Below are 57671 nucleotides of genomic sequence, written 5' to 3' on the forward strand. Positions count from 1 at the left end.
TTGCAGCTGTGTTGGATTGAGCCTCCGGCTCCGCGCCCTCGCCTAGCGGCAGTGCTTATTTGAGCTTCCGGTCCGCGCCCTCGCCTAGCGGCTCGGGCGCGGACCGGAAGCTCGTGCGAACGCTGCATCGCTTCGCGATCAACCGCGCGGGACTCGCCTTCGGCGTCGCCCCGCACGGTTGTTAACGCGTTCGCGCCGGTTGCGGTCGTCGCGGGGTTTTGAGGCTGGCCTCGCGGGGTTTGGAGGCTGCCGGGGTTCTGGGGTCTGGCATGGAAAGGCCCCGGGACGGCGGGCGGCGGACCGCGCCTCCGCCGGATGGCCGTCGTCCCGGGGTGTCCGCTGTGTCCAGCGGGGCTTTCTAGTGGATGCGCTTCTCCAGGTAGATGTTGATGATGCCGCTGATGACCTCGCGGTGCGTCTCGCGCCAGCCGAACTTGCGGTAGAGCGCGAGGGCGGGGCCCTGGCGGGCGGTGGTGTCGGCCTTCAGGACCTGGTAGCCGAGCTCGGCGGCCCGGTCCTCCAGGGCGCGGACGAGCACCTCGCCGTAGCCGCGCCGCTGGAGCTCCGGCCGCACGCGCAGCCGGACCATCTCGACCGCGTGGTCGCGGGCCGGGGCCGCCTGCGCGCCCCCGCCCTTCGCCCGCGCGACGCCGCCGGGGACCAGGTCGGCGCGGCGGAGTCCGCCCATCGCGACGATCCGGCCGCCCAGCTCGCCGACGAGGAACTCGCCGTCGCCGCGCAGGTAGATCTCCTCCATCCGGAAGAAGTCGTGGTCGTAGTAGACCCCGTCGCCGGGCCGCAGCCCGACCTGCGCGAGTCCCTGCCGGTGCAGGGCGAGCACCGCCGGGTGGTCGGACGGGACGTACCGCCGCAGGCGCAGCCCGCCGTACTCCCACGACGGCGGGTCGGCATGCACGCGGACGAGGTCCGGACGGTCGGGGCGGGCCCGTCCCGGCACGAGGATCGAACAGGACTCGGGCAGCTCGCGCGGGGCGTCCTTCGCACGGGGATCCGACTCACCCGGATCGGCGGTACGGAGGTCGGTGCCGCTGGGAGCGGCGGTGCGCACGTCGGACTCGCAGGGGTCGGCCGCGCGCAGGCCGGACGGGTGGCGGTCCGCCGGGCGGGGGTCCGCCGGGCGGGTCTCGGAGTGCGCCCCGGGGTGGTCCGGGGCGGCTGGGGCGCCGGGCGCGTCGGCCTGGGCGTCGTCGGGTGCCTTCGGCCGCGCCGGTGCGGCCTGGGGTCCGGGCAGGTGGCCCTCTGGCTGTGGCATGGCGCGTCAGACCTGCTCTGCGGGCGGGACGGACGGCTTGGGCGGTGGAGTGGTCGGGCTCTGCACGTGCGGCCCCGCGAGCGCCTCGTAGAACTCGTTCAGCGCGGGCAGGCCCGGGTGCTTCGCGCCGACCGCCGCGCCGATCTGCCGCGCCCGGTGGACGAGGATGTCGGAGCGGTGCTCGGCGGGCAGGTCGAGGATCGCCTCGCGCGCGCCCGCGAGCGCGGCGTCCGGATGGCCCGCGTGCAGCTTGCAGGCCGCCCGGTCCAGCCGGACCAGGGTCAGGTCGACCCGGTCGGTGGGCGCGTACAGCGTGAGCGCCTTGCTCAGCGACTCCTCCCCTCCCTTGTGGTCGCCGAGGTTGGTGTAGGTGTCGCCCTCGTAGAACGTCATCTGCCGTTCGGTGAAGCCGAACACCAGGTCGCCGGTGTACTCCTTGCTCAGCTGGTCGAACACCGACCGGCCGCGCAGCAGCGCGCGCCGGGCGCTGGGCGCGGCGTCGCCGCGTCCGCGCAGCGCGAGCTGGCCGAGGGCGCGCGCCTCGACCGCGGGCGCCATCGCGGCGGCCACGCTCGGGTCGCGGCCGGCGAGGTCCTGGGCCTTGCGGGCCAGGTGCAGCGCCTCGCGCGGGTCCCCGTAGTACATCGGGACCAGCGCCTCCCGGACGGTCACCCAGGCGCGCAGCTTGCGGTCGCCGGTCTCGTCGGCGGCCGTCCGCGCGGTCCGGAAGAACGAGCGCGCGAGCCGGTGGTCGCCCAGGTTGATCATGATCAGGCCGGACAGCCCGGACAGCTGGGCGGCGATCCGCAGCAGCCGCTCCTGGAGCTCGACCGGCTGCCGCTTGTCGGCCATCCGCCGGACCTCGGAGAAGTCGAGCAGCACGTCGCAGAGCATGCGCAGCGACGGTGTGGCCTGGTACTGCTGGCCGTAGCCGAGCGTCGTCTCCTCCCACTGGTCGAGCATGGTCGGAGACACGGTCGCGCTGACCAGGGTGTCGTCCATCTTGCGACGAAGGTTGTCCACAGCGCCGAGGAACTGGCCGTCGAGCGTCACCACGCCCGATCCGGCCAGCAGGCTCAGCAGGGTCCTACGAAGCACGATGTCCTCCTCTCCCACATCGATGGAGACGGGGCCGTCAGCGCGGTCCGGACCCCTGGGGTTTCTGACGGAGACCCAATGCCGGTCGTCCGGGCTCGGCACCACCACCGCCCCGATCAGGGCGTCGGTTTCGTCCGGCGCGCGGGGACCCGGTTCCCGCTGGGACGGGACGCCGGCGGGGGACGGGCCGCCGTTCGCCTCGGCGGGACGGGTCGCGTGCGCGCGCCCGCAGATGCAGGGACTGCGGTACCCGAGGTCGTCGGGTTCGACCCGGTAGACGGCGCAGAGGTAGTGGAGGTACTCCGGCCCGGGCCGCTTGTAGCCGCTCTCGTAGGCCGACAGCAGGGTGTCGCCGAGCTTGGGCTCGGGCTTGCCGTCGATCTCGAACAGCGCGCGGACCTGGGCCACGATGTCGGACAGCGCGACCCCGTGGGCGAGGCGGTGCGCCTTGATCGGCGTGATGCCGAACAGCGGCCCGCACTGATCGTGGATGTCCACCGCGATCTGGGCGGGTGCGCGTCCCCTGGCGAGACCGCGTGCCCTGATGCGGCGCGCGATCTCCGTCTCCTTCTTCGGGGGGTCTGACATCGTTCCGGCCTCCTCACCGCTGGGCCGGGGGAGGTCCTCGAAGGCGAGGGCCTGACCTCGGGGCCACGGCGACCGGTAGCTAGGTCAACCTCTTCGGACGGAGTTCTCGCGTCCACCCGCCGGGGGCGAGTGATACGAGAAATAATCTCTTGCGCACGCAGCGTAACGCTCGCACCGGGGCAGGCCAAGCCATTCCCGAGAAAGACGGGCGCACCGGAAGCGGCTTCTCCCCCGGGGGTAGAGATTCCTCCTCCGGGATCGGAGAACCTCCCCCTGAGGTGGTGCGATCCCGTACTTCGCCGGACAGCGGGGCCCTTGACCCATCACCGTTGAGGTTGCAATTCTCGCCGCGTGTAACGGATCGGAAGCGCTGAGTTCGATCACCGCGGGGGCCCGGCCCGGCCGGGTTGAAGATCCTCACCCGCGGCGAGAGGGACCATTCGGCCACACGGGAACGGCACGAGCAGTCCTCGGAATGCACGGAAGACGGAGGGGGTGCGCAGGTGGCACACGACGAGCGCGTCGGCTACCTGGAGGAGCTGGAGCACGAACTCGACACGCGCGGCCTGGTCGCGCGGGTGGTCCGGACGCGGTCCGGCCCGGCGTTCCTGCGGGTGGTGAACCCGGAGGCGGCCAGCCTGGCGGAGGACGTCACGTGCGCCCCGGCGCCGGACACGCGCGACCACTTCTACTACTGGTGGTCCTGGGGGGAACGCATGCACAAGGTCGACGATCCGCGCGGGGCGGCGACGAAACTGGCGCACGTCCTGCAGCCGCTCCGACAACAGGCGCGCGGTCTCGAAGCGCAGGGCTTCGAGGTCCGCGGTCCGGCAACGGCGGGGGGCCGGCCTTCGGGCCGTTCCTGACGCTGCCGGAAGCGTCCCCGGGGGCCGTGGCCGAAACGGCGCGGCAGCCACGGCCCCCGCGGGACTCCACTCCCTCCTCCAGACCTGGCGGCCCCCCCACCACCAGACCTGGCGACCGGACCGCCGCCACGGCGCGGTCGGCGGCGTTCCGGTCGTCCAGTCCTTCGAACCCGCCCAATGAGCCCGCCCAGTGAGCCCGCCCAATGAGCCCCGCCCCGGCTTGAGCGCCGGCCCCCTCCGGCCAGCCGCGGACCCGCTTCCCATGCCCGATTCTCCGGGTCCGCGGCCCCCGGGCGGCCCCTCCCCGGCCGATGCGCGTCACGCGTCCGGCGATGTACGAACCCGTCGTCACCGTCCCCTACGATCGGGCTCGTACCGCCGCAGGTCCACGGCGACGTGGCGCGGCATCCACCATCGGCCGGGGAGGGTCTGCCCCCATGTACGGCACAGCGGCGTCCAGCGCGCCCGTCGCCCATGCCGCCGGGGTGCTCGCCGAGCCCCTGGTGAAGATGGACGGGAAGGCCGAGAGCTACTGCGTCAGCAAGCCCGGCGACGCCCCGTCCGCGACGTGCCGGCTGTTCTGGAACATCACGCACAGCCCCGACGCGACCCGGTTCGTCCATAACTACGGCCTGGACGACTGGACCGGCAAGCTCGTCGCGATCATCGTGACGTTCGTCATCGCGCTGGTCGTCCGGAACATCGCGCACCGCATGATCACCAAGGTCACCCTCCGGATGGCCGAGGGGACCATGTCGGAGAAGGTCCGCGAGAAGAGCAAGACCATCTTCGAGGGCAGCCCGGCGCTGCTGTCCCAGCGCCGCGCGCAGCGGGCCAAGACGCTCGGCTCGGTGCTGCGCTCGGTCGCGTCCGTGGTGATCATGGGCACCGCGCTGTTCAGCATCCTCGGCTACCTCGGGCTGAACCTGACCCCGATCGTGGCCAGCGCCAGCGTCATCGGCGTCGCGGTCGGCTTCGGCGCGCAGAACATCGTCAAGGACTGCCTCGCCGGCATGTTCATGCTGCTGGAGGACCAGTACGGCGTCGGCGACGTGATCGACGTCGGCAGCGCCAAGGGCACGGTCGAGGCGGTCACCCTGCGCGTCACCCGGATGCGGGACGTCAACGGCGTGGTCTGGTACGTCCCGAACGGCGAGATCAAGAAGGTCGGCAACGAGTCCCAGAACTGGGGCCGCGCCGTGCTCGACATCCCCGTCGACATCGGGGAGGACGTCGAGAAGGTCAAGGACATCCTGCAGGCCACCGCCGACACGATGGCCGAGGACCCCAAGTGGAGCGACACCGTGCTGGAGCGGCCCTCGGTCTGGGGCGTCCAGGCCCTCGCCGGGGACGCGCTGGTCATCCGCGTGGTGCTGAAGACCGCCCCCGGCAAGCAGGGCGACTGCGCCCGCGAGCTGCGCGAGCGCGTCAAGGTCGCGTTCGACGAGGCCGGCGTCTCGGTCGCCACCCCCTCCGCCTCCTGACCCCCTCGAATCGTCGCGCTGAGTATTGGACTGATTTCGCATAGTCACGACGTCGGGCTGGCGCGGAGGTCAGGGCGTCCTGCCGTCACGGCTTGACGATCAAGAGGCGTAAGCGCGCTCCTACCGCATAGGCTTGGGGCGTTATGGCTGAACCCGAACAGGTGACCTTCTACGAGGCGGTCGGGGGCGAGGAGACGTTCCGCGCCCTGGTGCACCGCTTCTACCAGGGCGTCGCTGAAGACCCGGCGCTGCGCGCGATGTATCCCGAGGAGGACCTCGGTCCCGCCGAGGAGCGGCTGCGGCTGTTCCTGATCCAGTACTGGGGCGGGCCGAACACCTACAGCCAGCGGCGCGGGCACCCGCGCCTGCGCATGAGGCACGCGCCCTTCGTCGTGGACGAGGCGGCCAAGGAGGCCTGGCTGCGGCACATGCGCAAGGCGCTGGACGAGACCGTCGCCGAGTCCGGCCTGCCCCCGCAGGCGGAGCAGATGCTCTGGAACTACTTCACCATGGCCGCCCAGAGCATGGTCAACGCCCCGTCCTGAGCGCGGCCTCCCCCGGCTCCCGAGCCTTCGGAAGGGCCGCCGTCACCGGTTGGTGAGGGTTCCTTCGTCCACGTCAGGGGCGGGTGAAGGTTCGCCCGCTTTCGGGTAGATCGCCGGTATGACGCGATCCCCCTGGTGGCGCCACGCCGTCGTGTACGAGGTCTACGTCCGCAGCTTCGCCGACGGCGGCGGCGACGGGGAGGGCGATCTCCGGGGCGTCCGGTCGCGGCTGGCCTACCTGCGCGACCTCGGCGTGGACGCGCTGTGGCTGACGCCGTTCTACCCGTCCCCGCTGGCGGACGGCGGCTACGACGTCGCCGACCACACCGGCGTCGACCCGCGGTTCGGCACCCTGGACGACTTCGACGCGCTGGTCGCGGACGCGCACGCGCACGGCCTCCGGGTGATCATCGACATCGTCCCGAACCACACCTCGGACCGGCACCGCTGGTTCCGGGAGGCGCTGGCCGCGCCGATCGGCGACCCGGCGCGGGAGCGGTACGTGTTCCGCCCCGGGCGGCGCAACCCGGACGGCCGGATGGAGGGCCCGCCGAACGACTGGCCGTCGATGTTCGGCGGATCGGCCTGGGAACGCCTTCCGGACGGCCAGTGGTACCTGCACCTGTACGCGCGCGAGCAGCCTGACCTGAACTGGCGCGACCCGGGAGTCCGGCGCGCGTTCGAGGACGTCCTGCGGTTCTGGCTCGACCGGGGCGTGGACGGCTTCCGGATCGACGTCGCGGCCGGGCTGTTCAAGGACCCGGCGTTCGCCGACGTCGGCGCGGACGCGCGCACCGCCCTGCACGGGCGGATCTACAGCCGTCCCGAGGTGCACGGCGTCTACCGGGACTGGCGGCGCATCCTGGAGTCCTACGACGGCGACCGGATGGCGGTCGGCGAGGTCTGGACCGACTCCCCTGACGAGCTTGCCCGGTTCCTGCGTCCGGACGAGCTGCACCAGGCGTTCCAGTTCGACCTCCAGCTCGCGCCGTGGTCCGCGCCCGCGTTCCGGGACGTGATCCAGGCGGCGGTCGCGGCGGTCGAACCGACCGGGGCCGCGCCGACGTGGGTGCTGTCCAGCCACGACATGCCCCGGCATGTCACGCGGTACGAGCGTCCGCCGGGCGTGCCCGGCATCGGCACGGCCCGCGCCCGCGCCGCGCTGCTGATGCTCCTCGCGCTGCCGGGCTCGGCCTACCTGTACCAGGGCGAGGAGCTGGGCCTTCCCGAGGTCGAGGACCTCCCGGACGAGGTCCGGCAGGACCCGATCTCGCGCCGCACCGGCGGGAAGCGGCCCGGCCGGGACGGCTGCCGGGTGCCGATCCCCTGGTCGGGGGCCAAGGAGCCGTACGGCTTCGCGCCGGACGGCACGCGCCCGTGGCTGCCTATGCCGCCGGACTGGGCGTCCCTGACGGTCGAGGCCCAGGACGGCGACCCGGCCTCGATGCTGTCGTTCTACCGGAGCGCGCTGGCGCTGCGGCGCGAGCTGGCGCCGTCGCTGCCGGAGGAGATCGAGTGGCCGGACGACCCGTCCGACGCGTCCGTGGTCTTCCGGCGCGGGCGGCTCACGTGCGCGCTGAACTGCTCGGACAACCCGGTCCGGCTACCACCCGGGGAGGTCGTCCTGGCAAGCGCCGCCTGCTACGGCGACCTGCTGCCGGGCAACACGTCCGCCTGGCTCGTCACCGACGCGCCGTCATGAAATGACGACGGGAGTCCCGGCGGGAAATCACGACGGCGGTCCCGGCGGGAAATCACGACGGCGGTCCGGGCGGGGAATCACGACGGGGGCCCGGCGGGAAATGACGAGGCGTGGGACACGGACCTGGGGGATGGTCCGCGTCCCACGCCTCGGGGGTGGGAACCGGGAGCCCTGCTGGGGGCTCGCGGCTCGGCGGCTACAGCGGGGGACGCTGCGCCAGGGTCGGGTCCTCGCCCATCGGGGTCGGAACCGCGAAGGTGGCCTTCATGGACGGCGCGACGCCCGCCCAGCGCTGGAGGTCCGCGATGGCCTTCGCGCGCTGCGCGTCCGGCAGCTTGGCGATGAGCCGGCCGCTGTGGTTCATGCCCGGGGCGACGTAGACGGCCGAGTCACGGCTGCCCTTGCCGAGCCGGAACGGCTTGCTGCCCCACGGGTCGTTCGCGCCGTAGAGGAACAGCATGTGGTTCGCGCTGCCGCGCACCCACGAGTCGATGTCGCGCATCGCCTTGCCGTTGTCGAACCTCATCGGGATGTCGCGCGGGACGTACGTCCGCGGCACGTAACTGCTCTCGTAGCGCAGCAGGTCGTGCAGGTTCGGGAACTTCGGCGACGGCCAGCCGAGCTGCGTGCCCGCCTGGTAGTAGTACGGGATGAAGGCGCCGAGGCTCTGGTCGCTGTAGGACGACACGTCCGAGACGTCGTTGAACACCTTGTAGATGTCGTCGTCGGAGGCGTTGGTCGCGGGCAGCGAGGCGCACTCGGACTGCAGGTGGTACTGCCAGAAGCCCCACTCGAAGTCCATGACGGAGTTCTCGAACGCGCGGTCCACCGTGCGCAGGATCGAGAACGTCCACTTGTTGGCCTTGGCGTCCGCGTTCATCCGCGTCTCCATGGCCGTGCGGCGCTTCAGGATCTCGCGGGCCAGGTCCTTCACGTGCGCGCGGCACGTGGGATCGGTGCCGACCGTCTGGAAGAACTTGTCGTAGGCCTTGTCGTGGTTGTTGTTGTAGTCGTTCGGCGCCACGTACACGACCGAGCCGGCCACGTCGTTCGGGTAGAACCGCTTGTGGTACGTCGCGGTCATGCCGCCCTTGGACGCGCCGGTGTTGATCCACTTGGCGCCGTAGATCGGCTTGAGCGCCTGGACGATGCGGTGCTCGTCGGTGGCGGCCTGCCAGATGTTGTCGTACTTCCAGTTCGCGTCCTGCGGCCGCGACGGGGTGAAGTACCGGTACTCGACCGAGATCTGGTTGGCGTTCAGCAGCGCCGTCGGCTCGGACTGGAACATCGCCTCGGGCGTGTTGTAGCCGCTGGTGTACTCCACCATCGGCGCGGACGCGTCCCGGTGCTCCAGCATGATCCGCTGCTCGAACCACTTGCCGTGCGGCTTGCGGTGGTCGACCGGCTGCTTGTAGGTCAGCCAGAACCAGCGGTAGCCCTTCAGGGTCGACGGCTTCTCCTGGACGGACATGCCCTTGATGGCCTTCAGCTGGGCCAGGATGTCGCCCTTGGGCGCCGCGGGCGCCGCCTGGGCCGCCCCGGCGACACCGATTGCGGAGGCGGCCAGACCGCCCGCCAGCAGCAGGGACAGAGCCCCGTGGGAAACGCGCCGCATCTTCTCACCTTCACGTGGGATCGCCACAATTCGCGTTGCGACGGTAGAGGTAACAAGTGTGACGAAAACATACCGGGGGGACGCTTGTTACAAACCCGTGACTAGTCGGCGATCTTTTCAGCGGCGATCCTGCTAGGCGTCCGAGCACCGTCCCCGCGCGCTACGGAAGGACGCGAGGCGGCGCAGGGTGGGGTGACGCGGCGCGGCGCGGAACGGGGTGACGCGGCGCGGCGCGGAACGGGGTGAGGCGGGGCGTCGCGGGACGGGGTGAGGCGGGGCGGCGTGGTTTCAGACGAGGCCGCCGCTGAGCAGGTGGGCGACCAGCCAGGCGAGGCCGAGCAGCAGCGCGAGGCGGCGGAGCTGCCAGCCGAGCGGCTTGCCGCGGATGGCGAACACGTTCCAGATCACCTCGGACAGCGTGTCGCCGGGCTGCCGGTTGAAGACCGCGGGCAGCTCGATCGCGAAGAACATCAGGACCCACAGGATCCAGGCGAAGACGTAGGGGGACATCGGAACCTCGGACGGGGGTGAGACCCGGGGGGGCGGCCCGGGACGGGACGCGGTGTCCTGTTGATCCCCGTCCGCCGAGATCGTTACCCCAGTTCAGGACCGCTGTTTCCGGAAATCTTCGGAAATCTAGGTCAGGACGTCCACGGCCCGCTGGAGCAGGATGCGGAGCGCCGCCAGCTCGTCGGCGTCGAAGGCGTCCACGAGGCTGCGCTCGACGGCGACGGCCGCGGCGTCCGCCTCGACCAGGAGCCTGGCCCCCTCGTCCGTCAGGCGCGTGACCAGCACCTGCGCGTGGTCCTCGGACGGGCGGCGCTCGATCAGCCCGCGCGCCTCCAGCGTCTTCAGGACGGTCGTCATGCTCTGCGGCGTCACCGCGCAGTAGCGCGCGAGCCGCGCGCCGGAGATGCCGGGCGCGAGCGACAGCGCGTACATCGCCGCGTACTGCGGGACGGTCAGCCCGAACGGCCGCAGCACGCGGCTCTTCTCGGCGATGAGCGCCTGCTCGGCTCGCTTGATCAGCATGCCCGGCCGCCAGGCCGTCGCCGCCTCGATCCGCTCCTCGACCGGCCCCTCGATCCGCTCCTCAGTCCGCTCCTCGGTCCGCTCGTCGCCTGCCATCCGATCTCCCCTCACGGGCGCACCCTACCAACCTTCGACGACTTGACAAGGCTCGTACTCATATAAGAACTTTGGCCTCCATCAGAGTTCTTATGGTTTGTCGCTCGAAAGGAACGCCATGCCCGGTTCGGACCGGCGCGCCCGCACGCTCTGGGTGGTGTGCGGCTCGCTGCTGCTCATCCCGGTCACCGCCACGGGCGCGGCCGAGGCGACCGCCGACGTGGGACGGTCGCTGCACGCCGGCCTCGCCGCCTCGCAGTGGGTCGTGAACGCCTTCTTCCTGACCTTCGCGAGCTTCATGGCGGGCACCGGATCGCTCGCCGACCGTATCGGCCGGCGGCGGATGTTCGGGCTCGGGCTGGCCGTCTTCACCGCGTCCATGCTGGTCGCGACCCTCGCGCCCGACATCGGGACGCTCGTCGCGGCGCGCCTCCTCGCGGGGGCGGGGGCGGCCGCCGCGACCACCGGCGGAAGCGCGCTGCTCGCCGCGGCCTTCCCGGACGGCCCGGCTCGTGCGCGCGCGTTCGGCGTGTTCGGGACCGTCCTCGGGCTCGGCCTCGCGTTCGGGCCGGTCATCGCCGGGACGCTCGTCAGCGGCCTGGGCTGGCGCGCGTTCTTCGGCGTCGCCGCCGTCGCGCTGCTGCCGTCGTTGGCCGCCGTCCCGCTGCTTTCCGAGTCGCGGCAGGCCGCGTCCGGACGCCTGGACCTGGTCGGCGCGGTGACGTTCACGCTCGGCCTGTCCGCGTTCACGTTCGCGCTGGTAGAAGGCCCGACGCTGGGCTGGACGCACGGGACCGTCCGCGGCGGGTTCGCGGCGTGCGTGCTGCTGCTGGCGGCGTTCGCCGTCGTCGAGCGGCGGCACGCGGCCCCGCTCGTGGACCTCGCGCTGCTGGCCCGCCCGCGCTTCGTGGCGATCTCCGCGATGCCGTTCCTGCTGGCCTTCGGGTTCGTCGCGCTGACCATCGTCCTGCCGCCGTACTTCATGGCCACGCTGCACGCGTCGGCGGGACGGGCGGGCGTGCTGCTCATGCTGCTCACCGGCCCGACGCTGCTGCTGCCGCCGCTTACGGGCCTGCTCGCGCGGCGGCTGTCGCAGCGAACGCTGCTCGTCACGACGCTGCTGCTGGTCGCCCTCGGGACGGCGCTGCTGGCGCTCGTCCCGGGCGGTGCGGGCGCCGGCGCCCTCGCCGCGCCGCTGCTGCTGATCGGGTCCGGCTTCGGGATCTCGCTGGCCATCATGGACGGCGCGGCGATCTCGTCCGTCGAACCCGACCGCGCCGGGATGGCCGCCGGGGTCTTCAACACCGCCCGGATCACCGGCGAGGTCGTCGCGGTCGCCGTCCTCGGCGCGCTGCTGACCACGCTGACCCGCGCCGATCTCGCGTCCCGATACGGCGCTGGCATCGCGTCCGACGCCACGTCCCGCCTGCTCCAGGGCGACATGACGCCGCCACGCGGGACCGGTGGCGGTCCGGGTTACGCGTCCGCCGCGACGCACGCCTATGCGAGCGCGCTCCACGACGTCCTGTGGGCGCTGTCCGCCCTGTCCCTGGTCGGCGCTGTCGTGGTCGCCCGCTTGCTGCGCGCTTCTGATGTTCCGACTCGTCCGCTCTCGTCCGATGTGGCCGCTGAGCTTGCGGTCGCCGAATCCGTCCGCTGAAAGGAAACCCGCAATGCCTACCGTCGATGTTCAGATCAGCTCCGGCACCAGCACCGTGAACTACCTGGTCACGGGGACCGGGCCCGGCCTCGTCCTGGTGCACGGCACCGGCGCGGACGGCCCGGGCAACTGGGGGCCGCTCATCGAGGCGCTCGCGTCCCGCTTCACGATCGTCGCGCCGGACCTTTCGGGGGCCGGCGCGACCCGCGACGCGGGCGGCCCGATCCTGATGGACGACCTGGTCCGCCAGGTGCTCGCCGCCGCCGACCACGCCGGGCTCGACCGCTTCCACCTGGCCGGACACTCGCTGGGCGGCACGGTCGCCCTGGCCGTCGCGGGGACGGCACCGGACCGCGTGATCTCGGTCGTGTCGCATGCCGCATGGGCGAAGACCGACCCGTGGATGGCGTTCCAGTTCGACCTCTGGGCCCGCCTCACGGTCGCGGATCCCGAACTCCAGGCGCGCCTGCTCCAGTGCACCGCCATGGGCGACGCCACGCTGCGCGCCCGCTCCGACGCCGACTTCCAGGCCGCGACGGAGGGCTTCACCGCCGCGATCAGCGCGGCCTCGGACGGGTTCCTGCGCCAGGTCGAGGCCGACCGCGCCGTGGACATCACGGCGCTCCTCCCCCGGATCACCGCCCCGACCGTGATCATCTCCAGCGCGGACGACCGGATCGTCCCGCCGCACCACCAGCGCGCCGTGGCCGAAGCCGTCCCGCACGCTCAGCTGGTCGAGGTGCCGGGCGGGCACGGCCTCCCGTTCGAGGACACGGACCTGTTCGTCCGCACCTTCACCGAGGCACTGAACGCCGTCGCTGCGGCCCGGTCGGCCGTCGCCGTCTAGGCCCGCTGGCGGACGGGCCTACTCGGCGGGGGCGCGGTAGCGGGCGAGGAAGTCGCGCTCGTATTCGGTGAACCGGCGCAACCGGTTGTTCTCGACGTCGAACGCGACGAGGACCGAGCTCGCGCGGGCGTACACGTTGTCGTCGTCCCGCACCTCGTAGGCCAGCGTGAACGACGCGGCCCGCGCCTGCGTGATCCACGTCTCGACCCGGATCGGGTCGACGGTCGGCAGCAGCGGCGTCACGTAGTCGATCTCGTGCCGGGACACGACCATCCCCCGGATCGGCTGCTCGCCCTTGCGGACGGGGTCGGCGTGGAACATCTCCAGCCGGGCGTCCTCCAGGTACCCGAGGAACTTCACGTTGTTCACGTGCCCCTGCGAGTCGATGTCGCCGAATCTCAGGGGGAACTCGTACACGTGCCGGAAGTCCGCCATGGGGCGCTCGTCACCGCTTCGCATAGCCTCGCCCGGATAGAAGGTGGGATCGCGCGCCGATGCTACCCGCCGCTCGGACGCCGCCGTTCATCACGTGGCCCACAAGAACGCCACCGCCTTCTTGTGCCCCCGGCACTGGGACGAGGGGCAACGCGGGAGCGAGAAGCCCCGGCTCGGGGACCGGAGGCGGGCGCGGGAAGGCGGAAGCGCCGCACCCGGGGTGGGTGCGGCGCTTCTCGGGGGTGATCAGTCGCGGGTCAGGCGGCGGTGGGTCACCCGGTGCGGACGGGCGGCCTCGGCGCCCAGGCGCTCGATCTTGTTCTTCTCGTAGTCGGCGAAGTTGCCCTCGAACCAGAACCAGTTCGAGCCGTCCTCCCACGCGAGGATGTGCGTGGCGATGCGGTCCAGGAACCACCGGTCGTGCGAGGTGATCACGGCGCAGCCGGGGAACTCCAGGAGGGCGTTCTCCAGGCTGGACAGCGTCTCGGTGTCGAGGTCGTTGGTCGGCTCGTCCAGCAGCAGCACGTTGCCGCCCTGCTTGAGGGTCATCGCCAGGTTCAGCCGGTTGCGCTCGCCGCCGGACAGCACGCCCGCGGGCTTCTGCTGGTCCGGGCCCTTGAAGCCGAACGCCGCGATGTAGGCGCGGGACGGCATCTCGACCTGGCCGACCTTGATGTGGTCCAGACCGTCCGAGACGACCTCCCAGACGTTCTTGTCCGGGTCGATGCCGCCGCGGCCCTGGTCCACGTACGAGATCTGCACGGTGTCGCCGACGCGCAGCGCGCCGGAGTCCGGCTGCTCCTCGCCGACGATCATGCGGAACAGGGTGGTCTTGCCGACGCCGTTCGGGCCGATGACGCCGACGATGCCGTTCGGCGGCAGGTCGAAGGACAGGTTGTCCATCAGGACCCGGTCGGAGAAGCCCTTGGTGAGCTTGTCGGCGACGATCACCGTGTTGCCCAGGCGCGGGCCCGGCGGGATCTGGATCTCCTCGAAGTCCAGCTTGCGGGTCTTGGCGGCCTCGGAGGCCATCTCCTCGTACCGGGCGAGGCGGGCCTTGGACTTGGTCTGCCGCGCCTTCGGGTTCGAGCGGACCCACTCCAGCTCGTCCTGCAGGCGCTTCTTGCGCTTGGCGTCCTTGTTGCCCTCGACCTTGAGCCGCTCGGCCTTCTTCTCCAGGTAGGTGGAGTAGTTGCCCTCGTAGGGGTGGCAGCGGCCGCGGTCCAGCTCCAGGATCCAGGTCGCCACGTTGTCCAGGAAGTACCGGTCGTGGGTGACGGCCAGGACGGTGCCCTCGTACTTGGCGAGGAACTGCTCCAGCCACTGGACGGACTCGGCGTCCAGGTGGTTGGTCGGCTCGTCCAGCAGCAGCAGGTCGGGGGCCTGCAGCAGCAGCTTGCACAGCGCCACGCGGCGGCGCTCACCGCCCGACAGCTTGGTCACGTCCGCGTCCGCCGGCGGGCAGCGCAGCGCGTCCATCGCCTGCTCCAGCTGGGAGTCCAGGTCCCAGGCGTTGCTGTGGTCGAGCTTCTCCTGGAGCTTGCCCATCTCGGCCATGAGCTCGTCGGAGTAGTCCGTCGCCATCTGCTCGGCGATCTCGTTGAACCGGTCGAGCATCGCCTTGGTCTCGGCGACGCCCTCCTCCACGTTCCCGAGGACGGTCTTCTCCTCGTTCAGCGGCGGCTCCTGCTGCAGGATGCCCACCGTGAACCCCGGCATGAGCTTGGCGTCGCCGTTGGACGGCTGCTCCAGACCGGCCATCATCCGCAGCAGCGTGGACTTGCCGGTACCGTTCGGGCCCAGCACGCCGATCTTGGCGCCGGGCAGGAAGTGCAAGGTGACGTCGTCCAGGACGACCTTGTCGCCGTGCGCCTTGCGCACACGCTGCATCGTGTAGATGTACTCGGCCATAATCCTCAAGCCTATTGGGTCCAGAGCACCGTTCGTCGCACCCGAACCCACCCCGCACCCCCGAACACCCCGGGCCCAGGAACGCTACGAGGGGCCCGGCGGGCCAGGCACCGAGCGGCCGGTCAGGCGCCGGGCCGCCGCTCAGGCACCGGGCCGCCGCTCAGGCGCCAAGCATCGGCCGCCAGGTCAGGCGTCGGACGGCAGATCAGGCGGCGGGCGGCAGATCGGGCGGCGGGCGGCGGGCGGCGGGCCAAGCGTCGGCCACCCGGTCAGGCGGCGGCCGTCCGGTCAGTCGTCGGCCGTCCGGTCAGGCACCGGGCGGCAGATCAGGCATCGGCCGCCCGGCAAGGCACCGGGCGGCAGATCAGGCATCGGCCGTCCGGTCAGGCGTCGGGGGTTCGGGGGGCGTCCACGGCGGGGAGGCAGACGCGGTCGCGGCCGGACTCCTTGGCCCGGTACAGGGCGAGGTCGGCGGCGGCCAGGAGCTCGATGAGGTCGGAGCCGTGGGTGTGCAGCAGGGCGACGCCGACGGAGATCGTCACGGCGACGGTGCTGTGGTCGGCGGGCACGGTGAGGCGGCGGACGCGGCCGCGCAGGCGCTCGGCGATCCGGCAGGCTTCGACGGTGTCCGCGCCGGGGAGCAGGGCGACGAACTCCTCGCCGCCGAAGCGTCCGACCACGTCGTAGTCGCGGAGCTGCCCGCAGAGCGTGGTCGCGACCCCGACCAAGACCTGGTCGCCGAGCAGGTGGCCGTAGGTGTCGTTGACCTTCTTGAAGTGGTCGATGTCGATCAGCAGCAGCGCGAGCGACTCGTCCGTGCGCTGGGCGCGGGACAGCTCGGTGTCGGCCTCGCGCTGCCAGGCGGCGGCGTTCAGCAGGCCGGTCTTGGCGTCCGTCCGGGCCGCGGCCTGGAGCTGCTGGTGCATCAGGCTGCGCTGCAGCAGGACGACCGGGGGCAGCGCGAGCAGCAGCAGCGCCGGGGACAGCGCGCTGCTGATCGTGACGAGCACCCCGACGCACAGCTCCACGACGTCCAGCAGGAGGCTCTCGCGGTTCCAGAGGACCTCGCGCCAGCGGCCCTCGGGCGCGGCGGCGTGCGCGGCGACCGCGACGATCCCCGTGTTGAGGACGGTGAACAGGGCCGCGCAGGCGACCGCGACGGGGATGCCCGGAATGCCCTGGACGATCCAGCCCGGGCCGTCCGCCAGCGGTTCGGGCACCACGGCGTGGAACACCACGCTCGCGCAGGCCCCGGCCAGGCCCAGCGCCGAGGTGACCATGATCCGCCGGTACAGCAGCGTCCGCCGGACGCGGAACTGGAGCAGGACCTGCAGCGGGATCGGGATCAGCAGCGCGTAGAGCGGCGGCAGCAGCAGCGCGACCGGCAGCCACCACGCCGACAGCAGGTCCCGCGCGACCCCCGCGGGCATGCCCAGCCGGCGGGACGCCTCGATGCAGACCGCGCCACACGCCAACAAGGCGGTAAATGTGAGTAGATCTTCTATTTGGAACGAGGTGCGCCAGAGCCCCAAACCGGTCAGCGCCAGGTGCAGCGACACCACCGCCGGGACGTAGACGGCCAGCAGGGACGGCCGCCCGGATCCCCCTGGGCGCCGGGACGTGCGGGCCAGTTCACCGCCGCGGTCCTCCGCGGACGACTGCACTGCCGTCATCCTTCCCCCCTATGCGTCACGTTGTGTAACACGATAGTTGCAACGTGTGCGGAGTGCGCCGGAAACCGGTACCTTCGAAACCGCAACAGGTGGACGGCCACCGTGGCCGTCCGCAGGGGCCGCGGAGTTCGCGGTCCCCGGCTCACCGGAGGGGGAATCCACCATGCGCGGCGTTTCCTGGGTCTAGAACTCTGGGCCCTGCGCACTGTGGTCGCGTTGCGACGATGCGCCCGCGTCGCGGAACACCTCCGCGGCGGGAGGGCATCCTGACGGAGGCCCGCACCGACCCGGGCCGAGCCGCCCGCGACGGCCTGAGCCCCCGCGGCGGCTCCCACCCCGGACCGCGTCCCGGCCTCCGCGTGACCGCCCGGCCCGGTGGCCGCGCACTCCCCGGACGGGCCGCTCCGCTCCGGCGGACCGCCCACTCCGGCCGACCGCGCCCCCACCGGGCCGCTCGCGTGTCCCCACCCGTCCATCCCGCCCCATCGCCCGAGCCCGCCACCGACCGCTCCCCGCCCGCGGACCACCACCCCGCCCCGGGCCTCCCACTCCCTTCCCCCTCCCAAGCCCCCACCCCTCCCAAACGAACCGAACCCCCGACTCGTCCCTCACCCCGAAGCAACAAACCCCCACCCGGAACAGAGCGCATCCCCCGAACTCCACCGAGTGACGCCCCCGCTACATAAGACCCCCCATCCCCCACCCCGGTTCACGCCCCACCCCACCAAATCCACCCCACCCAAAGCCGAACAGGGCCCACCACAACCCAAAACAACCGCACACGAGCACCGCACCGAGACCGAGCGCAACACGAGCAATCACCACCACAAGCAGGACCGGCAACTCCGCCAGCACCCGTGGACGCCAACGGCCCGGTGGCATGACCAGCCCCAGACAGAAACCGGCGCACGCGGTAGACCTCGGCGTACCTGAATGAAGGAGGTATCTCTCTAGGTGTGGAAAGTGATCTTGTTGGGGAGCAAGTGATCAGTGGGCGAAGCGCCCACGTTCTTCGGGGGGAGAACCACACGTCATGTCTGTGATCGATGGTGTCGACGGCACCACCTCGACCACCGTAAGTGATCTTCCGGCTACCGTGTTGGAGGTGGGTGAGTCCGAGCAGGAAACGGTGCGTCGTCCGATCCGGGAGCTGATGGACGATCGGCTGCTGGATGAGTTGCTGGCCAGGTCCCGGGACCAGGACGGCGGGCTGCGGCTGACCGGTGAGGGCTCGATGCTGGGTGATCTGGTCAAGGCCGTCCTGGAGCGGGCGTTGGAGGCCGAGCTGACCGCGCATCTGGGCTATGACCGGCATGTGCAGGGCGCGGGCGCGGTGGCGGGCAACGCCCGGAACGGGAAGATCCGCAAGACGGTGCAGACCGGGGTCGGGCCGGTTCAGGTGGCGGTGCCGCGGGACCGGGCCGGCAGCTTCGAGCCGATGCTGGTGCCCAAACGCGCCGGGCGCGTCTCCGGCGGCCTGGACGACATGGTCATCAGCCTGTACGCGCACGGCATGACGGTCCGTGACATCGTCCACCACCTCGACCAGGTGTATGGGACCCGGCTCAGTCCCGAGACCGTCTCCCGGATCACCGAGCAGGTGATGGAGGAGGTCAAGTCCTGGCAGCGCCGCCCGCTCGACCCCGTCTATGCCGTGGTGTTCCTGGACGCGATCGTGGTGAAAGTCCGCGACAACCACGTCGTGCACAACAAGCCGGCGTACCTGGCAGTCGGGATCGACACCGACGGCGACAAGCACGTGCTGGGCATCTGGGTGCCCAAGGCCGCCGACGGCCCGGTCGGAGAAGGCGCCGGGTTCTGGCGCGGTGTCGTCACCGACCTGCGCAACCGTGGAGTCACCGACATCCTGATCGCCTGCTGCGACGGGCTGGGCGGGTTCGAGGACGCCATCACCGCGGCCTTCCCCCACGCCACCGTCCAGACCTGCGTGGTCCACCTGATCCGCAACGCACTGCGGCCGGTCCCACGCAAGGACCGCGCCGCGGTCGCGGCCGAACTGAAGAAGGTCTACACCGCCGTCGACGCCGACGCCGCGTTCGACGCCCTGGCCACCCTGGCCACCAGCGAGCTGGGAAAACGCTACCCGCAGGCGGTGAAAGTGTGGGAGACGGCCTGGGAACAGGTCACCCCGTTCCTGGCCTTCACACCCGCAGTCCGCCGATTGCTCTACACCACCAACAGCATCGAGTCACTGAACTACCAACTCCGCAAGGTCACCAAGGCCCGCGGCCACTTCCCGACCGACGACGCAGTCGTCAAACTGCTGTGGCTGGCCATCGTCAACATCGAGGACAAACGCGCCCGCGAACGCGCCGCCAAACGAGCCAACGGCGACAAGCATCCCTTCCAACCCGCCCGACTCGTCGAGGGCACCAAAACCTACGGCTGGCCCGAAGCACTCAACGAACTCGCCCAGGCCTACCCGGGCCGCATCCGGTAAACACAACCAGACCCACCACAAGATCATCTTTACACACCTCGAGTTACAAGCTCTGAATGAAGATGGCGCGTACAGACCAGGCCCGCGTAAGCAAGCAAGTCCGTAGACGTGCCTGAACACGGCGGTAGGCGTGCGCGAGGGCAGGCAGCGCGGGCGCAGTCGAAGGGCACACGGAGCAGGCCGACACGAACACACGAGCCGGCGCACGCGAGCGCCAGCCAGATGCCACCCCCGGCGCCGACGCGCGGGCACAGGTGATCGCGGGCGCTGGCACTTGGGCGATCACGAAGAGGGCCGCACGCGAGTCGGCACACATCGGCGGACGTCCCCGGCCGTGGGCAGGACAGGGGGCAGGCGCGTGCATGGGAGCACGTGGCCGCGAGCACGGGCCCGGCAAGGCGTGAACGTGGCCATGGCTGCCCCGCAACGGCCCGCGAGGCAGGCAAGCGCAGACACAGGACGACGCGGACACGGCTCGAACGTGGGCGTAGGCGCGGGCAGGGCAGGTCGGACTCAAGGGGCGCGGGCGCATGAACCGAAAGGGCCTGCAGGCGCGGACACGGGACGACGTGGATGCGGCCGGACGTGGGCGGGGGCGCCGTCGGCGGGCGTGGACGTCAACAGGCCCGGTGGTGGCGGACGCGGGCGGAAATCGGCGTAAGCGCGCGAGCGTGGGCGGGGCTGCGCGCGGACGGGGCTAGCAAGGCGGTAGATGCGCTTAGACGAAGCCGTGCGCGTGGGCGCACGCCGGGGGCGGGGCATGCGTGCCCGCAAGGCGTCGGCAGGTGGGGGCGTCAACAGCCCGGGGCGCGGAAGTGCGCAGCGGAAACCAGCGCAGGCGCGCGTGGGTGGACGTCGGCATGGTGGACGGCGGTGGCCCGGGCGAGCTGGGCGAGGTAGGCAAGCAACACCGTAGACGTGCCTAAAGGCGGCTTGTGAGCGCACGGCGGTGGGCATGCGCGAGCGCGGGCCGGGCGGGCGCCAGTGCGGACGCAGGCGAAGGGCACGCGGAGCAAGCCGACAAGAACACACGCGTTGGCGCGACGGAGCTGGGCAGGCAGATGTGTTTGGACGCGGCCGTGGGCGCATGCGGTCGTGGGCATGCATGCGCGCGGGCGTCGGCGGGTGTGGGAGCCCAACAGCCCGGTGGTGCAGCCGGACGCAGACAGAAATCAGCACAGGCGCCTGGGCGGACGTCGGCGTGGGTGGCGGTCGCGTGGGTGGTGTTAGGGCGCAGGCAGTCCGGGCGCGGGGTGGGTTAGCACAACCGTGCAGGCGGCGGACGCGGCCGTGGGTGCACGCAGCGGTGGGCGTTCCCGCACCCGATCGTCGGCGGGTGTGGTCAGGGGCAGACGGGCGCAGGCGCAGACATGAGCACGGGCAGGAGTGGGCGGGTGCGGGCGTCCGAGAGCGAGCGGGGACGCAGGAGCAGGCAGGCGTGTGGAGATGGGGGCGGGCGCGGACGGGCGTGGATGCGGGCAGGCGCGGACGCGGACGGGCGTGAGCACGGACGGGCGCGGACGGGCGCGGGCGCGGACGGCCGTGGCTGTGGGGGCTGGCGGGGCGGGTGAGGTTGGGGCGGGTTGGGCTTGGGGCGGGTGGGCGGTGGCGGGGGGTTAGTGGGTGGGGCGGTCTCGGGGGGGCATTTGTAGGGGGACGGGGGTGGTGGGGCGGTCTTGGGAGGTGAGGGTGTCGAGGCGGGTGGTGATGGCTTCGAGCTGGGTGTCGAGGTCGTGGCGGAGGTTCTCCAGGGCGTTGTGGACGTGGCCGCGGAGGGAGTCGGAGGTGAGCTGGAGCTGCTCGCGGTAGGACTCGGACGCGGCGTTCGACTGGTCGCGGTGGTGTTCGAGGACGCTATGGAGTTGGTGCTGGTTGGCCTGCTCGGACGCGTGGAGCTGTTCGCGGAGAGCCTCCGTGCCGGACTGGAGCTGGTCGCGGATGGCTTCGACGTGGGCCTGCATCTCGCGGCGGAAGCTCTCGCCGCTGGTCTGGAGCTCGCGGCGGAGTCCGTCCGCGGTGGCGTGCAGTTCCGAGCGGAGGCCACCGAGGCTCGCTTGCATCTCGGCGCGCAGTCCTTCGGCGCTTGCGGTCGTCTCCCCGCGCAGGCCGGACACGGCGGCCGAGGATTCGCCGCGGAGACCCGCCACCTCCGTCCTGATCATCCGGACGGCGAAGGCGACGGTCACCAGGATCGCGGCCGAGAAGAGGACGAGGACCACCCAAGGCTGGTTCATAGCTACCGAGCGTACGCTTGCAGTCGCGGTCCGAAAGGGCTTCAAGTTTCTTGCCCTTGGTCACCTCCCTACCTCTCCATGTAACGCATGACCTGCGAAGGGGTCGTCGGTCCCGCGTGCGCGGGGTTCGCTCCATCGGCGCCCGGCCCCTGTCCCCCGCCGGCCGTGAACCCCGGCCGCGTGATGGCTTGTGGACACGGAGTGGCTCCGGACACGCACCTCGGCCGCAGGCGCGGACACGCAACCCGGCCCCGGGCGCGGACCTCGGCCCCGGGCGCGGCCACGCAGCTCGCGCGCGGGCGCAGACCTCGGGCGCGGGCGCGCACCTCGGCCGCAGGCGCGGACACGCTGCGCGGACACGCTGCGCGGGCGCGGGCGCGGGCGCGCTGCGCGGGCGCGGACACGCTGCTCGCGCGCGGACGCGGACCTCGGCCGCAAACGCAGTCCTCGGGTGCGGACCTCGGGCGCCGGCACAGACCTCGGGCGCGGGCGTGCGCTGAACGCGGACAGGCGCTCGAACGAGGACGGCCGTGAACGTGAAGGTGCTGTGGACGTGGAGGCACCGTGGACACGGACGCGCCGCGGACGTGGGCGTGCCGCGGACGTGGGCGTGCCGCGGACGTGGGCGTGCCGCGGGTGTGGAGCCGGCGTGGGTGTGGAGCCGGCGTGGACGCGGACACGGAGTGGAATGGCTTCAGTGGACGTGGACGCACCGTGGACGTGGACGCAGTAGTTGCGGACGCAGTTAATAGGTGTCTGGCTGGCTCGTTCCTCCAGCTTGTGTCGGGTCGAGTCGGTCCGCCGGGGTGGGCGGTCCGCCGGGTTGGGTGGTTGGGGCGGATGGGGTGGGGGTTGGGTCGTTCAACTCGGGTTGCGTTGGGTTTGGGGGGGTGGGTTGTTGTGTGGGTTGGCGAGGGCGGGGGTGGGTGGTCGGCCGGGGTGGGCGGTTGGGGCGGGGTGGGCGGTTGGGGCGGGGTGGGCGGTTGGGGCGGGGTGGGCGGTTGGGGCGGGGTGGGCGGTTGGGGCGGGGTGGTTGGGCGGGTGGTTGGGGTGGGGGTGCGGGTTGGGTCGTCTGGGGCGGGTCGGGGGGTTGGCGGGGGTGGGTGGCCGGGCCGCGTTGGGGGTGGCGGCCCGGCCTTGCAAGGGAGGGGTGGTTTGGTTTTCGGGTTAGGCGGCCTTGGGGGTTTCGGTCACCTCCTCTTCGGTGGTCTCGGTGCCGGTGAGGGCGAAGAGGTCGGAGACCTCCTGGGCCTCGCGGCGGTCGGATTCGGTGAGGGAGCCCGAGCGGGACGCGACGCGGAAGTCGGCGGTGCCGCGGGTCAGGTCGTGGCCCAGGGTGGTCGCCTCGATCTCGGCGCAGTAGCGCCACTGGCCGTCGCGCTCGTACTGGCGGATGCGGAGGCGGCCGGTGACGAGCACGGGATGGCCGCGGGCGAACTCCGAGGAATGGACGTTCTCGGCCAGGCCGCGCCAGCAGTTGACGGTGAGGAACATGGTCTCCACGTCCGTCCACTGGCCCGTGGTGCGGTCATAGCGGCGCGGCGTGCAGGCCAGCTTCATCGACAGGTACGGCGTGCCGTTCGCGGTGATCAGGAACTGCGGGGTATCGGCGACCCAGCCGATGACGGTGATCTGAGCCTCGTTCATCGAGTCCTCCGGATGTGTGTGTCGTGACGTTCGGAAGCGTCCCTGTGACGCTTCCGGACACCACGATCGCGGAGGGTGAGGCTCGGGTGAAAGTCGGGCGCCGAGCTGTGGATAACTCGAACGGGTGGCTAGGCGCAGCCCAGGTTTGGGCCGGTTGGGGCGCCGCCGTACTCGGCACGGGGTACCACAGCTTCGCTTCCCGGTGCCGGGCACTGCCGGGCTGCGTGAGGCGGGGTTAGGTGCCTTGGACTAGGTCTACGTCGTCTCGGAAGGCGGCGTAGAGCGCTAGTTCCTCGGTGATGGGTTCGAGGACTTTTTGTTCGGCGACGGTGGCGATGCGGTCGCGCATGTGGCGTTCCATGCGTTCGCCGTGTTTGGCGGACGAGAGGGCCACCAGGTTGCGGCACGTGGCGGTTGTCAGCCAGCCCATTCCCAGCGTGCAGACGACCAGGACGGCGACGTACGGGATGAGGCCCGTCTCGCCCAGCCAGCCGCTCGGCGCCTTGGCGACATGGGCGACGCCGTAGGCGACCAGTAGGCCGATCCAGGCGAGGCCCAGCAGGGAGACCAGGACGAGGAAGTACTGCCAGGTCTTCACCAGCCACCACCAGCGCGGGACTTGGTTGAACCCCGGTAGCGCCTCCTTCATGGCCTCGCCGAGTTCTTCCGGTAGTTCGGCCGCGTGCCGGCGCGCGGCCGCGCGGACGGAGCGGACCCAGGCGTCCGGGAGGTCGGTGGTGATGCCGTCCGTGACGTCCATCAGGGCGGTGTCGACCTCGCCCTGCTGGGCGCCCGTCGGGCCGGTGAAGGCGCCGCGCAGCTCGTCGCGGAGCTCGCCGAGGCGCATCCGGCGCAGAGGGTCGCTGCGGAGGCGGGCGGCCAGGGACAGGACGGGCCAGCTGATGAAGTCGGCGGCGCGCAGTTCGTAGGCGCTTTCCATGGCCTCGGCCACGGCGGGCGCACCGGCCGCGTCCGTGAGCGCGCGCATGAGGCCGTCCCGGTGCGGGGCGTCGACCGCGGTAGGCGGCTCGGCGGAACCCTTGTAGGACGCGAAGCGCTCGCCAATGTCGGTGACGTCCACGGCGAGGCGCTCGCTGCGCGCGTGCCTGGCGGCGACGGTGTCCACGAGGACTTCGCGCAGGCCGCGGACGCCCTCTTCAGAGACAGCGGACGTCGTGACGATACGCGGCTTGGCCAGGCCCTCGGCTTCGAGGAGGCGGCGGAGGTCGGCGACGCATTCGTCCACCTCGTCCGGGTCGAGCCGGTCGACCTGGTTCAGGACGATCAGAGTGACCCCGGCGTGCCGGGCGAACGGGACGATGTAGTTGCGGTGCAGCGCGGCGTCGGCGTACTTCTGCGGGTCGACGACCCAGATGAGCAGGTCCGCGATCGAGACGAACCGGTCGACCTCGGCGCGGTGCATCGCCTGGATGGAGTCGTGGTCGGGCAGGTCGATGAGGACGAGCCCCTGCAGCGAGTCGTCCGCGCGCTGGAGGTCGAGCGCGGACGCGCGCGCGTAGCGGTGCCGCTTGTCCACGTCGAGCCAGTCGAGCAGCGGACCCGCGCCGTCCAGGCCCCAGACGCACGCGTGCGCGCGCGAGGTCATCGGACGGCGCATGCCCGTCGGCGACAGTTCCAGCCCGCACACGGCGTTGAACAGCGAGGACTTGCCGCTGCCGGTGCCGCCCGCGAGGGTCACGACGGTGTGCTCGGCCGACAGCCGGAGCCGCTGCCCGGCGCGGTCGAGCAGCACGGCGGCGTCGTCCAGCAGGGACGGCGCGAGGCGGCCGGCGCCGGCGGCGGTGATCCGGTCCAGCGCGTCCAGCCGTCCGGTCAGGCCCGGGGCGGCGGCGGCCGGGTCCTGCGGCACGTCGGCGACGGGCGGCGGGGCCGAGGTGGTCATCGGGCGACCTCAAGGTTGTAGACGGCCTGGTAGAGCCGGACGGGGACGGTCTCGTCGGGGATGCCCGCGGCGTCGAGCGCCTGCCCGAACCGCAGTCCCTCCTCGTCGAACAGCATCGCGATCCGGCTGCGCAGGTCGGCGCGCGCCTTGGCGCCCATGCCGCGCAGCGACTCCGCGCCGAACAGCGCCTTCAGCAGCCGCTGCGGGACGGCGCTGGTGCCGCCCTCGACGTTCACCTCGGACGTCCCGTAGCCGAGCAGCCCGATCATCAGCACCAGCGACAGCGCCTCGGTGTCGAACGACACGAGCTTGGCGACCGAGCGCTTGGTGACGCCCTCGGTGCGGACGAGCTCCTGGACGTGGTCCTGCCACGCGCTGACCGCCCGCGACACCCGCCGGGACAGCTCGGGCGACACCTCGCCGAGGCCCGGGACCGCCGACCCGGCCAGCACCTGCGTCCCGGCCGGGTGGCCGCGCCAGGCGGCCATGCCCTGCTCGGCGGCGTGCTCGGCGGTCGACACGATCAGCGACTCCAGGCCGCTGCGCAGCGCGCCCTTCAGCGCGCGCACGCGCGCGGGGCTGCGGTGCCGCCGCGAGGAGCGGCGGCCGAGGCCGAACTTGTTGCGGCGGGTGCGGAGCGAGCGCAGCAGGTCGCCGGTGCCGGCGAAGTCCTGCCAGCGGGCGAGCACCTCGCCGCGCAGCAGCGAGCCGTTGCGGGTCGCCTCGTCCAGCTCGGCGAGGGCCGTCCCGTAGGCGGAGTCGATCAGCCCGGCGAGCTCGCCGCGCACCTCGACCTGCGCCTCCACGTGCTTGGCCAGCTCGGGGACGCGCGTCCGGAGGCTGTCCAGGACGCCGCCGAGAGTGTCGCCGATCACCACGCGGCGGTGGTCGGCGTCCTCGGCGATCGCGGTCAGGTAGCCGCGGATCTCCTCCACGGCCTCCTCCGGCAGCCGGCTCTCCTCGACCCGCGTCTCCGGGACGGTGAACCGGCGCGCGTCGCCGACGCCGTGCTCGCCGAGCATCTCGCCGAAGTGGTCGACGACCTCGCCGCCCGCGCCGTCCGGCACCCGGGACAGCACGACGCCGATCGTCGCGCCGTTCTCCCGCGCGCGCTGCAGCATCTGCCAGACCATCGCGTCCGCGTACCGGGACGCGGTGACCACGCACAGCCACACGTCCGCGGCGGCCATCAGCTTGGTCGCGAACTCGTAGTGGTCCTCGAAGACCGAGTCGAAGTCGGGGCTGTCCAGCAGGGCCAGGCCCGGCGGGATCGCCTCGCTGGTGATCACGACGAGCTGGTCGCCCGCGATCGCGTCCGGCGCGGGGCCCCTGACCCGGCCCATGCCGGGCAGCAGCGGACCCTCCAGGAACCACTCGGCGTGCTCGGGGTGGCACACCAGGATCGGGCTGGACGTGGTCGGACGCAGCACGCCCGTCGCGCTGACCCGGCTGCCTACCAGCGTGTTCACCAGCGTGGACTTGCCCGCGCCGGTGGATCCGCCGAGCACCACGAGCATCGGCGCGCCCGCGCCCTCGATCCGCGGCAGCGCGTAGTCGACGAGCTGGTTGCGCAGTTCGAGCCGCTGCTCGCGCGCCTCCTCGACGCCCGGGACGTCCAGCACCAGCTCGAACGCGCCGAGCTGGTCGCGCAGGCCGGACAGCGCGCGGGTCAGCTCGCCCTGCCGCGTCCCGACCCCGGGCAGCGTCCCGGCCTCGGCCGCCTTCGCCGCGGCCACCAGCCGCTCGCCGGCCTTCCAGCCGCCGACCCCGGCCATCGCCTCGTCCCCGGGCCCGCCCGAACCTCCCCCGGACGCACCTTCCTCCCGCACCCGCTGAGCTTCCTCGTGCGCTCGCGGGGCTTCGTCACCCGCCCGGGCGCCTTCCTCGTGCGCCCGCGCGGCTTCAGAGCGCCGCCCGCCCGCGTCCTCAGCGGACGCGTCGGCTGGGTCGTGCTCGCGCGCGTCCGGCACATGCGCCTCCTGCGCGGGCGCGTCATCGCCGCCCTGCGCGCCGCTCGCCGCATGCCGCTGCTGGGCGGACGACTCGCCCGCGCCTTGCGCGCTCACCTCGTGCGACTTTTGCTTGGGTGCGTCGTCGGAGCCCTGGCCACTGCTCGGCACGGGCGCCTTCTGCGCGGACGGCTCGCCCGCGCCCTGCGCGCTTGCCGCGTGCCGCTTCCGCGCGGACGCGTCCGGATCCAGCGGGTTGCTCGCTGCTAGCGACTCTTGCGCGGACGACTCGTCCCCGGCCTGCGCGCTCGCATCGTGCTGCTTCCGAGCGGAGGACTCGTCCGGACCCTGCGGGGTGCTCGCTGCTAGCGGCTTTTGCGAGGAGGACTCGTCCCCGGCCTGCGCGCTTGCCGCGTGCTGCTCTTGCGCGGACGCGTCGTCCGGGCCCTGGGGGCTGGTCGGCGTGGGCGAGGCGTTGGGGGGCTTCGGTTGCGCGTCGGACGGGCCGCTCGGCTCTTGTGCGGGTGGGTTGTCGGTGGCTTGTGGTTGGTTGGTGGGCGAGGGGTTCGACGGGGTGGTGTTCGCGTTCGGCTCCGCTTCCGGGTCGGGGCGGACGGGCGTTGCGGGGGCAGGTGGAGTGCCCGGTTCGCGGCTGGGAGCGGGAACCGGCACGGAGTCTGGGTGGACGCTCATGTTGGACGGTTCGTCCTCGGGCGACAGGGGGTTTTCGGCGGGCGCCGCGTGTTTCGGTGTGTGCGGCCTAGGCGGTGCAGGGGCAGTGGGGTCGTCGGCGGACGGTTCGGAGGCGGGCTCGGGCGCCGGACCGGCATCCGGCTCGGAAGCGGGGCCGGTAGCGGGCTCGGGGGCAGGGCGGGCATGGCGAGGGGCCGGAGCGCCCTTGCGGGCGTCCGGTCGCGCGGGCGGGTCGCCCGCTCGGGGGGCCTCCTCGTCGGGGGCCGCGCTCTGCTCTGCCGGGGGTCTCACGGATCCCGCCCCAAGTCCGCTCTGATGCTGTCGACCTGCTGTGCCACGGTGACGACGTCGCCGACGACCACGATCGCCGGAGGCCGGACACCCGCGGCCGCCATCTCCCCGGTCACGGTGCCCAGCGTGGCGGTGAGCATGCGCTGTCCGGGGAGGGTGCCGTCCTGGATCACGGCGACCGGCGTGTCGGACGAACGACCATAGCGTACGAGGCTCTCGGCGATGAGGGCCATCCGCTCCACCGCCATCAGCAGCACGAGGGTGCCGTGCGCGCGGCCGAGCGCCTCCCAGTCGACGGTGGACGCCGGGTCACCGGGCGCGACGTGCGCGGACACGACGTGGAACTCCTGCGCGACGCCGCGGTGGGTGACCGGGATGCCCGCCGCGGACGGGACGGCGACGGCGCTGGTGATCCCGGGCACGACCAGCACGGGGATGCCGTGCTTCGCGCAGTGGATCACCTCCTCCCCGCCGCGGCCGAACACGAACGGGTCGCCGCCCTTGAGCCGGACGACGAACTTGCCGAGCCGGACCTGCTCGACGATGTGCTCGTTGATCCGGTCCTGGGTGACGGTCCGGCCGTACGGGATCTTGGCGGCGTCGATGATCTCGACGTCGGCGGGCAGCTCGTCCAGCAGCTCGCGGGGCGCGAGGCGGTCGGTGATCACGACGTCGGCCTGGGCGAGCAGCTGGCGGCCGCGCACGGTGATCAGGCCCGGGTCGCCGGGGCCGCCGCCGACCAGCGCGACGCCGGTCGGCTTGGCGCGCGAGTGGCGGGCTTCGAGGGTCGCGTCGCGCAGGCCGTCCAGCACGGCGTCGCGGATCCCGGCGGCGCGGCGCGGGTCGCCGCCGGCGAGGACCCCGACCGTGGTCTCCCCGACCTGCCCGGACGCGGGCGTCCAGGCCGCGGACGCGTCGGCGTCGTCGGCGCGGACGCACCAGACGCGGCGGGCCTCGGCCTCGGCGGCGACGGCCGCGTTGACCTTGGCGTCGTCGGTGACCGCCTGGACGAGCCAGACCCCGTCGCAGTCGCCGGTCTCGAACGGGCGCGCGAGCCAGGTGATCCGGCCGTCCGCCACCAGGTCGTCCAGCGCCGGGGTGACCTCCGGGGCGATCAGCGTGACGTCGGCTCCGGCGGCCAGCAGGGCGGGGACGCGGCGCTGCGCGACCCGTCCGCCGCCGACGACGAGGACGCGTCGCCCGCCGAGTCGCAGGCCAAGCAGGTACGGGGGCACGGGCATCTCTCGCTCGGGAGTTCTCTCGTTCAGTCGGACTCGGGTGACGGACATGTGTGTTTGTGGACCAAAGGTACTCGGCTCGGGGGCGCGGTGCCGAGTTCTCCCCGGCAGTCGACACCCGAGCGTGACTCAAAGCGTGACCGCCGTGTTACCCGGCCGCATCCTTCCGCTCTGACCTCGGCCGACTTGTTACTTCCCCGCTTCCTTCTCGCTGACGCCGGCGGAGTCGAACGTCGCGACCTCGTGCAGGACGCGGGCGGCGCCCTGGACCAGCGGCAGGGCCAGCAGCGCGCCGGTCCCCTCGCCGAGCCGGAGCTCCAGGTCGACCAGCGGGCGCAGCCCGAGGTGCGCGACGGCGGCGCTGTGGCCCGGCTCGGCGGACCGGTGCCCGGCGATGCACGCGCCCAGCGCGTCCGGGCAGAGCGCGGTGGCGACGAGCGCGGCCGCCCCGGCGATCACCCCGTCCAGGACGACCGGCACCTGCAGCGCCGCCGCCCCGAGGATGAACCCGGCGATCCCGGCATGCTCCAGCCCGCCGACCGCCGCCAGCACCTCCAACGCATCCCGCCCCACCGCAGGCCCCCCAACGCCGCCCCGCCCGGACGCCTCGCCCGACGCAGCACCCGCGACCCGCGCGGAGGCACCCGTCGCGGCGCCCGTGACCTGCTCGGACGCACCCGTCGCGAGGCCCGTGACCTGCGTGGACGCGTCCGGCGTGGCGCGCGTGGCCTGCGCGGACGCATCCGGTGTGGTCTCCGGGCTCCGCTGGGGCGGCACGTCCGGCCCATGGGAAGGCGCGGCGTCCGCTACGCCCGAGGACGTGGCGTCCGGCGGGGGCGTCGTGTCGAGGTTGTGGAGGCGGAGGGCGGTGCGGACCACCTCGACCTTGCGGGCGTGGGTGGCGTCGTCGATGCCGGTGCCGCGGCCGGTGACGGCCTCGGGCGGGAGGCCGGTGAAGGCGGCGATCAGGGCGGCGGACGCGGTGGTGTTCGCGATGCCCATGTCGCCGGTGATCAGGCAGTGCGCGCCGGACGCGACCAGGTCGCGGGCCACCTCGATGCCCGTCTCGACCGCCTGGCGCGCCTGCTCGGGCGTCATCGCGGGCCCCTGGGTCATGTCCGCGGTGCCCGGCGCGACCTTGCGGGTGATCAGGCCCGGCGCGGGCGGCAGCGGCGCCGCGACGCCGATGTCGACGACGGAGACCTCGGCTCCGACCTGGCCCGCGAAGGCGTTGACGACCGCGCCGCCCGCCAGGAAGTTGGCGACCATCTGGGCCGTCACCTCCTGCGGCCACGGCGTGACGCCCTGGGCGTGCACGCCGTGGTCGGCGGCGAAGATCGCGACGGCGGCGGGTTCGGGCAGCGGCGGCGGGCACGTCCCGGCGAGCCCGGCGAGGCGGACCGAGACGTCCTCCAGGACGCCGAGCGCGCCGGGCGGCTTGGTGAGCCGGTCCTGCAGCTCCCGGGCGTCCCGCATGGCGGACGCGTCGAGCGGCCGGACGCCCTCGACGGTCTGGGCGATCAGATCCACGATGTCCTCCCCTGGCAGCGCTCGCTGCCCGTACTTCTCCCGGTGGACGGCCCAGGCGAGCGGACGCCGCCGTGCCCAGCCGCTCAGCGCCAGCTGCGGCGCGGGCGGGAACTCCCGCACGTGCCCGGCGCACAGATACGCGACGATCTCCAGATGCGGCGGCAGCTCCAGCTCGGCCGCCAGCTCGCGCTCGTCGAAGAAGCTGACCCAGCCGATGCCGAGGCCCTCGGCGCGAGCGGCCAGCCACAGGTTCTGGACGGCGCACGCGACCGAGTACGGCGCCATCGCGGGCTGGGTCCGGCGGCCGAGCGGGTTCGGGCCGCCACGCGTCGGGTCGCAGGTCACGACGATGCTGACCGGGGCCTCCCGGATCGCCTCGACCTTCATCCCGTCGAACCGCGCCGCGCGGGACCGCACGAGCGACCCGGCGTAGTCGAGCCGCTGCCGCTCGGCCAGCGCCCGGACGCGCTCGCGCTTCGCCTCGTCCCGGATGATCAGGAAGTCCCACGGCTGGGTGAGGCCGACGGACGGGCCGCGGTGCGCGGCGTCCAGCACGCGGGTGAGCAGCGCGTCGTCCACGGGCAGCGGCAGGAAGCCGGTCCGCATGTCCCGGCGCTCGGCGATCACCCGCCGCACCGCCGCCCGCTCCGCCTCGCTGAACCCCTCCGCAGACCCCAACCCCGCCGCCGAGCCCGAACCCGGGGGCTTCGCGGAGGTCGGGGGGACGGGGGTGGTGGCCTCGTCAGGTGCCGAGGTCACGCAGGGCCTCCAGGAGTTCGTCGTTGGCCGCGCGGTCGCGGACGGCGATGCGGAGCCAGTCGGGGCCGAGGCCGGGGAAGGTGTCGCCGCGCCGGACGGCGAAGCCGCGCTGCCGCAGCAGGGCGCGGATGCCCAGGGCGTCCGGGACGCGCAGGCACAGGAAGGACGCGCGCGCCTCCGGGACGACGTAGAGGCCGCGTCCGGTGAGCTCGGCGGCGAGGCGGTCGCGCTCGGCGCCCATCTCGGCGGCCCAGGCGTCCGCCTCGGCGACGGCCTCGGGGCCGCTGCACGCCTCGATCGCGACGAGCGCGGGCGTGGAGACCGCCCAGAGCGGCTGGGCCGCGGCGAGCCGGGTGACCAGGTCGGGCGCGGCGAGGAGGTAGCCCGCGCGGAGCCCGGCGAGCCCCCAGGTCTTGGTGAGGCTGCGGACGACGACGAACCCGGACGGCAGCCGTCCGGCGAGGCTCTCGGGCTCGCCCGGGACGCAGTCCATGAACGCCTCGTCCACGATGACCGTCCGGCCGGGGCGGACGAGCGAGGCGATCGCGGACGCCGGGTGCAGCACCGACGTCGGATTGGTCGGGTTCCCGATCACCACGAGGTCGGCGCCCGCGGGGACGGCGGCGGGGTCGAAGGCGAAGTCCTTGCCCAGCAGCACCCGCTCGACCTGGTGCCCGGCGGCGCGCAGGGCGGCCTCGGGCTCGGTGAACTGCGGGTGGACGACGACCGCGTGGCGGGGTTCCAGGACGCGCGCGAGCAGCACGAACGCCTCGGCCGCCCCGGCGGTGAGGAGCACCTCGTCCGGGGAGCGGCCGTGCCGGCGCGCGACGGCCCGGCGGGCGGGCCGCGGGTCGGGGTAGGCCGCCAGGTCGGCGACCGAGCCGCGGATGCGGTCGGCCAGCCAGGCGGGCGGTGTCGCGGTGCGCACGTTCACCGCGAAGTCGCGGAGCCCGTCGCCCACCTCGGCGTCGCCGTGGTGGGAGAGATCGACATCTTCGCCGGTCAGTGCCTCAAGGTTCACTTGATACCCCAACGTTTCAGCGGGCGTGAACGTGCCCGGCGCCGTGCCCGTGGCCGTGGTCGCCGCCGTGCCCGTGGTCGCCCGCGTGGCCGTGGCCGTGTCCGGACGGGTCGTCCGGGTGGTGGTGCGGGGTCTGCGGCGCGCCGACCTTGTCCTCGAAGCCGGGCATCGCGATGCGGTAGACGCAGGTGTCGCAGTTCATCCGGATGTCGCCGCGCAGCGCCTCCTCGTACCGCTCGACCACGATGTCGGCGAGGCCGTCGCAGTCGCCGATGACCTCGGCGCACCGGACGTCCACCCCGGGATGTGACGCGGCCCACTGCTCGGACTCGGACACGACCCGGTCCGGCAGGACGCCGGAGAACAGGAAGTACGGCAGCACGACGATCCGCTCCGCGCCGAGCCGCCGCAGCCGCTCCAGCCCCTCGGGAACGCTCGGCCGGGCGAGCGAGATGAACGCCGGCTCGACCGCCGCGAGGCCGCGTCCCTGCTCCGGGCCGCCCGCGCCGCGTCCCTCCCAGAACAGCCGCGCGACCTTGTGCACCTCGGCGTTCGCGTCCGGATCGGTCGACCCGCGTCCGACCAGCAGGACGGCCGTCCCGCCCGCGACCGGATCCGGACCCGCGTCCAGGGCGGCGGCCAGGCGCTCGTCCAGGAGGGTGAGGAGGGTCGGGTGCGGGCCGAGGGGACGGCCGTAGGCGTAGGACAGACCCGGGTGGCGGACGATCTCGCGCGCCATCGCGCCCGGGATGTCGCCCTTGCCGTGTCCGGCGCCGACCAGCACGAGCGGGACGGCCGCGACGTGCCGGTGCCCGTCCGCGTACAGATCGGCGACGGCCTCGGTCAGCGGCGGACGGGACAGCTCGATGAACCCGCCGGTCACCGCCGTCCCGGCCATGCGGCGGGCGAGCCGTCCGACGAACCGGCCGAAGTCGGCGACGCCCGCCTCCGACTGCGTGCCGTGCCCGACGACCAGAAGCGGCGCGTTCACTGGGGGTCCCCCTCGTGGTAGAGCAGTGCGTTGCAGGCGGCGGCCGCGACGGCGGAGCCGCCCTTCTCGGAGTAGTTGCTGACCTGCGGCAGGCCGCTGTCGCGCAGCGCCTGCTTGGACTCGGTCGCGCCGACGAACCCGACCGGCAGGCCGATCACCAGCGCCGGCCGGACGCCCCGCTCGATGATCTCGACCAGCGCGGTGGGCGCGCAGCCGACGACCCAGACCGCGCCCGGGCCGACCTCGGCGTAGGCGAGCCGGACGGCGGCGGCGGACCGGGTGATCCCGGCGGCGCGGGCCATCCGCCCGGTGGCCGGGCCCGCGACCTGGCAGACCACGTCGCGGGCGGTGATCCCGGCGGCGACCATCTCGACGTCGGTGACGATCGGCGCGCCCGCGCGCAGCGCCGCGAGCCCCTGGAGGAGGTCCTCCTCGCGGGTCAGGATGTCGACCGCGTACTCCAGGTCGGCGCTGGCGTGGATGACCCGCTCGGTGACGGCGCGCCACAGCGGCGGCATCGGCGACAGGTCCACGCGCGAGCGCAGGATCCGGTACGACTCGACCTCGATCGGATGCGGCTTCCGCACGCGCGGAGCCGCCCCGTCCGCGGGACGCGGGGACGTCGCGTTCTCGGTCATCTGGGTGGTTCCTCCTCGATCGCGTCCACCGGGCAGACTTCGATGCACTCGCCGCAGCCGGTGCACAGGTCGGGCAGCACGAGCAGGGGGCGGCCGTGCGGCCGGATCGCGTGCTCGGGGCAGGTCAGCAGGCACGCGCCGCACCCCTGGCACCGGTCGGTGACGGCGACCAGCGTCGCACGCCCCGCGCGGGCACCCGACGCGGCATGCGCCGTAGCAGCGGCTAGGACCATCGGTAGCCTCGCGGGGTGACGAAGCGGCCGGCGATGGCGCGGCTCCGGCTGGAGCCGACCAGGACGACGGTGAACATGTCGACCTGGGCCGGGTCCACCTCGGCGAGGGTGGTGAGGGTCGCGGTCTGGTCCGGTCGGGTGGCGTTGCGGACGAAGCCGACCGGCGTCTCCGGCGGGCGGTGCTCGGCGAGGATCTTCAGCGCGGCGGGCAGCTGCCAATCGCGCGCGCGTGAGCGCGGGTTGTAGAAGCAGACCGTGAAGTCGCCCTCGGCCGCGGCGCGGACGCGTCGCTCGATGACCTCCCACGGCGTGTGCAGGTCGGAGAGCGAGATGTAGGCGTGGTCGTGGCCGAGGGGCGCGCCGAGCAGGTTGGACGCGGCAACGGCGGCGGTGATGCCGGGGACGCCGTCCACCTCGATGTCCACGCCGGCGAATTCCAGCGCCGGACTCGCCATCGCGTACACCCCCGCGTCGCCGGAGCCGATCAGCGCGACGGCGTTGCCGCGCGAAGCCTCCTCGACGGCCGTCCGGGCGCGTTCCTCCTCCTGGCCGAGCCCGCTTTCGAGGACGCGCGTCCCAGGACGGACCAGGTCGCGGACCTGGTCCACGTACTGGTCCAGCCCGACGATCACCGAGGCGCGGCGCAGGGACGCCTCGGCGCGCGGGGTGAGCAGGTCGCGGGCGCCCGGGCCGAGGCCGACGATGCTGAGCCGCCCGCGCGGGGTGAGGCGGGCGACGGCGCAGGTCGCGTTGGCGGTCTTGTGCTTCGCGGCGACCAGTTCGGCGGCGCGTCCGAACGTGCGGGCGGCGTGCAGGGCGGACGCCTCGGCGACGGACGGCGTCCCGACCTCGGCCCGGACGACCTCGGACGGGTTCGGCACCTCGACCGCCGACAGGACCGCGGACGGGTAGGTGGCGACGTCCCAGCCGCGCTCGCGGGCGGCGTCCAGGATGCCCTGCTCGTCCGCCTTGAGGTCGACGGTCGCGACGCAGCGGACGGACTCGGGCGCGAGCCCGGCCTCCGCGAGCGTCTGGTCGATCAGCCCGCCGACCTCGGCGGACGACACGCCGCGCGCGGAGCCGACGCCGACGACCAGCGACGGAGGCCGGTACACGAGCCGGTTGCCGAACCAGCCGTCGTGGCACATGCAGGTCAGCTCGGCCTCGTCGGTGATCAGGATGCCGGCGTTCGCGTCCTCGGCATCGGACGAGACGTTCGGCGGGAGCGGCGGCAGGGGCCAGGCGTCCGCGCCGTCCAGCAGGACGGGTTCGCCGGACAGGACGGCCGCGCCGACGTGCGCGAGCAGGTCCGGGTTGTGGATCGTGAAGCCGAGGTCGCGGCCGTAGGAGTCGAGCGCGGCGATGTTGGCGTTGTCGCTGGCGGTCGTGATCACCGGCTGCGTGCCGAGCACCCCGGTGAGCCGTCCGGCCAGCAGGTTCGCGCCGTGGTGGCCGCCGAGGACGGCGACGGCGAAGCTCATCGACTCGTCCACGCAGACGACCGCCGGGTCCTCGGTCTTGTGGCCGAGCAGCGGCGCGAGAACGCGGACGGTCGCGCCGACGGCGAGGAACGACACGATCGCGTCGCAGGTCCGCCATGCCTCGCGCAGCGCGTCGGCGGGCTTGTCCTCGGTGAGGACGCGGACCTCGCCGGGCCAGGCGGCGGCGAGGGTGGCGGCGGCGGTCCGGCCGCTCGCGGTGGCCGCGATGACCCCGATCACAGGACACTCCCGGGTAGTTCGGTGACGGGCCGCCGGGCGGGCGGCTCGGGCGGGCGGACGGTCACGGGGCTGCGTTCGCCCCAGACGAGGTGGACGGGATTGGTCGCCGCGAGCCGGTGCACGTCGCCGGGCAGCGGCGACAGCCGGTTCGCCTGGATCTGCACGGCCTCTACTGCGAACCCTTCGGCGCGCAACGCGTCCATGGACGGCCTAACGCGCTCGATCGCGGCAAGCGTCACGACGACCGACCGCAAGGCTCGCTCCGCGCACGCGCGCACGACCTCGGGCCCGCCGCCGCCTACGAACACCGCGTCCGGAACGGGCAGGTGGGCGAGGACGTCCGGGGCGGTTCCGCGTGAGACGGCGACCTTCACCTCGTGCGCGCGCACGTTGGCGCGGATGCGTTCGCAGGCCGCCTCGTCCTTCTCGACAGCGACGACAGCCGCGCCGAAGCGGGCGCACTCGATCGCTACCGAGCCGCTGCCCGCACCGATGTCCCACACCATGTCGCCTACGCGCGGCCCGAGCTTGGCCAGGGCGAACGCGCGGATCTCGGCCTTGGTGACGAGCGAGTCGCGATGGGAGAAGGCAGCTTCGGGGAGCGCCCAGACGGACGGTCCGGGACGTCCTCCAGCGAGCCAGCCCTTAGCGCCGACCGATCGGCGCGCGTCAAGGACGAGCACGACGTTCGGATCCCGCCACGGACGCGTCGAAGCCTCGGCCGGACGCACGTGCACGATCCGCTCGTCCGGGCCGCCCAAGTCCTCGCACACCACGAAGGTGCGCGGAGTCTGCGGGAACAGCTCGCGCGCCAGCTCGGCAGGCCCGGCCCCGGGCGCGGTCAGGACGGCGACCTTGGGATGCGCGCGGCACGCGTTCACCGCGCGCCGAAGCTCGCGCCCGTGCGCGGACACGACGAGCGCGTCGTCCCACGGCAGCCCGGCCCGCGCGAACGCCTGCGCGACCGACGACAGCGCAGGCAGCACGCGCGGCTTGTGGCCCCGCTCCCGCAAAGCCCGCACGATCCCGAAGAACCCCGGATCGCCGCTGGCCAGCACGACGACCTCGCCTGTCGCCTTGTCGATGGCGTCCAGAGCAGCCGGGACGTTGCCCATGACAATGGTTCGGGCGTTCGGCGGGATGGTCACGGACGCGAGGTGTCGCGCTCCGCCGACGACGAGCGTCGCGGAGGCCAGGAGTTCGGGGGCGACGGGGGCGCCGTCCAGGCCGATGACGGTGATCATCCGGATCTCGCCATCCGGCCGAACATGCCGACCATCTTCTCGCCGGTGAAGTCGACCAGGACGACCTGCGCCGCGATCGGGCTGCGCTCGGTCCCGGCGGCCTCGGCGGCGAAGCGCTCCAGCACGCCGGCGACGCGGCGGCACAGCTCGCGCCCGCACGGTCCGAGCACCCCGGCGGCCTCCCACAGCTCGTAGGCGTGCCGTCCGGTGTTGGCGACGGCGACCTCGGCGGCCAGCTCCTCGTTCCCGGTCATGTCGCGGGTGATGTCGCCGAGCAGGGACGTGTCGACCTTCGAGCGCGTGTAGTGGGTCATCAGGATCCCGGCGGCGAGCTTGGTGAGCTTGCCCGCCATCCCGACGAACACGACCTGCGTGAGGCCGTTCTCGACGGCCCGCCGGAGCGCCGCGCCGGTGAAGTCGCCGACCTCGACGAAGCACACGTCGGGCAGCCTGGGCAGCATCTTCATCGCGCCCTTCTCGGTCCGGCCGCCCGTGCAGAGGACGAGCGTCTTCTCGCCCTGCGCGGCCATCACCGAGACGGCCTGCTCGACGCTCGCGCGCCACGAGGCCGTGGAGAACGGGCGGACGATCCCGGTCGTCCCGAGGATCGAGATGCCGTCGAGGATGCCGAGCCGCTTGTTGGTCGTCTTGCGCGCCATCCGCTCCCCGTCGGGGACGGAGATGACCACGCGGACGCCGCGTCCGGTCGCGGGGTCGGTGAGGCCGTCCGCGTCCGGGGCCTCGTCGTACTGGACGTCGTGCAGCGCCTCGGCGACCGCGCGGGTGATCATCGCCCGCGGGACGGGGTTGATCGCCGGACCGCCCAGCTCCAGGCCGAGGCCCGGCTTGGTGACGACGCCGACGCCCTCGCCGCCGTCCAGGTCCAGGCCCGGCTCGTCCCGCCAGGACACGTCGGCGGTGATGTGCGCGCCGTGCGTGACGTCCGGGTCGTCCCCGGCGTCCTTGATGACGACGGCCCGCGCGCGCCCGCGCTCCCCGTCCGTCGCCGTCTCCTCGACCTTGAACGTGACCCGGTTGCCGGACGGGAGCGCGATCTCCACGTATCCGGGCAGGTCCTCGCCGCGCAGCAGCAGCGTCGCGGCCTTCGCGGCGGCGGTCGCGCAGGACCCGGTGGTCCAGCCGGTGCGCAGCGCCTTCTGCCGGACCTTCATCGTCCGGGGAAGGTCCGGTTCGCGCAGTTCGCGGTCGTCAGTCATCCGTCATCCTTCGGGAGCTCGCCGTCAAGAGGAGCGACGAGCCTCGCGGAGGGAGCGCCGCGCGGCGGGCTCGGCACGCCGGAAACCGTGGAAGTGGCCGGGGTGGTAGAGGTGCGAGCGGGTGCCGCCGGCCGCCAGGGCCGGGCCGACCAGCACGAGCGTGTGCTTCCACAGCTTGTGCTCCTTGACGGTCGCCGACAGCTCGCCGAGCGCGCAGCGGACGATCAGCTCGTCCGGCCAGCTGCACTGGTAGGCGATCACGCACGGCGTGTCCTCGGGGTAGCCGCCTTCGAGCAGCTCGTCCTGGAGCTGGCCGGAGCGCGCCGCCGACAGGAACAGCGCCATCGTCGTGCCGTGCCGGGCGAACTCGCGGACCTCCTCGCCGGGCGGCATCGGCGTCTTGCCGCCGCCGAGCCGGGTCAGGATCACCGACTGCGCGACCTCCGGGATCGTCAGCTCGCGCCCGACCGCCGCCGCGACCGCGCTGAAGCTGGACACGCCTGGGATGACCTCGGTCTCCAGGCCCATCTCCACGCACCGGTCGAGCTGCTCCTGCAACGCGCCCCACAACGCCGGGTCGCCCGAGTGGATGCGCGCGATCGTCAGCCCCTCGGCGACGGCCCGCTCGTAGTAGGGCAGGACGCCTTCCATAGGAAGCTGCGCCGAATCGACGATCTCAGCGTCTGCGCGCGCGTGCACGAGGACGTCCGGGTGGACGAGCGAGGCGGCCCAGATCACCACGTCCGCGTCGGCGATCGCCTTCGCGGCGCGGAACGTCAGCAGATCGGCCGCGCCGGGCCCCGCGCCTACGAAGAGGACGCGACCGGTAGTCGAAGTGCCGGAATCGTCGGGGGTCACAGCTTGCCTCCTCGGCTGGTCCGGCGGCCCGGAACGATCAGAGTGGAGAGATACGGCACAGGGCCGTCGATCGCGCTCGCCGGGCCGACGTCCTCGCCGGGCAGGCCGAGCCGGGCGCCGTAGACGGCGTCGTCGAGCCGTCCGGCGTCCTTGAGCTCCTGGACGACCTCGGACGCTCTGGAGCCGAACTTGTAGGCCACGACGGTGTCGCAGGCCGCGAGCGCCTCGCGGAACCCGTCGGTTCCGCCGGTCAGCGGGACGAGCGCCACCGACTCGGTGCCCTCGGCGAGGACCGTTCCCGAGCGCGCCGCGAGGTCCTGCATGGCGGTGATGCCCGGGACGGTCTCGACCGCCACGTCCGGACGATCCGCGCGGACGCTCTGCGCCAGGTAGGTGAAAGTGGAGTACACGTTCGGGTCGCCGATCGTGGCGAACACGACCGTCCGCGCGCCGCCCTCGAACGCCTCGCGCACGCGCGCGGCCGCGCCGTCCCAGGCCGCGGCGCGCTTCTCGGTGACGCCGCCGCGGTCGTTGAGCGCGAAGACGACGCGCTCGGCCTTCGCCGTGTACTCCCGGACGACCGATTCGGCGCGTCCGGGCTCGTCCAGGGCCATGACCGGAACCAGGACGACGTCGGCCTCCTGGAGGAGCCGGACGGCCTTGGCCGTGATCAGCTCGGGGTCGCCGGGCCCGACGCCGATGCCGACGAGCCGCGGCGGGCCGTCCGGGGCGGTGTCGGTGGCGAGCCGGGAGAACATCACCAGGTCGCGGTGCGCGCTGGCGCCGCGCTGGACGCCCTCGCGCCGGAACCCGGCCTTCTCCGCGACCCGCATCGAGGCGGTGTTGTCGGTGAGCGTCCGCAGCTCGACGCGGTGCAGCCCGCAGTCCACCAGCGCCCAGTCGCAGGCCAGCCGCAGCGCCTCGGTCGCGTGCCCGTTGCCGCGCGAGGCCGCGCGCAGCGCGTACCCGACCTCGCAGGTGTCGTGCGCCGAATCCACCCGGAACAGGCCCATGAACCCGATCAGCGTGTCGGTCTCGCGGTCGGCGACCGCCAGGTGCACCGACACCCCGAACCGCTGCCCGTTGGGGACCGCCACGGTCAGCCAGTGCGCGAGCGCCTCGGCGTCGTGCACGCCGTGCAGGGTCTGCGGCAGGATCTCCGGCTCGGTCCGGACGATCTCCACCAGCGCCTCGGCGTCGTCCAGGTGCAGCTGCCGGACGATCGTCCGCTCGGCCTCCAGCCGGACGGGACGGCGGAACACGCTCTCGTTCATCGGGTGGCGGCCTCCACGAAGCGGCGGGCGGAACCGGGCGATCCTGCCCAGTGAAGATGCAGGTAGGAGGCGACGCAACCGGGCTGGACGAATCCGGCCGGGCCTTCGGTGCTCCACTGCCACGCCGCCATCCCACCGTGAGCCGGGTCGGTGGCCGTGCGGTGGAACTCATGGCCATGGAAGCGCTCGCCCGCGCGCGCGATGACGGAATCGGAAACCGCTACGGCAGCCCTATAGCCGAGGGTCAGTTTCAGCGTCATCGTCGCCTTCACACCAGGCAGGACGCCGCACATCGGCTTGCCGTCCAGCTCGTCCGCGAGGTAGAGGAGGCCGGCGCACTCGGCATAGAGCGGGCCCTTGAACGCGGCGATCTCCTTGCGGAGCGGCTCGTTCGCCGACAGGTCAGCGGCGTACATCTCGGGGAACCCGCCGCCGATGACGACGCCGCGCGTACCGTCCGGCAGGCGCTCGTCCCGTAGCGGATCGAACCGGACGACCTCGGCCCCGGCCGCCGCGAGCAGTTCCTCGTTCTCCGCATAGCCGAACGTGAACGCCGCCCCACCAGCCACAGCAACACGTGTCCGGGCAACGCCGTCACCCGGCGGTGTCCAGGGGTCGGCGTGGAGGTCGGGCGCGGTCCGGGCCAGGGACATGAGGGCTTCGAGGTCGCAGTGGCGTGCGACCAGGTCACCCAGGCGGCGGACGGTCTCGACGGCCTCGGCATGCCGTTCCGCCGCCGGGACGAGGCCGAGGTGGCGGGACGGCTTGGCGATGTCGTCCGTCCTCGGCAGCGCGCCCAGGACGGGGACGCCGGTCTCCTCGATCGCGTCCCGGCACAGCGCGGCGTGCGCCTCCGAGCCGACGCGGTTCAGGATGACGCCGCCGAAGCGGACGTCGCCGAACGACCGGAACCCGTGCACGAGCGCGGCGACCGAGCGGCTCGCCGCCGACGCGTCCACGACCAGCACCACGGGCGCGTCGATCAGCGCCGCGACGTGCGCGGTCGACGCGTAGTCGCCGCCGGACGAGCCGCCCGGACCCGCCTTCGCCGCGCCGTCGAACAGCCCCATGACGCCCTCGACGACCGCGATGTCCGCACCGCGCGCGCCGTGCAGCAGCAGCGGCGTGACCAGCGCCTCCGAGGTCAGCCACGGGTCGAGGTTGCGCCCGGGACGTCCGGTGGCGAGGCCGTGGTAGCCGGGGTCGATGTAGTCCGGACCGACCTTGTGCGGCGACACGGCGAGGCCGCGCGCGGCCAGCGCCGCCATCAGCCCGGTCGCGACGGTCGTCTTGCCGCTTCCGGAGGCAGGCGCGGCGACGACCAGCCGGGGAAGCGCTACCACTCGATGCCCTTCTGGCCCTTCTGGCCCCGGTCCATCGGGTGCCTGACCTTGGTCATCTCGGTGACCAGGTCGGCGGCCTCCAGCAGCCGCGGGTCGGCGTCCCGGCCGGTGATCACGACGTGCTGGTTCCCCGGCCGGTCCTTGAGCGCGGCGAGCACGTCGTCCACGTCCACCCAGCCCCACTTCATCGGGTAGGTGAACTCGTCCAGCACGTAGAACCGGTAGGTCTCGGCGGCGAGGTCGCGCTTGATCTGCTCCCAGCCCTCGCGCGCGTCCGCGGCGTGGTCGGCCTCGGTGCCCGCGCGCTGGATCCAGGACCAGCCCTCGCCCATCTTGTTCCAGGCGACCGTCCCGCCCTGCCCGCTCTCGCCGAGCGCCTTCAGCGCGGTCTCCTCGCCGATGCGCCACTTCGCCGACTTCACGAACTGGAACACCCCGATCGGCCAGCCCTGGTTCCAGGCGCGCAGCGCGAGCCCGAACGCGGCCGTCGACTTGCCCTTGCCGGGACCGGTGTGCACGATCAGCAGTGGCCGGTTGCGGCGCTCGCGGGTGGTCAGGCCGTCCTCCGGGACGTACTCGGGCTTGCCCTGCGGCATCGTCAGGCCACCTTCCTCGCGTCGCGGACGACCCCGGCGAGGGAGTCGGCCCCCAGGTCCTCCAGCCGGACGACCTCGCCGCCCAGCCGTTCTCCGAGCCGTCCGGCGAGGCCGAGCCGCACCGGGCCGGACTCGCAGTCCACGACGACCGCCGCGACGTCCGCGAGCAGCGCCGCAGCGCGCATCGGGTCGTCGCCGTGCGTGGCGCGGCCGTCGGTGACCAGCACCAGCAGCGGACGCCGCGCCGGGTCGCGCAGCCGCTCCACCCGCAGCACCTCGGCGGCGCGCAGCAGCCCGGCGGCGAGCGGCGTCCGGCCGCCGGTCGGCAGCCGCTCCAGCCGGCGCGCGCCCGCGTCCACCGAGGACGTCGGCGGCAGCGCCAGCTCGGCGTCCCTCCCCCGGAAGGTGATCAGGCCGATCTTGTCGCGGCGCTGGTAGGCGTCCAGGAGCAGGCTGAGCACCGCGCCCTTGACCGCCCGCATCCGCTGCCGCGCGGCCATCGAGCCCGACGCGTCCACGAGGAACAGGACGAGGTTGCCTTCGCGTCCGTCCCGGACGGCCTCGCGCAGGTCTTCGGGTGTGACGAGCAGGCCGGGTCCGGACCGCCCTCGGGCCTTCTGGTGCGGCGCGGCGGCCCTCAGCGTCGCGGTCAGGTGGACGCCTCGCGCGCCCGGACGCGCCCCCGCGACGCGTCCGAACGGGCTGCGCGCCTTGGACCTGCGTCCCGGCGCGCCCGTCCCGGTGCCGGGCACGGTGAACAGGCGCGGCTTGTACGTCGCGCCAGGCTGAGCGGCCTCCTGCTCGCCGCCGCCACCCGCAGCCTCCTGCTGCTTGTTGGACGAACCGCCCCCGCCCGATGCGTCGATGCCCTCCCCATCCGCGGACTCGGGCGCGCCGCCCGGTCCGTCGTCGTTCGGGGGCGTGCCGCCGGGGCCGTCGTCGTCCGGGGGCTCGGGGTCGTCGCCGTGCTGGTCGAGGACGTCGTCCAAACGCTGCTCGTCCAGGCCGGGCGCGTCGAACGGGTCGCGGCGGCGGCGGTGCGGCAGCGCGAGCCGGGCGGCTGTCCGGACGTCGTCGGACGTCACGGTCGTGCGGCCGTTCCACGCGGCGAGCGCCATCGCGGTCCGCGCGGTGACGAGGTCGGCGCGCAGGCCGTCCACCTCGAACGCGGCGCACACCGCGGTGATCTGGCGCAGCGCGGCGTCGGTCAGCTCGACGTCCGGCAGCTTCGCGCGGGCGGCGGTGATCCGGAAGGCGAGGTCGGCCTCGGCCTCCACCCATCCGGCGGCGAACCCGGCCGGGTCCTCCTCGAACCGCAGCCGCCGCCGGACGACCTCGGCGCGCTCGGCCGGATCGCGGGTCGCGGCGACCTCCACGGTCAGCCCGAACCGGTCGAGCAGCTGCGGGCGCAGCTCGCCCTCCTCCGGGTTCATCGTCCCGACCAGCAGGAACCGGGCCGCGTGCCGCACCGACACGCCCTCGCGCTCGACGTACGACTCGCCCATCGCGGCGGCGTCGAGCAGCAGGTCGACCAGGTGGTCGTGCAGCAGGTTGACCTCGTCCACGTACAGCACGCCGCGGTGCGCGGCGGCGAGCAGGCCGGGCTCGAACGCCTTCACGCCCTCGGTCAGCGCGCGCTCGATGTCGAGCGACCCGGTGAGCCGGTCCTCGGACGCGCCGACGGGCAGCTCGACGAGCCGCGCCTCCCGGGGCTGCCCGGTCGCGGCGGCGTGCGGGCCGTCCGGGCAGCGCGGGTCGGGGTCCTTCGGGTCGCACGAGAAGCGGCACCCGGGCACGACCTCGACCGCGGGCAGCAGCGCCGCGAGCGCCCGCACGATCGTGGACTTCGCGGTGCCCTTCTCCCCCCGGACGAGCACCCCGCCCACGGCGGGCGAGACGGCGTTGACGAGGAGGGCGAGCTTGAGGTCGTCCATTCCGACGACGGCGGAGAACGGGTACCGGACGGCGGAGCCGCGCGTCATCGGCGCATCAGTGAGGGCATGCCTCGAAGTCCCTTCCCTCGGGTGTCCACGCCCGTGGTTGGCGGTCGGTGGCGACGCCCGGAGTTCCTGACTCACCAGTCATCCTGGTTCACAGTTGCGGGCACAGTCCCGGATTCCCACCGGGTTCCTCGCGGTCCGTCGCCCAGACAGGATGACATACCCCCTGCTTACGCCCAAGCCATGACCTGTCCCCGCCCCGGACCGGTGCGGCTCACGCCCGTGTGAGGACGGGGTTCCGCGCGTCCAGATCGAACTTCGCCACCGCGCACCGCATCACGTCGGCGCAGTCCCTGGACTTGGCCTCGCCCGCGGCGACGAACACGGCGACCTCATACTCGGGGAACTCGACCAGCCAGCCGCCTTCCGCTTTACGGACCCGCGCATCCGAGACATCCGGACGCCCGACCCGAGCCAGCCTCTCCCGCGCTCCCTCCGCCGACGTGCCGGACGCGCTGGCCAGGAGCGTTCCGTTGGCGAGCGCGGTGCCGTCCGGCCAGCGTCCGGCCAGCGCCTCGCGCGCCAGCTCGGCCCGCTTCTTCCGCGTCGCCCTCCAGGCCCCGGCGGACGGGCGCCGCGTCCAGTACCCCTTGGTCCGCCTCCGGCCGCGGAAGATCCACCACTCCCACACGAGGCAGGCGAGGAGCACCAGCGGCGAAACCAGGACGAGCGCCGCGGACGTCCCGAAGCCCGGCGCGTCCACCTGCACCCGCAGCGCCGCGCCGCCGGGCTCGGCGTTGACCGCCGCGAGCCCGTCGGCAGGCGACGTGAACGCGCCGACCCACCGGTACGTCCGTCCTCGCTCTTCGAGGCGCTCGCCGTCCCCGTGCCGCTTCGCATCGACCTTCAGGGGCGTCGTCACGCCGCTCGCGCCGGTGAGCGAAAGGGCGGACGGCGACGCCATCGACTCCTCGACGTAGACCGTGTACCGCAGCCCCTTGGTCACGTAGAGCGAGGCCCGGCCGTCCGCCTCGTCACGCGCGTAGACGGCGTCGAGCGAGGCGGCTGTGAACAGGGCCATGTGCGTCAGCGCGAAGACAGCGCAGACGGCGACGAACAGCCCGAGAACCGCTGCCGGAACGTAATAGACGCGCCTGGAAGGACGAAAGGGGCGCTGGTATTCATATGCCACCGATGGGACCACGGCGTGATCGTAGATGAGGTGTGGTGGACGCAACACGTGCGGAGATCGACGGGGTGCCGGTCTTCTGGAGCCCCGGCGACGGCTCCGGCGGGTACTCGGCCGCGCTGGTCTTCCGCGCCGGCCGGGTGGACGAGCCGCTCGCGCGCGCCGGGATCACGCACATGGTCGAGCATCTGGCGCTGCACCGGCTCGGACGCGAGGACCGGCACTACAACGGCGCGGTCGGCCCGTTCAGCACCAGGTTCGTCTCGCACGGGACGCCGGACGAGGTGGCCGGGTTCCTCACCGGCGTGTGCGCGGCGCTGCGCGACCTGCCGCTCGACCGCCTGGACGACGAGAAGCGCATCGTCCGCACCGAGGAGGACCAGCGCGCCTTCGGCGTTGTCGAGACGCTGGCGCGCTGGCGGTACGGGCCGTCCGGGCTGGGCCTGGTCGGCTACCCCGAGCTGGGCGTCCCCGGGCTGACCGGTGAGAACGTTGCGGGGTGGGCCGCCTCGCGGTTCACCCGGGGCAACGTGGCGCTCGGCATCGTCGGCGGTCCGCCGCCCGAGGGGTTGCGCCTTGATCTGCCGGACGGTCCGCGCATCCCGGTGCCCGAGTCGGACGACCTGACCAATGGCCGCACGTACTTCCAGGAGCGCGTCAACGGTGTCGGGTTCAGCGGGGTCGTGCCCGCCGGTCCTGCCGCGCGCGTGTACCGGGAGCTGCTGCTGAGCCGGTTGCACCGGGCGCTGCGGCTGGACCGCGCGCTCAGCTACACGCCGCAGGCCGAGTTCCAGCGCACCGGGCCCGGCAGCGCCGCGATCATCGCATTCGCGGACGGTCTCGACGAGGTGCTGCCGGAACTCGTCGAAGCGTTCCTCGCCGAGCTGGACGCGCTGGCCGAAGGCCGCTTCGACGAGGCCGACCTCGGCCGCGCGGTGACCGAGCTGCAGGCCGCTCGTCCGGAGGCCGAGAGCCACGTGAGCGGCCGGTGCCTCCTCGAACTGATCGGGGCGACGCAGCGCACGTCCGCCGAAGCGCGCGAGCGGCTCGGCGCGGTCACCGCCGAAGAGGTCGCCAAGGTGGCGCAGGCGGCGATGGACTCCGCGCTGCTGATGCTCCCGCACGGAGTCGGCTGCCCGGACGGCCGGTACCGTCCCGCGCCGACCGCTTCGACCCGCGCGGTCGCCGGGCGCGTCCACTCGCCGTACGAGAAGAGCGGGGAGGTACTGATCGCCGGGGCGTCCGGTGTCACGAAGATGTACGGGCCGACCCCCGCGACCATCCGGTACGACGAGTGCGCGGCCGTGCTCGCCTGGCCGGACGGCGCCCGCGTCCTCTACGGGCCGGACGGCATCGTGATCACCCTGGAGCCGGGCCGCTGGTCGGAGGCGGAGCGCCTGATCGCCGAGATCGACGCCCACGTGGACGCCGACCGCGTCTCATGGCAGCCCGCCAGGGACGCAGCGCAGATACCGGAACCGCCGAGCGCCGAGCCTTACGAGGCGGTCGTCCCGCAGACGAAGCCGGGCAGGTTCGCCAAGGACGTCGCCGACCACGATCACAACCTCGCCGCGCTGACGTCCGCGATGCCGCGCGTGCGGTCCGGCGATCTCGACGCCGGTCTCGCGCTGCTCGCCGGGACGCGCGACAACGGCGAGGAGCGCTGCCTGGCGGCCGACCGGCTCGGCGCGGCGGCCGTGCCGCACGTGGACGCCCTCGTGCGGATGGCCGACGCCCGCCCGGACGATCCGGACGTGCAGCTCTGGCTCGGCGCCACGCGCATCGCGCAGGCGTGGAACGCCAGGACCGGCGCGCACGCGGAGGATCTGGAAGCCGTCCGGTTCCATGCGTTCTGGCGGCTTCTGGCCCAGGCCGGCGAGCCGCTGTACCGCGCCGCCGAACTCCTGCCGGACGATCCCGCGCCCTGGGACCGCCTCCAGCGGCACGCGATCGGGCTCCAGCTCGGCCGTCCCGAAATCGACCGGCTCTGGGACGAGGCGGTCCGGCGAGGCCCGGACGTGTACGCCTTGCACCGCAGCCGGTTGCAGGCGCTCTGCCGCAAGTGGTGGGGGACGGACGCCGAGGCGCTCGCGTTCGCCGAACGGGCCGTCGCGGACGCCGATCCGGGCGACGCGCGCGTGGCTCTGATCGCCGAGGCGCACACCGAGATCGCCGTGGAGCTCGACCGGCACCCCGAGAACGGCATGGCCTGGCTCACCTACATCAGCGAGCCGGACGTGCACGGCGCGATCGCGGACGCCGCGGACAGGTGGGTCGAGGCGTCCCGGCCGCATCCGCGCGATCCGCTGGCGCACCGGATGTTCGGCGAGGCGTTCTACTACGCGGGCGACTTCGACCGCGCGCGGCGCCACCTGGTGTCGGCGGGCGTGGCGTTCCCAGGCGGCAGCGCCAAGGCCATGCGGCGGCACCTCGGGTTGAGGGCCCGCCGCGTCCGCAAGGCCCGGCTCTGATCCGGCGGGGCGATCAGAGCGGGGCGGTCACAGCGGGACGGTCACAGCGGGGGCGGTCACAGCGGCGCGGTCACAGCGGGACGGCGAACCAGACGGCCTTGCCCTGGGACGGCGGGCCGAGCCGGGAGATGGTGCGGATCATGCCCCAGCGGCCCGCGGACAGCTCGCGGACGATCGAGAGCCCGCGGCCGCAGTCGCCGGACGTCCAGGAGTAGCCGGGCAGGTCGCAGGCGAGCCGGTCGAAGACCGCGCAGCGGGCCTCGCGGCCGCGGCCCGGCGCGTCGGCGAGGTAGACCCACAGCTCGTGCGGGCCGTGGTCGCCGGCGTGCTGGTGGGCGTTGGTGGCCAGCTCGCTGACCATGAGCTGCGCGTCGGAGACGCGGGTGGGGTCGGCGCCCAGCGCGGTCAGCGCCTTGCGGAGCGCGGCCCGGGCGTAGCCGGGCCCGGCGGGGCCGCCGGGGAGCGCCCACACGCGGCCCTGGCGTGCGCCCTCGCCGCCGGGCGGCGGCACCAGAGCCAGGCGGCGGTGAGAGCCGGCGAGCGGTTCGTCCACTGCGTCTCCGAGGTCTGGAGAGGTGGTCACGGGGTTCCCTCCCTGGGCGGCGGCGCGGGGGGCGCGTGGTACCGGCCGCTGCCCGCACGGTCAGTCTGTTGTCACGTTACGACACCGAGCGGTCACGATCCTCAGAATCGCGTGAGAATCTCAGCGCCGCAACACCGTTGGCCAGATTGCTCTACCGGGTTGGCCATTTCCGTTGTGGGAGCGGATGCGAGGGGCAAGACTCCCCTGCCATGAGTTACCGGCCCACCGTCCGCGCCCGGAGGCTGGCGCGCGAGCTGCGGACGCTCCGCGAGCGACGCGGCCTCACCTTGCAGCAGGTCGCCGACCAGCTGAGCATGTCGCGCGCGACGGTGTCCCGCCTGGAGACCGCGCAGACCCGGCCGAAGGCCCAGGACATCGAGCGGTTCCTCGACCTGTACGGGGTGCCGAGCCCGGAGCGGGACGCGCTGTCCAACCTGGCGTCGGCGGCGTCCCGGCGCGGCTGGTGGACGGCCTACTCCGACGTGTTCACCGGCAGCTACGTGGCGATGGAGCACGAGGCCTCGCTGATCCGGTCCTGGGACCCGCAGCTCGTGCACGGCCTGCTCCAGACCGAGGACTACGCGCGGGCCGTGATCACGGCGGGCCGGATGCTGCCCGCGCCGGAGGACGTGGAGCGGCGGCTCGACGCGCGCCGCGCCCGGCAGGCGCTGCTCGACCGGCCGGACGCGCCGAGCGTGCACATGGTGGTGGACGAGGCGGTCCTGCGCCGTCCGATCGGCGGGCCGCGGGTGCTGGCGGAGCAGCTCGGACATCTCGCCGAGCTTGCCGCGCACGACCGGATCACCATCCAGATACTGCCGTTCGCCGTGCGTGAGCACGCCGGACTCGACGGCAGGTTCACGATGCTGTCGTTCCCGCACCCCGCCGACCCCGATATCGCCTACGTGGAGGGCACGATGGGCGACGTTTACGTGGAAAGCGTCGCGGAAATAGCCAGTCACGGGGAACGCTTCCAGCGGATCGCCGAGGCGGCCCTCCCTCCGGAGGAGTCCGCGCGCCTCGTCGCCGACTCAGCAAGGAGCAGCACGTGAACCCAGACCCCGTAGACACCCGGACCGAGCTCGACACGGCGCTGTGGACCAAGTCGTCCCACAGCGGCAGCGGCGACCAGTGCGTCGAGGTGGCCGCCCTCCCTGGGGCGCGCCGCGCCGTGCGCGACTCCAAGGACCCGCGCGGCCCCGCGCTGCTGCTGGCCTCCGCCCAGTGGCACGCGATGCTCGACCGCGTGTACGAGCTCTGACCAGGTCCGTCCGCCCGGCATGACCCCACCCGTCCAGAGCCCTGCCCACCCAGACCACGCACCCCCACGGGCCCAGACCCCGCCCGGCACCTGATCCGCCAGCCCACCGCGGGAGCTGACCCCATCCGGGTCGGCGCGGCCGCACGCGCGGCCCGCCGGCCCTACCGAGCGAAATAGAACGTGTTCTAGTATCGCGGTGCCCCCAACGGCCTCCCGGCCCCTACGGCCTCCCGGGCCCCTACGGAAGGTGCCACCGTGACCGCGGACCTGAAGCTCGGTATCAACGTCGGCTACTGGCAACGCGACCCGGACGACCAGACCGAGACGGTCGTCGCGGCGGAACGGCTCGGCTACCACGCGGTGTTCACCGCGGAGGCGTACGGCTCGGACGCGTTCACCCCGCTCGCCTGGTACGCCGCCCGGACGTCCCGGATCAAGCTCGGCACCGCCGTCGCGCAGCTGTCCGCGCGCACGCCCGTCGCGACCGCGATGCACGCCCTCACCCTGGACGCGCTGTCCGGCGGGCGGATGATCCTCGGCGTCGGGGCGTCCGGGCCGCAGGTCGTCGAGGGCTGGTACGGGGTGCCGTTCCCCAAGCCGCTCGCGCGCACCCGCGAGTACCTGGACATCATGCGGCAGGTGTGGCGGCGCGAGGCGCCCGTCACCAGCGCGGGCCCGCACTACCCGCTGCCCTACCCGGGCGGGACGGGCCTGGGCAAGCCGCTGAAGTCGATCGTGCATCCGGCGCGTCCGGAGATCCCGGTCTACCTGGGCGCTGAGGGGCCGAAGAACATCGCGCTCGCCGCCGAGACCACCCAGGGCTGGCTGCCGCTGTTCGTGGACCCGACGCAGATCGACGCGCTGTTCGGGGCGTCGCTGGCGGGCCGCCCGGCGGGCTTCGAGATCGCCGCGACCGTCACCACGATCGTCACCGACGACCTCGCGTCGGCGCTGGAGTTCGCCAAGATCCCGCTCGCCTTCTACATCGGCGGGATGGGGGCCAAGGACCGCAACTTCCACCTCGACCTGATCGGCCGCCTCGGTTACGCCGAACAGGCCGCGCACGTGCAGGAGCTGTTCCTCGCCGGACGCCGCGAGGAGGCGGTCCGGGCCGTCCCGGACGAGCTGGCCGACTCGATCTCGCTGCTCGGCCCGATCGGGCGGATCAAGGAGCGGCTCGAACTGTGGCGGAACAGCCCGGTCACGACGCTGCTCCTCGCGGGCGTCCGGGACGAGCCGACCCTGCGCGCCGTCCGCGACCTCGTCCTCGGCTGACGCCCGGCGCGCGGCGCGAGGCGAGGCGGGCGACGGGCGACGCGGGGAAGCGTGCGACACGCCGCCGGGTGAGGTTGGCCACAGCGGGAAATGCCGCGGGGGTGAAGGATGCTCTAGCCATCACCCAGACTTCACCGCAGGAAGAAGGACAGGCAATGTCCACGCAGGCGGACGCCGCGAAACTGCTGGTCCGCACCCTGGAGGCCGAGGGCGTCGAGTACGTCTTCGGCATCCCGGGCGAGGAGAACATCCATTTCGTCCAGGCCCTGGACGACTCGTCCATCCGCTACGTCCTCGTCCGCCACGAGCAGGGCGCGGCGTTCATGGCGGAGATCTACGGCCGGCTCACCGGCAAGGCCGGGGTCGCCTCCGCGACGCTCGGCCCGGGCGCGATCAACCTGCAGCTCGGCGTCGCCGACGCGCAGACCAACTCCACCCCGGTCGTCGCGATCTCCGCGCAGGTCGGGCTGGACCGGATCTACAAGGAGTCGCACCAGATCGTCGACCTGGTGTCGCTGTTCCGCCCGATCACCAAGTGGTCCGAGCTCGCGCCGACGCCCGAGGCGCTGCCGGAGATGGTCCGCAAGGCGTTCAAGACCGCGCAGACCGAGCGGCCCGGCGCGGTGTACCTGGCGATCCCCGAGGACGTCGAGTCGGCGCCGGTGTCGCCGGACCTGAAGCCGCTGCGGGTGAACGTCGTCCAGCCGCAGGAGCCGTCCGCGTCGCAGATCGCGCGGGCCGCCGACGTGCTGGCGATGGCGAGGCAGCCGATCGTCCTCGCGGGCCACGGCGCGACGCGCGCGCACGCGAGCGAGGCGCTGGTGCACTTCTCGGAGAAGCTGGGGCTGCCCGTCGCGACCACGTTCAACGGCAAGGGCGTCTTCCCGGACGACCACCGCAACGCGCTCGGCGCGGTCGGGTTCATGCGGCACGACTACGTCAACTTCGGCTTCGACGAGGCGGACGTGCTGATCGCGGTCGGCTACGAGCTGCAGGAGTTCGACCCGGTCAAGGTCAACCCGCACGCCGACAAGAAGATCGTGCACATCCACGCGATGCCCGCCGAGGTGGACGACCACTACCCGGTCGAGGTCGGCATCCAGGGCGACATCTCGCGCTCGCTGCGCGCGCTCGGCGACGCGGTGCACCGCCGCTGGGACGTCAACGGGACGGGCCGCCGCATCCGCGAGCTGATGCGCGACGAGCTGGCGCAGGGCCGCGCCGAGGACGGCTTCCCGCTGTCCCCGCGCCGGATCGTCGCCGACGTCCGCGAGGCCATGGGCCGCCACGACATCGTGCTCGCCGACACCGGCGCGGTGAAGATGTGGATGGCGCGGATGTACCCGACCTACGAGCCGAACACGCTGCTGGTGTCCAACGGGCTGTCGTCCATGGGCTTCTCGGTGCCGGGCGCGCTCGCCGCCAAGCTCGCGCACCCGGACCGGAAGGTGCTGGCCGCCACCGGGGACGGCGCGTTCCTGATGAACTCGCAGGAGCTGGAGACCGCCGTCCGCGAGAACATCCCGATCACCGTCCTCATCTGGGAGGACGACGCGTACGGGCTGATCGAGTGGAAGATGGACCTGGAGATGGGACGCAGCTCCAACATCCGGTTCGGCAACCCCGACTTCGTCACCTACGCGGAGAGCTTCGGCGCGCACGGCTACCGGGTGACCTCGGCGGACGAGCTGCTGCCCACGCTGCGCAAGGCGCTCGCCGACGACGGCGTCTCGGTGGTCACCGTCCCGGTCGACTACTCGCACAACCTCCAGCTCACCGACAAGCTCGGCGAGCTGACCGACCCCTTCTAAGGCAGGCCCTTCCAACAGGGGCAGAGGTCAGGCGCGGCAGAGGATCTCGCCGTGCTGGGCGGTGAAGACACCGTCCGGCGCGGCGGCCCACTCCAGCCAGCCCCGGTGGATGCGCTCCAGGTCGTCGCGGGTGGCGTGGCCCTTCGCGACGGCCTGGTCGGCTACGTTCGACCGGACCATGCGGCCGCCCCACGTCCCGCTCCACCACTCGCGTTCCGCCGGGGTCGCGAACGCCCACACCGACGAGCTGAACGCGACGTCGGTGAAGCCCGCCTCGCGCGCCCAGGAGACCAGGCGGCGCCCGGCCTCGGGCTCGCCGCCGTTGCCGCGCGCGATCTTGTAGTAAACGGGCAGCCAGTCGTCCATGCCGGGCGGCTGCGGGTACCAGGTGAAGCTGCCGAAGTCGGCCTCGCGCGAGGCGACGATCCCGCCGGGCTTGCACACGCGGCGCATCTCCGCCAGCGCGCGGACCGGGTCGGCGATGTGCTGGAGCACCTGGTGCGCGTGGACGACGTCGAACGTGTCGTCCGGAAAGTCCAGATCGTGGACGTCCGCGACCGCGAACTCGATGTTGCGTGCGTCACGCTCGGCGGCGTGCGCGCGGGCCTGCGCGAGCACGTCCTCCGCCGCGTCCACCCCGACGACCCGGCCGGGGGCGACCCGCGCGGCGAACTCGGTGGTGATCGTCCCGGGGCCGCAGCCGACGTCCAGGAGCGCGGCCCCGGGACGCAGATGTCCGGCCAGGTAGGCGGCGGAGTTCTCGATGGTGCGCCAGGTGTGCGAGCTGAGCACGGTCGGGTGGTGGCCATGGGTGTAAACGGACATCCGGATCACCTCTTCATGCTGGAGCGGACGCCCCGACCCTAACTCACCCTTCTCACACTATGAGAAACACATCCCACATATTGAGATCCCAAATTCTTAACGTTTGCTGATAAAACTGTCCGAAGGAGATCTTCTTTTACTACCGTGACGTTCGCGACTGAAGGGGCGAACGTGCGCAAGAGGACCGAACGCAAGCTGGCCGTGACCGCGGTGGCCGTCGTCGCCGCCGTGCCGACCGCTCTCGTGCTGATCCCGTGGGACGGCTCCGGCGGGTCCCAGCCCGCCGCCGGCACCGCGCCGATGGCCGAGCAGGCCGCCGCGGGCGACCCCAAGCCCGTCAAGTCGTCGGGCCTGCCGTCCCCCGCGCAGGGCAAGGTCTCCAAGCTGCCCACCGCCAACCCGACGGGCTCCCCCGGCCCGACGCCGACCTGGCTTCCGACCAACCCGCCCGGCGGCGGCAACGGCGGCCTGAAGAACTGGCAGGCGGCCGACGACGGAGCCGTGGTGACCGCCGCGAAGTGGGCGGGCAAGAACCAGGTCGACCTCAGCGTCAAGTCGCCCGCGCTCGCCTCCGTCCGCAAGGTCCGCGTGCTCGTGCCGAACGGCTGGAAGTCCAAGTCGACGCAGGAGTGGCCGGCGCTGTACGCGCTGCACGGCGGCAACGACACCTACGTCTCCTGGACGCGCAGCACCGACATCGCCAAGGTCGCCCGCCAGTGGGGCGTGATCGTGGTGATGCCCGAGGGCTCGAACGGGTCCTACACCGACTGGTACAACGGCGGGCGCGGCGGCAGCCCCCGCTGGGAGACCTTCCACACCGCCGAGGTCCGCCAGCTCGTCGAGCGGAACCTGCACGCGGGCTCGTCCCGGGCGGTCATGGGCATCTCGTCCGGCGCGCAGGGCGCGGTCACCTACGCGGCCCGGCACCCGGGCATGTTCCGGTACGCGGCGTCCTACAGCGGCGTGCTGTCGATGCTGTCGCCCGGCATCCCGGCGCTGCTCATGTACATCAACACCCGTCCCGGCACCAACCCGATGGACATCTGGGGCGACCCGTGGACGGCCCGCTCCAACTGGGCCGCGCACGACCCGGCGTCCCTGGCGCGGCGGCTGCGCGGCACGACGCTGTTCGTGTCCGCCGGCAACGGCAGCAAGGGCCCGCTGGACAAGCCCGGCAAGGCCCCCTGGGACATCGGCTACCTCAGCGAGACCCAGGTCCTGCGCTCGTCCGGCGACTTCGTCTCGTCCGCCCGGAAGTCGGGTGTGCCGGTGCAGACCGACTTCTACGGCGCGGGCTCGCACAGCTGGCCGTACTGGCAGCGCGAGATGCACAAGACCTGGGCCGAAATGATGGCGAGCATCGGTGCCAAGCGCGCCTGACCCCAAGCCATAGCGAACGACCCCGCAGCGGCGCTGCGGGGTCGTTCCTTTAGGTCAGGCGGGGGTGCGGAAGGTGTCGCGGTAGGGCTGGGGCGCCACGCCGACGACGCGCCGGAAGTGCGGGCGCAGCGCGACCCCGTTGGCGAAGCCGACCTGGCGGGCGATCGCGTCGATCGGCTGGTCGCTGCTCTCCAGGAGCCGCTGCGCATGCAGGACGCGTTGGGCCAGCAGCCATTGCAAGGGCGATGTCCCTGTCGCCTCCCGGAAACGGCGGTCGAAGCTGCGACGGCTCATGTGCGCGCGATTGGCGAGGGCATCGACGCCGAGTTCCGGGTCGTGCAGGTTGCGGACGGCGTGCTCCAGGACGGGCGCCAGCGGGTCGTCCATGCCCGCCTCCGGGACGGGCCGCTCGATGTACTGGGCCTGGCCGCCCGAGCGCTGCGGCGGGACGACCATCCGGCGCGCGATGGCCCCGGCCGTCCGCGCCCCCACCTCGCGCCGGACGAGGTGGAGGCACGCGTCGATCCCCGCGGCCGTGCCCGCCGAGGTGACGATCGTCCCCTCGTCCACGAACAACACGGCCGGATCGACGCGGACGTCCGGGTAGCGCTCGGCGAGCGCGGGCGCGAACCGCCAGTGCGTGGTGGCGCGGCGCCCGTCCAGCAGCCCGGCCGCCGCCAGGACGAACGCGCCCCGGCACAGCCCGACGACGGTCGCGCCGCCGGCGTGCGCGGCGCGCAGCGCTTCGAGGGCGGGTTCCGGCGGGTCCTCGTCGCCGAGCCGCCAGCTCGGGACGACCACCATGCCCGCGCCGTCCAGCGCGTCCAGGCCGTGCGGGGCGTGCAGCACCAGGCCCGCCGACGTGCGGAGCGGGCCGGGCTCGGCGGCGACGGCCCGCACCTGGAACGGCGTGCCGCCACCGCCGAAGACGCTGAGCGGCACGCTGGTCTCGAACATCGGCGCGGAGTCGAAGAGCAGCACCGCGACCGTCCGTGGATCACGCATGGCTGGAATCTATCGCACGGTGACTTTCTCGCCACTCCCCCGCCGACCTGGAGAAAGGCATGATCCTCGGCATGACGATCTCCATCACGGCCCTCGGCGGCCCCACCGCGATCATCGAGCTCGGCGGCCTCCGGCTGCTCACCGACCCGGCCTTCGACGCGCCCCGCGACTACCCGATCGGGCCGGACCGCAAGCTGACCAAGACCGCGCCCACCGCGCTCACCCCGGACGAGGTGGAGCCGATCGACGCCGTCCTGCTCTCGCACGACCAGCACCCCGACAACCTGGACGAGGCCGGCCGCGCCTTCCTGGGCCGGGTGCCGCTCGTCCTGACCACGGTCGCGGGCGCGGAGCGGATCGGCGCGACCCCGGTGCCGCTCTGGGAGCACCACGACATCCCCCGCCCGGGCGGCCGGACGCTGCGCGTCACCCGCGTGCCCGCGCTGCACGGCCCCGAGGGCGCCGAGCCGGTCACCGGCGAGGTCGCGGGCTTCGTGCTCACCGCCGACGACTTGCCCACGGTCTACGTCAGCGGCGACAACGCCTCGCTCGACGTCGTCCGCGAGGTCAAGGAGCGCTTCCCCGCGATCGACGTCGCGGTGCTGTTCGCGGGCGCGGCCCGGACGCCGCTGTTCGACGGCGCGCTGCTGACCCTGGACAGCGCGGGCGCCGCCGAGGCCACCCGCATCCTGGGCGCCCGGCACGCCGTCCCGCTGCACTTCGACAGCTGGGCGCACTTCACCGAGGGCGGCGACGTGCTCGCCAAGGCCTTCGCCGAGGCGGGCCTCTCCGACCGCCTCACGCTGCTCGCCCCGGGCGACACGGCCGAGCTGTGAGCCCGGAGACCGGGGCGGGCCGGACGGTCAGGCCACCGCGCGCCGCTCCAGGGGCCGCAGGTCCCGGCGGAGCGCGACGACCTGACCGTCCGCCTCCTCGGGGTAGGTGTTGAGCGGGAGCCGGGTCAGCTCGCTGAGCCACGGCTCCACGATCGTCCGCTCGGCGGGCCCGTTCAGGCTCGCCCGGGAAAGGTGCCGAGAAAACCCGTTCACGTAGTCCATTCCGACCCCTTCCCAAGCCCACCGGACACCCCGTGGACACGCACCGCGAACTCGACGGGTTCAGCGGCGTTCCCCCACGTCACAGCCCAAACTCTATGCAGCGCCTACGACATTTCCGGGCCTCAGTCCGGGCGCGGAGCGGGGTTGGTCGTGACGGCTCTCAAAAGGGGTCGGCTGAGGGCGCTCGCGGCAAGGATCCCGCCGAAG

The 57671-nt window shown here is 73.0% G+C and carries 47 protein-coding genes and 1 riboswitch (2 of these 48 cut by a window edge); of the genes, 15 read left to right on the plus strand and 32 right to left on the minus strand.

Annotation, left to right across the window (positions count from 1 at the left end; genetic code table 11):
• Nucleotides 1-20, plus strand: partial view of a class I SAM-dependent methyltransferase gene (locus FHU30_RS35855; RefSeq protein WP_253881992.1) — the 3' end only. It extends 760 nt beyond the left edge of the window; the window shows 20 of its 780 coding nt (coding positions 761-780); its start codon lies off the left edge, out of view; the stop codon is at nucleotides 18-20.
• Nucleotides 21-358: 338 nt separating this feature from the next.
• Here the strand turns inward: FHU30_RS35855 and FHU30_RS35860 are convergent, their stop codons facing one another.
• On the minus strand, nucleotides 359-1273 hold the full coding sequence (locus FHU30_RS35860; protein WP_253881993.1) for a GNAT family N-acetyltransferase: 915 nt from the start codon (nucleotides 1271-1273) through the stop codon (nucleotides 359-361).
• Between the two features lie 6 nt (nucleotides 1274-1279).
• Entirely contained in the window at nucleotides 1280-2959 is a 1680-nt protein-coding gene (locus FHU30_RS35865; RefSeq protein WP_253881994.1) for an NsdA family TPR-like regulatory protein, read from the minus strand.
• A 503-nt stretch (nucleotides 2960-3462) separates the two neighbouring features.
• Here FHU30_RS35865 and FHU30_RS35870 point away from each other — a divergent pair.
• The 4 genes from FHU30_RS35870 (at nucleotide 3463) to FHU30_RS35885 (ending at nucleotide 7556) form a co-directional block, all read left to right on the plus strand.
• Nucleotides 3463-3825 (plus strand): hypothetical protein, encoded by a 363-nt coding sequence (locus FHU30_RS35870; protein WP_253881995.1) that lies wholly within the window; start codon nucleotides 3463-3465, stop codon nucleotides 3823-3825.
• A gap of 437 nt (nucleotides 3826-4262) precedes the next feature.
• Nucleotides 4263-5309: a mechanosensitive ion channel family protein gene (locus FHU30_RS35875; RefSeq protein WP_253881996.1), complete on the plus strand. Its 1047-nt coding sequence runs from the start codon at nucleotides 4263-4265 to the stop codon at nucleotides 5307-5309.
• A 143-nt stretch (nucleotides 5310-5452) separates the two neighbouring features.
• Nucleotides 5453-5854 (plus strand): globin, encoded by a 402-nt coding sequence (locus FHU30_RS35880; RefSeq protein ID WP_253881997.1) that lies wholly within the window; start codon nucleotides 5453-5455, stop codon nucleotides 5852-5854.
• A 118-nt stretch (nucleotides 5855-5972) separates the two neighbouring features.
• Nucleotides 5973-7556: a glycoside hydrolase family 13 protein gene (locus FHU30_RS35885; RefSeq protein WP_253881998.1), complete on the plus strand. Its 1584-nt coding sequence runs from the start codon at nucleotides 5973-5975 to the stop codon at nucleotides 7554-7556.
• Nucleotides 7557-7752: 196 nt separating this feature from the next.
• Here FHU30_RS35885 and FHU30_RS35890 read toward each other — a convergent pair whose 3' ends face one another.
• The 3 genes from FHU30_RS35890 to FHU30_RS35900 all read right to left on the minus strand — a co-directional run bounded on the left by FHU30_RS35890 (nucleotide 7753) and on the right by FHU30_RS35900 (nucleotide 10299).
• A complete protein-coding gene (locus FHU30_RS35890) occupies nucleotides 7753-9171 on the minus strand; it encodes a S28 family serine protease (RefSeq protein ID WP_253881999.1) in 1419 nt (472 codons plus the stop codon).
• A 288-nt stretch (nucleotides 9172-9459) separates the two neighbouring features.
• Nucleotides 9460-9681 carry a hypothetical protein gene (locus FHU30_RS35895; protein WP_253882000.1) on the minus strand — a complete coding sequence of 74 codons (222 nt, stop codon included), beginning with the start codon at nucleotides 9679-9681 and terminating at the stop codon, nucleotides 9460-9462.
• A gap of 126 nt (nucleotides 9682-9807) precedes the next feature.
• A complete protein-coding gene (locus tag FHU30_RS35900) occupies nucleotides 9808-10299 on the minus strand; it encodes a MarR family winged helix-turn-helix transcriptional regulator (RefSeq protein ID WP_253882001.1) in 492 nt (163 codons plus the stop codon).
• Nucleotides 10300-10417: 118 nt separating this feature from the next.
• Here FHU30_RS35900 and FHU30_RS35905 point away from each other — a divergent pair, with 118 nt between their 5' ends.
• Entirely contained in the window at nucleotides 10418-11959 is a 1542-nt protein-coding gene (locus FHU30_RS35905; protein WP_253882002.1) for an MFS transporter, read from the plus strand.
• Between the two features lie 13 nt (nucleotides 11960-11972).
• A complete protein-coding gene (locus FHU30_RS35910; protein ID WP_253882003.1) occupies nucleotides 11973-12806 on the plus strand; it encodes an alpha/beta fold hydrolase in 834 nt (277 codons plus the stop codon).
• 18 nt (nucleotides 12807-12824) lie between these two features.
• Here FHU30_RS35910 and FHU30_RS35915 read toward each other — a convergent pair whose 3' ends face one another.
• The 3 genes from FHU30_RS35915 to FHU30_RS35925 form a co-directional block, all read right to left on the minus strand.
• On the minus strand, nucleotides 12825-13241 hold the full coding sequence (locus FHU30_RS35915) for an acyl-CoA thioesterase (protein ID WP_253882004.1): 417 nt from the start codon (nucleotides 13239-13241) through the stop codon (nucleotides 12825-12827).
• A 246-nt stretch (nucleotides 13242-13487) separates the two neighbouring features.
• Complete coding sequence (ettA, locus tag FHU30_RS35920; protein ID WP_253882005.1) at nucleotides 13488-15152, minus strand: energy-dependent translational throttle protein EttA; 1665 nt, start codon at nucleotides 15150-15152, stop codon at nucleotides 13488-13490.
• 383 nt (nucleotides 15153-15535) lie between these two features.
• Nucleotides 15536-16825: a sensor domain-containing diguanylate cyclase gene (locus FHU30_RS35925; RefSeq protein ID WP_253882006.1), complete on the minus strand. Its 1290-nt coding sequence runs from the start codon at nucleotides 16823-16825 to the stop codon at nucleotides 15536-15538.
• Between the two features lie 1153 nt (nucleotides 16826-17978).
• On the opposite strand from FHU30_RS35925, the gene FHU30_RS35930 reads away from it, so the two are divergent.
• Nucleotides 17979-19286: an IS256 family transposase gene (locus FHU30_RS35930; RefSeq protein ID WP_372503903.1), complete on the plus strand. Its 1308-nt coding sequence runs from the start codon at nucleotides 17979-17981 to the stop codon at nucleotides 19284-19286.
• A 1616-nt stretch (nucleotides 19287-20902) separates the two neighbouring features.
• Here FHU30_RS35930 and FHU30_RS35935 read toward each other — a convergent pair.
• The 19 genes from FHU30_RS35935 to FHU30_RS36025 all read right to left on the minus strand — a co-directional run bounded on the left by FHU30_RS35935 (nucleotide 20903) and on the right by FHU30_RS36025 (nucleotide 45687).
• Nucleotides 20903-21520: an apolipoprotein A1/A4/E family protein gene (locus FHU30_RS35935; protein WP_253882007.1), complete on the minus strand. Its 618-nt coding sequence runs from the start codon at nucleotides 21518-21520 to the stop codon at nucleotides 20903-20905.
• Between the two features lie 1167 nt (nucleotides 21521-22687).
• On the minus strand, nucleotides 22688-23167 hold the full coding sequence (locus FHU30_RS35940; protein ID WP_253882008.1) for a single-stranded DNA-binding protein: 480 nt from the start codon (nucleotides 23165-23167) through the stop codon (nucleotides 22688-22690).
• 235 nt (nucleotides 23168-23402) lie between these two features.
• Nucleotides 23403-25070 (minus strand): GTPase family protein, encoded by a 1668-nt coding sequence (locus tag FHU30_RS35945; RefSeq protein ID WP_253882009.1) that lies wholly within the window; start codon nucleotides 25068-25070, stop codon nucleotides 23403-23405.
• Nucleotides 25067-27712, minus strand: a complete 2646-nt coding sequence (locus tag FHU30_RS35950) for an AAA family ATPase (RefSeq protein ID WP_253882010.1) — start codon at nucleotides 27710-27712, stop codon at nucleotides 25067-25069. The genes FHU30_RS35945 and FHU30_RS35950 overlap by 4 nt, the downstream gene beginning before the upstream one ends.
• 287 nt (nucleotides 27713-27999) lie before the next feature.
• Nucleotides 28000-29244, minus strand: coding sequence for a uroporphyrinogen-III C-methyltransferase (gene cobA, locus FHU30_RS35955; protein WP_253882011.1), 1245 nt, complete (start codon nucleotides 29242-29244; stop codon nucleotides 28000-28002).
• Between the two features lie 186 nt (nucleotides 29245-29430).
• Complete coding sequence (gene bluB / locus FHU30_RS47380) at nucleotides 29431-31530, minus strand: 5,6-dimethylbenzimidazole synthase (protein ID WP_253882012.1); 2100 nt, start codon at nucleotides 31528-31530, stop codon at nucleotides 29431-29433.
• On the minus strand, nucleotides 31514-32551 hold the full coding sequence (gene cobC / locus FHU30_RS35965) for an Rv2231c family histidinol phosphate aminotransferase CobC (protein WP_253882013.1): 1038 nt from the start codon (nucleotides 32549-32551) through the stop codon (nucleotides 31514-31516). Before cobC ends, bluB begins: the two co-directional genes overlap by 17 nt.
• 16 nt (nucleotides 32552-32567) lie before the next feature.
• Entirely contained in the window at nucleotides 32568-33542 is a 975-nt protein-coding gene (locus FHU30_RS35970; RefSeq protein WP_253882014.1) for a sirohydrochlorin chelatase, read from the minus strand.
• Nucleotides 33539-34180 carry a precorrin-8X methylmutase gene (locus FHU30_RS35975; protein WP_253882015.1) on the minus strand — a complete coding sequence of 214 codons (642 nt, stop codon included), beginning with the start codon at nucleotides 34178-34180 and terminating at the stop codon, nucleotides 33539-33541. The genes FHU30_RS35970 and FHU30_RS35975 overlap by 4 nt, the downstream gene beginning before the upstream one ends.
• A complete protein-coding gene (locus tag FHU30_RS35980) occupies nucleotides 34177-34413 on the minus strand; it encodes a ferredoxin family protein (RefSeq protein ID WP_253882016.1) in 237 nt (78 codons plus the stop codon). The genes FHU30_RS35975 and FHU30_RS35980 overlap by 4 nt, the downstream gene beginning before the upstream one ends.
• A complete protein-coding gene (gene cobJ, locus FHU30_RS35985) occupies nucleotides 34404-36134 on the minus strand; it encodes a precorrin-3B C(17)-methyltransferase (RefSeq protein ID WP_253882017.1) in 1731 nt (576 codons plus the stop codon). Before cobJ ends, FHU30_RS35980 begins: the two co-directional genes overlap by 10 nt.
• Nucleotides 36131-37378: a precorrin-6y C5,15-methyltransferase (decarboxylating) subunit CbiE gene (gene cbiE / locus FHU30_RS35990; RefSeq protein ID WP_253882018.1), complete on the minus strand. Its 1248-nt coding sequence runs from the start codon at nucleotides 37376-37378 to the stop codon at nucleotides 36131-36133. Before cbiE ends, cobJ begins: the two co-directional genes overlap by 4 nt.
• On the minus strand, nucleotides 37375-38595 hold the full coding sequence (locus tag FHU30_RS35995) for a cobalt-precorrin-5B (C(1))-methyltransferase (RefSeq protein WP_253882019.1): 1221 nt from the start codon (nucleotides 38593-38595) through the stop codon (nucleotides 37375-37377). Before FHU30_RS35995 ends, cbiE begins: the two co-directional genes overlap by 4 nt.
• A 24-nt stretch (nucleotides 38596-38619) precedes the next feature.
• Nucleotides 38620-39453, minus strand: coding sequence for a precorrin-4 C(11)-methyltransferase (gene cobM / locus FHU30_RS36000; protein WP_253882020.1), 834 nt, complete (start codon nucleotides 39451-39453; stop codon nucleotides 38620-38622).
• Nucleotides 39450-40727: a precorrin-2 C(20)-methyltransferase gene (gene cobI, locus FHU30_RS36005; protein WP_253882021.1), complete on the minus strand. Its 1278-nt coding sequence runs from the start codon at nucleotides 40725-40727 to the stop codon at nucleotides 39450-39452. Before cobI ends, cobM begins: the two co-directional genes overlap by 4 nt.
• A complete protein-coding gene (locus FHU30_RS36010) occupies nucleotides 40724-42052 on the minus strand; it encodes a cobyrinic acid a,c-diamide synthase CobB (RefSeq protein WP_301324185.1) in 1329 nt (442 codons plus the stop codon). The genes cobI and FHU30_RS36010 overlap by 4 nt, the downstream gene beginning before the upstream one ends.
• An 11-nt stretch (nucleotides 42053-42063) precedes the next feature.
• Nucleotides 42064-42666 (minus strand): cob(I)yrinic acid a,c-diamide adenosyltransferase, encoded by a 603-nt coding sequence (gene cobO / locus FHU30_RS36015; protein ID WP_253882023.1) that lies wholly within the window; start codon nucleotides 42664-42666, stop codon nucleotides 42064-42066.
• Between the two features lie 2 nt (nucleotides 42667-42668).
• On the minus strand, nucleotides 42669-44648 hold the full coding sequence (locus tag FHU30_RS36020) for a putative cobaltochelatase (protein WP_253882024.1): 1980 nt from the start codon (nucleotides 44646-44648) through the stop codon (nucleotides 42669-42671).
• Nucleotides 44649-44729: 81 nt separating this feature from the next.
• Nucleotides 44730-44799: riboswitch (cobalamin riboswitch) on the minus strand.
• An 81-nt stretch (nucleotides 44800-44880) separates the two neighbouring features.
• On the minus strand, nucleotides 44881-45687 hold the full coding sequence (locus FHU30_RS36025; protein WP_253882025.1) for a hypothetical protein: 807 nt from the start codon (nucleotides 45685-45687) through the stop codon (nucleotides 44881-44883).
• A 146-nt stretch (nucleotides 45688-45833) separates the two neighbouring features.
• On the opposite strand from FHU30_RS36025, the gene FHU30_RS36030 reads away from it, so the two are divergent.
• A complete protein-coding gene (locus tag FHU30_RS36030; RefSeq protein WP_253882026.1) occupies nucleotides 45834-48266 on the plus strand; it encodes a hypothetical protein in 2433 nt (810 codons plus the stop codon).
• 70 nt (nucleotides 48267-48336) lie between these two features.
• On the opposite strand, the gene FHU30_RS36035 is transcribed toward FHU30_RS36030, so the two are convergent.
• Nucleotides 48337-48849, minus strand: a complete 513-nt coding sequence (locus tag FHU30_RS36035) for an ATP-binding protein (protein WP_253882027.1) — start codon at nucleotides 48847-48849, stop codon at nucleotides 48337-48339.
• A gap of 209 nt (nucleotides 48850-49058) precedes the next feature.
• On the opposite strand from FHU30_RS36035, the gene FHU30_RS36040 reads away from it, so the two are divergent.
• The 4 genes from FHU30_RS36040 (at nucleotide 49059) to FHU30_RS36055 (ending at nucleotide 53196) form a co-directional block, all read left to right on the plus strand.
• Nucleotides 49059-49901, plus strand: coding sequence for a helix-turn-helix domain-containing protein (locus FHU30_RS36040; protein ID WP_253882028.1), 843 nt, complete (start codon nucleotides 49059-49061; stop codon nucleotides 49899-49901).
• Entirely contained in the window at nucleotides 49898-50110 is a 213-nt protein-coding gene (locus FHU30_RS36045; protein ID WP_253882029.1) for a DUF397 domain-containing protein, read from the plus strand. Before FHU30_RS36040 ends, FHU30_RS36045 begins: the two co-directional genes overlap by 4 nt.
• A gap of 255 nt (nucleotides 50111-50365) precedes the next feature.
• A complete protein-coding gene (locus FHU30_RS36050; RefSeq protein WP_253882030.1) occupies nucleotides 50366-51385 on the plus strand; it encodes an LLM class F420-dependent oxidoreductase in 1020 nt (339 codons plus the stop codon).
• Nucleotides 51386-51540: 155 nt separating this feature from the next.
• Nucleotides 51541-53196: an acetolactate synthase large subunit gene (locus tag FHU30_RS36055; protein WP_253882031.1), complete on the plus strand. Its 1656-nt coding sequence runs from the start codon at nucleotides 51541-51543 to the stop codon at nucleotides 53194-53196.
• 27 nt (nucleotides 53197-53223) lie between these two features.
• Here FHU30_RS36055 and FHU30_RS36060 read toward each other — a convergent pair whose 3' ends face one another.
• The gene (locus tag FHU30_RS36060) at nucleotides 53224-54021 is read right to left on the minus strand and encodes a methyltransferase domain-containing protein (RefSeq protein WP_253882032.1); all 798 of its coding nucleotides are present in this window, start codon (nucleotides 54019-54021) and stop codon (nucleotides 53224-53226) included.
• A 171-nt stretch (nucleotides 54022-54192) separates the two neighbouring features.
• Between FHU30_RS36060 and FHU30_RS36065 the strand changes: the two genes are divergently transcribed.
• Nucleotides 54193-55401: an alpha/beta hydrolase gene (locus FHU30_RS36065; protein ID WP_253882033.1), complete on the plus strand. Its 1209-nt coding sequence runs from the start codon at nucleotides 54193-54195 to the stop codon at nucleotides 55399-55401.
• Between the two features lie 54 nt (nucleotides 55402-55455).
• On the opposite strand, the gene FHU30_RS36070 is transcribed toward FHU30_RS36065, so the two are convergent.
• Complete coding sequence (locus FHU30_RS36070; protein WP_253882034.1) at nucleotides 55456-56406, minus strand: helix-turn-helix domain-containing protein; 951 nt, start codon at nucleotides 56404-56406, stop codon at nucleotides 55456-55458.
• Nucleotides 56407-56477: 71 nt separating this feature from the next.
• On the opposite strand from FHU30_RS36070, the gene FHU30_RS36075 reads away from it, so the two are divergent.
• Complete coding sequence (locus FHU30_RS36075; RefSeq protein WP_253882035.1) at nucleotides 56478-57242, plus strand: MBL fold metallo-hydrolase; 765 nt, start codon at nucleotides 56478-56480, stop codon at nucleotides 57240-57242.
• 27 nt (nucleotides 57243-57269) lie between these two features.
• Here the strand turns inward: FHU30_RS36075 and FHU30_RS36080 are convergent, their stop codons facing one another.
• A complete protein-coding gene (locus FHU30_RS36080) occupies nucleotides 57270-57464 on the minus strand; it encodes a hypothetical protein (RefSeq protein ID WP_253882036.1) in 195 nt (64 codons plus the stop codon).
• A gap of 122 nt (nucleotides 57465-57586) precedes the next feature.
• On the minus strand, nucleotides 57587-57671 hold the 3' portion of the coding sequence (locus FHU30_RS36085) for an FtsX-like permease family protein (protein WP_253882037.1). The gene runs 1967 nt beyond the window's last position; only the last 85 of its 2052 coding nucleotides appear in the window; its start codon lies off the right edge, out of view — the gene reads right to left on this strand; it ends in the stop codon at nucleotides 57587-57589.

The sequence above is a fragment of the Actinomadura rupiterrae genome (assembly GCF_024172125.1).
GTDB classification, from domain to species: domain Bacteria; phylum Actinomycetota; class Actinomycetes; order Streptosporangiales; family Streptosporangiaceae; genus Spirillospora; species Spirillospora rupiterrae.

Bases quoted from the DNA above. Each gene is read 5' to 3' on its own strand.
- FHU30_RS35935 (WP_253882007.1), bottom strand. From the start codon at position 21,520: ATGAACCAGCCTTGGGTGGTCCTCGTCCTCTTCTCGGCCGCGATCCTG.
- FHU30_RS35950 (WP_253882010.1), bottom strand. From the start codon at position 27,712: ATGAGCGTCCACCCAGACTCCGTGCCGGTTCCCGCTCCCAGCCGCGAA.
- FHU30_RS35880 (WP_253881997.1), top strand. From the start codon at position 5,453: ATGGCTGAACCCGAACAGGTGACCTTCTACGAGGCGGTCGGGGGCGAG.
- FHU30_RS35940 (WP_253882008.1), bottom strand. From the start codon at position 23,167: ATGAACGAGGCTCAGATCACCGTCATCGGCTGGGTCGCCGATACCCCG.
- FHU30_RS35885 (WP_253881998.1), top strand. From the start codon at position 5,973: ATGACGCGATCCCCCTGGTGGCGCCACGCCGTCGTGTACGAGGTCTAC.
- FHU30_RS36075 (WP_253882035.1), top strand. From the start codon at position 56,478: ATGACGATCTCCATCACGGCCCTCGGCGGCCCCACCGCGATCATCGAG.
- cobO (WP_253882023.1), bottom strand. From the start codon at position 42,666: ATGCCGCAGGGCAAGCCCGAGTACGTCCCGGAGGACGGCCTGACCACC.
- FHU30_RS35910 (WP_253882003.1), top strand. From the start codon at position 11,973: ATGCCTACCGTCGATGTTCAGATCAGCTCCGGCACCAGCACCGTGAAC.
- FHU30_RS36070 (WP_253882034.1), bottom strand. From the start codon at position 56,406: ATGCGTGATCCACGGACGGTCGCGGTGCTGCTCTTCGACTCCGCGCCG.
- FHU30_RS35945 (WP_253882009.1), bottom strand. From the start codon at position 25,070: ATGACCACCTCGGCCCCGCCGCCCGTCGCCGACGTGCCGCAGGACCCG.
- FHU30_RS35915 (WP_253882004.1), bottom strand. From the start codon at position 13,241: ATGGCGGACTTCCGGCACGTGTACGAGTTCCCCCTGAGATTCGGCGAC.
- FHU30_RS35930 (WP_372503903.1), top strand. From the start codon at position 17,979: ATGGACGATCGGCTGCTGGATGAGTTGCTGGCCAGGTCCCGGGACCAG.
- FHU30_RS35925 (WP_253882006.1), bottom strand. From the start codon at position 16,825: ATGACGGCAGTGCAGTCGTCCGCGGAGGACCGCGGCGGTGAACTGGCC.
- FHU30_RS35860 (WP_253881993.1), bottom strand. From the start codon at position 1,273: ATGCCACAGCCAGAGGGCCACCTGCCCGGACCCCAGGCCGCACCGGCG.
- FHU30_RS35905 (WP_253882002.1), top strand. From the start codon at position 10,418: ATGCCCGGTTCGGACCGGCGCGCCCGCACGCTCTGGGTGGTGTGCGGC.
- FHU30_RS36060 (WP_253882032.1), bottom strand. From the start codon at position 54,021: ATGTCCGTTTACACCCATGGCCACCACCCGACCGTGCTCAGCTCGCAC.
- ettA (WP_253882005.1), bottom strand. From the start codon at position 15,152: ATGGCCGAGTACATCTACACGATGCAGCGTGTGCGCAAGGCGCACGGC.
- FHU30_RS36025 (WP_253882025.1), bottom strand. From the start codon at position 45,687: ATGGCCCTGTTCACAGCCGCCTCGCTCGACGCCGTCTACGCGCGTGAC.
- FHU30_RS36020 (WP_253882024.1), bottom strand. From the start codon at position 44,648: ATGACGCGCGGCTCCGCCGTCCGGTACCCGTTCTCCGCCGTCGTCGGA.
- FHU30_RS36080 (WP_253882036.1), bottom strand. From the start codon at position 57,464: ATGGACTACGTGAACGGGTTTTCTCGGCACCTTTCCCGGGCGAGCCTG.
- FHU30_RS35995 (WP_253882019.1), bottom strand. From the start codon at position 38,595: ATGACTGACGACCGCGAACTGCGCGAACCGGACCTTCCCCGGACGATG.
- FHU30_RS35900 (WP_253882001.1), bottom strand. From the start codon at position 10,299: ATGGCAGGCGACGAGCGGACCGAGGAGCGGACTGAGGAGCGGATCGAG.
- cobI (WP_253882021.1), bottom strand. From the start codon at position 40,727: ATGAACGAGAGCGTGTTCCGCCGTCCCGTCCGGCTGGAGGCCGAGCGG.
- FHU30_RS35895 (WP_253882000.1), bottom strand. From the start codon at position 9,681: ATGTCCCCCTACGTCTTCGCCTGGATCCTGTGGGTCCTGATGTTCTTC.
- FHU30_RS35975 (WP_253882015.1), bottom strand. From the start codon at position 34,180: ATGACCGAGAACGCGACGTCCCCGCGTCCCGCGGACGGGGCGGCTCCG.
- FHU30_RS35865 (WP_253881994.1), bottom strand. From the start codon at position 2,959: ATGTCAGACCCCCCGAAGAAGGAGACGGAGATCGCGCGCCGCATCAGG.
- FHU30_RS35980 (WP_253882016.1), bottom strand. From the start codon at position 34,413: ATGGTCCTAGCCGCTGCTACGGCGCATGCCGCGTCGGGTGCCCGCGCG.
- cobA (WP_253882011.1), bottom strand. From the start codon at position 29,244: ATGCCCGTGCCCCCGTACCTGCTTGGCCTGCGACTCGGCGGGCGACGC.
- FHU30_RS35890 (WP_253881999.1), bottom strand. From the start codon at position 9,171: ATGCGGCGCGTTTCCCACGGGGCTCTGTCCCTGCTGCTGGCGGGCGGT.
- FHU30_RS36055 (WP_253882031.1), top strand. From the start codon at position 51,541: ATGTCCACGCAGGCGGACGCCGCGAAACTGCTGGTCCGCACCCTGGAG.
- cbiE (WP_253882018.1), bottom strand. From the start codon at position 37,378: ATGATCACCGTCATCGGCCTGGACGGCGCCCCCGTCGCCCCCGAACTC.
- FHU30_RS35875 (WP_253881996.1), top strand. From the start codon at position 4,263: ATGTACGGCACAGCGGCGTCCAGCGCGCCCGTCGCCCATGCCGCCGGG.
- FHU30_RS36040 (WP_253882028.1), top strand. From the start codon at position 49,059: ATGAGTTACCGGCCCACCGTCCGCGCCCGGAGGCTGGCGCGCGAGCTG.